The organism is Saccharomonospora sp. (assembly GCF_027317685.1).
Classification (GTDB): Bacteria; Actinomycetota; Actinomycetes; order Mycobacteriales; family Pseudonocardiaceae; genus Saccharomonospora.
The window spans coordinates 1-57,671 of the sequence record NZ_DAHVQP010000147.1; the positions used below are offsets into that span (position 1 = coordinate 1).

The window sequence follows — 57,671 nt, forward strand, 5'->3', positions numbered from 1 at the left end:
CTGCGGACACGACTGTGGCGGTCACCCTGACCAGGGTGACCGCCACAGTCGATCCGGGTCTCAGTGGTCTTTCTTCTCCTGTTCCAGCCGTTCGACTTCCTCCGCCGGGACGGCGATGGGGCGCAGCTTCGCCCACAACACGAACAAGGCCGTGAAGACGAGCAGGCCGATACCGGACCACAGGTTGATGTTGATGTCGGCCGACTTGGCGATGTCCTCGCCGCTGGTGAAACCGACTCCCATCACTGTGAGCACGATGCCGTAGACACCGGTCAGTAAGGCGATCACCAGCCGAACATCGAAGGCTTGGGCTTTGGTGCCGGAGGAGTTCGTCATGGTTACCGCCTCCTAAAAGATGATGTTGAACAGGATGGTGACGGCCAGCACGATGCCTGCGAGCAGGCCCGGACGGCGGTACCAACCCGCGTCCTCCCCGGTGGTGGAGTGCCTCAGGTTCTCCTTCGGCGTCAAAGAGTAAACCAGGCCCACCAGTTGTGCCTCCGGCTTCGGCTGGGTGGCGTAGGTGACCGCCACACTCACCACGATGTCGACCACGAAGGCGGCTCCCGCGCCGACGAACGAAGCACCCTGCCCCGGCAGGTCCCACACGCCCGTCTCGGCGAGCAGGAACACTCCGACCGCCGCGGCGGTACCGGAAACCAGACCCGTCCAACCGGCGGTGGGCGTCATCCGCTTCCAGAACATACCGAGGATGAACGTGGCGAACAGCGGCGCGTTGAAGAACGAGAACAGCTGCTGCAGGTAGTCCATCAGGTTGGCGTACGACGCGGCGATGAACGCCGTGCCGATGGCCAGCACCGTGGCGATCACGGTGACGACGCGGCCCGTCCTGAGGTAGTAGCCGTCCGGCTTGTCCTTGATGACATAGGACTGCCAGATGTCGTAGGTGAACACCGTGTTGAACGAACTCAGGTTCGCCGCCATACCAGCCATGAACGACGCGAGCAGACCGGCGATGGCGATACCGAGCATGCCGTTGGGCAGCAGGTCGCGCATGAGCAGCAGGAGCGCGTCGTTGAACGTGGCACCGCTGGGCGCGTCCTCGCCCCTCATCAGCGCGGCCTTGTTCTCGCCGGCCAGCTCGGTGACGCTGACACCCGCGACCATGCCGGGAATGATCACGATGAAGGGGACCAGCATCTTCGGGATCGCGCCGATGATCGGCGTGCGGCGGGCGGCCGACATGCTCTTCGAAGCCATCGCCCGCTGAACCTCGACGAAGTTGGTCGTCCAGTACCCGAACGACAGCACGAAGCCCAGACCGAACACGATGCCGAGTACGGACAGGAAGTTGCTGCCGAACCCGGTGAGCTGGTTACCGGGCCAAGAGCTCAGCTGTTCGGCCCCGCCCGGTCCGGCGGACACCTTGTCGACCAGTCCCTGCCAACCACCGACCTTGACCAGACCGACGATCGTCAGCGGCAGCAGGGCCGCCACGATGACGAAGAACTGCAGCACCTCGTTGTAGATGGCGGCGGACAGGCCCCCGAGGGCGGTGTAGGCGAGCACGATCACGGCGGCCAGGATCACCGAAACCCAGATCGGCCAGCCGAGCAGCAGGTTGATCACCAGGGCGAGCAGGTAGAGGTTCGCGCCCGCGATGAGGATCTGTGCCAGCGCGAAGCTGATGCCGTTGACCAGATGCGCGGGTTTACCGAATCGGCGCAGCATGAATTCGGGAACGCTGCGCACCTTCGAACCGTAGTAGAACGGCATCATCACGATGCCCAAAAACAGCATGGCCGGTACCGCGCCGATCCAGAAGTAGTGCGCGGTCGGCATGCCGTATTGGGCACCGTTGGCCGACATACCCATGACCTCGATCGCGCCGAGGTTGGCGGCCACGAAGGCCAGACCTGTCACCCACGCCGGTAGTGACCGTCCGGACAGGAAGAAGTCGAGACTCGTCGATACCTGCTTGCGAGCCAGGTAGCCGATACTGAGGACGAGTACGAAGTAGAAAGCGAGCAACAGGTAGTCGATCGCGTTGGCATCAAGCCGCAGGTCCGCTTCGGCGAGGACATGCACGGCCCACCTCCGGTGTCAACAACAGTCACACATTTGATTGAGGACCACTACGCGAATCACCGTCGACTTCACGTACTGGGAATCTTGTTCGTTGCCACGGCAGCCGAATAAGAACGGATACCGTGGAATCAGCGGTTGTTTTCTTCCGATGCCTACACCTCCCGGAGTCTGTGCGCGACGTCCTCGGGGAGCACGTCGGTGATGAAGGCGTTCATGCCCGACTCGGAACCAGCCAAGTATTTCAGTTTGTCGGCCGAGCGGCGCACCGAGAAAAGCTGGAGGTGCAGGTAGCTCAGATCCTCGTCGTCGGTGACGGGCGCCTGGTGCCAGGCCGAGATGTAGGGCAGTGGTGAGTCGTAAAGCCGGTCGAATCGGCGGAGTACGTCCAGGTACAGCCGGGCGAAATCGTCCCGTTCGGCGTCGTTCAGCTCGGGGATCGTCCGGACGCGCCGCAGCGGGTAGAGGTGCACCTCCACAGGCCAGCGGGCGGCCGCGGGGACGAACGCCACCCAGTGCTCGGTCTCAGCGATCACCCGCAGCCCCGCCTGTCGTTCGGCGGCGACGACGTCGCTGTGCAGGTCTCGTCCGGTGCGCTCGCGGTGTCGGCGTGCGACGTTCAGCATTCGCCGGGTTCGGGGCGTCACGAACGGGTAGGCGTAGATCTGCCCGTGTGGGTGTGACAGCGTGACACCGATCTCGCGGCCCCGGCTTTCGAAACAGAAGACCTGTTCCACGCCGTCGAGCGCGGACAGCTCCGTGGTGCGGTCGGCCCAGGCGTCCACCACCAGGCGGGCTTGCTCGGGGCTGAGGTCGGCGAAACGGGCATTGTGGTCGCTGGTGAAGCACACCACCTCGCAGCGGCCGAAACCGGGGCGCACGTCCACCAGCGGGTGAAGTACGTCCACGTCGTCGAGATGCGCTCCCGTGGACAGGCTGGGGAAGCGGTTCTCGAAGATCGCCACGGTGTATTCGGAGGCCGGGATCTCGGTCTGGTGGCCGTCTCGGGAAGGGCACAGCGGGCAGTCGCTGCGAGCCGGCATGAACGTCCGGTTCTGCCGATGGGACGCCATCATCACCCACTCGTCCAGCAGTGGGTCCCAGCGCAGCTGAGAGGACGTGCTGACCGGAGGCAGTCGGCGGGGATCCGGGGGAGCGGGCACGTCCTCGCCGTCGGCGGCGAAGTACAGCAGTTCGCGGCCGTCAGCCAACTTCGTACGCGTCCTCTGCACCGGGCTCAGGTCCCTTCGAACTCACTCGATCTGCCGAACTGATTTATTCAATCATAAAGCAACAGAAACCAACAGCAGCGTCCGCGGTCGGTCTTTGGCCGGGCAACTCGGCCGGTCGGGCTGCTCGCGTGGGCTCTGCTCACGGGCGGTGTTCACGGACAGTGTTCGCTGTGTTGGCGACGGGGAAGGTAGTTCGTCCGGTCCATCTGTTGAAACCTGGTCGGTAGTGAGTACAAGTGTTGACACTCGGTGGTCGATATGTGTGAAATGCTTCACGCCGGAGTGAGATTCGTGTGAACACCGGCGTGTCCGGCGTCGGCGATGAAGCCGGCGCGGTCTTTTCGCGAGGAAGGTGTTCGACTGTGCTGTCACTCGCACCACCGACTCGACCACGCGGCCGTGGACTCCGCTCACGGAGTCTGCTCGCCGCCCTGTGCGCACTCCTGGTCGCGGCGGCTCTCACGCCGACGGCGGCCGCCGAACCGACGCAGGACTGGACCAGGGGAGAGCCACGGTTGGTGACACCGTGGACTCACGACGTATCCCCCGACAACGCGCTGCCGGAGTATCCCCGGCCCCAACTGACCCGTGCGCAATGGCACAACCTCAACGGCGTCTGGGAGTTCGCGGGCGCGAGCGAGGGCGATCGACCGCCGTTCGGCGAGACCCTCCCGGAACGCATCCTCGTGCCCTATCCCACCGAGTCGGCCCTGTCCGGCATCCAACGGCACGAGGACCACATGTGGTACCGCCGCACCTTCCACGTGCCCGACCAGTGGCGGATCGGTGAGCACAACCGTTTGAAACTGCACTTCGGAGCGGTCGACCACGCCGCGACGGTGTATGTGAACGGCCACGAGGTGGCCTCGCACGAGGGCGGTTACGGTGCGTTCTCCGCGGACGTCACCGACGCGTTGACGAGTTCCGGGGAACAGGAAATCGTCGTCGGCGTCACCGACCGCACCGACGCCACGTGGCAGCCGGTCGGCAAGCAACGTCGGGTTCCCGACCGCGGCATCTTCTACGAGAGCGCGTCCGGCATCTGGCAGACCGTGTGGATGGAGCCGGTACCCGCGGGCCACGTCGACACCCTCGACATGGTGCCCGACCTCGACTCGTCCACGTTGCGGCTCACCGTGAACACCGAAGGTGACACCGACGGCATGACGGTGGAGGCGGTGGTCCGGGACGGCCGCCGTGTCGTCAGCCGCACGCAAGGAGCGCCGGACGAGCCGCTGGAGTTGTCCGTGCCGGACGCCAAACTGTGGTCGCCCGACTCGCCGTTCCTCTACGAACTCGACGTGGTGCTGCGGGACCGACACCGCCCGGTCGACGAGGTGTCCTCGTACTTCGGGATGCGGGAAATCGGCACAGCCCTGGGCGAGGACGGCAGACTGCGCATCACGCTCAACGGCGAGGTCCTGTTCCTGTTGTCCACATTGGATCAGGGGTATTGGCCCGACGGCATCTACACCGCTCCCACCGACGAGGCGCTGCGCTGGGATCTGGAACAGCACAAGCGACTCGGCTTCAACACCGTGCGCAAGCACATCAAGACCGAGCCCGACCGGTGGTACTACCACGCCGACCGATTGGGCCTTTTGGTGTGGCAGGACATGCCGTCCATGCGCACGGGAGAACGGCCACCGGCCCATGCCGCGGAGCGGTTCGAAACCGAGCTCCACGAACTCGTGGAACAGAAGAAGAACTGGACCTCGATCATCGGCTGGGTGCCGTTCAACGAAGGCTGGGGCGAGTGGTCGCGCGAGGACACCGGCCGCATCGCCGAGGAGGTCGCCGCGCAGGACCCGACTCGACTGGTCAACGCCCACAGTGGGGTCAACTGCTGTGACTCACTCGGCGACTCGGGTGCCGGACACGTCATCGACTGGCACGCCTACGTCGGCCCGGCCACACCGATGCCCGACGAGACACGCGTGTCGATCGACGGCGAACACGGCGGATTCGGCCTGGAGGTCGACGGGCACATGTGGTTCGGCGAAGGCCACGCCTACCAGATGCTGCCCGACTCCGACAGTCTGACCGCCGCGTACGTGGACAACCAGCGGGCCGTGCTGCAGGCCGCGCGGTCGTGCGCCATCAGCGGCGCGGTCTACACCCAACTCACCGACGTCGAACACGAGGTCAACGGCTTTTTCACCTACGACCGGCAGGTGGAGAAGATGGACTTCGACGCCGTGCGCGAGGTCAACGAGGAGATCATCGCCGGAGCCGACGGTTCCGGCGACGGCGGCACCGAACCCGGCCCCGGCACGCCGGGCCTCGACGGTGTGCACGCCTACCCGTTCGACGACGGTTCCGGATCGGTGGCCACCGACGCCGTCGGTGACGCTGACGCCACGCTCACCGGTGCCGAATGGACGGACGGTGTGCGTGGTGGCGCTGTGTCCTTCGACGGTGCGGGGGAGGTCGACACCGGGGCGGCGCTGGTGGACACCGCGGGAGACTACTCGGTGTCGGCATGGGTGAGACTCGACGAGGCCGGTGACGGATTCCAGACCGTGGTCAGTCAGGACACCGGCACCGACAGCGCCTTCTTCCTCCAGTACTCCGGCCAGGACCAACGGTGGGCCTTCAGCTACGCCGGGCTGCGGGCGTTGTCGTCGGAGAAACCCGAACCCGGACGCTGGTACCACCTCACCGGGGTGCGTGACGCGCGGGCGGGCACGCTCTCGCTCTACGTGGACGGCGAGCCGGCGGAACACGAAAGCGCGTGCACACCCCAGGAGGGCAGCGGCAACACGGTGATCGGGCGTGCCCAGTACGGCGGGGAGCAGGTGGACCACCTGCGTGGTGACGTGGACGAGGTCCGCGTCTTCGACAGGGCGCTGACGAAGGAGGAGGTCGCCGAGTTGGCGCGGAGCTGACACCGGCCCGGCTCAGCGGACGCGGCGCGCTCCCTGGGCCGGGACGGCGGTGAATGCCCGCGGCTCGCTGTAGCCCGCCTTGTCGAACGCCGTACGGACCGCGTCGACCACCGAGTCGGCGCGGTCGCTCGGCACGAGCGCGATCACACAACCGCCGAAACCGCCACCGGTCATCCGGGCGCCCAGCGCGCCCGCGTCGAGTGCGGCGTCCACGGCCGTGTCGAGTTCCCCCACGGTGACCTCGTAGTCGTCCCGCAGCGAGACATGGGAGGCGGTGAGCAGCGGTCCGATGCCGTCGAGGTCCCCGTCCCGCAGCTTGCGCACGACCTCCGTCACCCGGGTGTTCTCGGTGACGACGTGCCGCACGCGGCGGCGCTGCACGTCGTCGTCCAGCCGTGACAGTACGGCGGGAAGGTCCTCGGCGGAGACGTCTCGCAAAGCGGTGACACCCAGGGCCGCGGCCGCGTCCTCGCACGTCCGGCGACGCTCGGCGTACTCGCCGTCGACCAACCGGTGCGGGGCACGGGTGTCGATCACGAGCAGCGTGCGGCCCTGTTCGGTCGGATCGAACGGCACCTGCTCGGTGACCATCGACCGAGTGTCCAGGAACAGCAGGTGGCCCGCCGTGCACGTCATGGACGCCATCTGGTCCATCACCCCGCACGGCATCCCCACGAAGTCGTTCTCCGCCCGCTGAGCCAACCGCGCGAGTTCGCTGGCCTCGATCCGCAGGTCGAACAGGTCGTTCAGCGCGTAGGCCACCGCGCATTCCAAAGCCGCCGAGGACGACAGCCCCGCACCGGCCGGGACGTTGCCGTCCACGGCGATGTCGACACCACCGACGGCGTATCCGGCCGCCCGCAGACTCCACACCACACCGGCGAGGTAGGCGGACCAGCCGGTGACCTCACCCGGGGCGGCATCGAGGTCGACGGTCACCGGGGAATCCGGTTCCTGCAGCGACAGCATGCGTATCCGGGAGCTCTCCGTCCGGGCAACCGCCGCGTGCACGCCTTGGGGAAGTGCCATGGGCAGCACGAAACCGTCGTTGTAATCCGTGTGCTCGCCGATGACGTTCACCCGGCCCGGGGCGGACCACACGCCGTCGGGCTGCCGGCCGAAGGCGGTGACGAAAGCCGTGGACACCTCGGTGATGTCGAGCAGGGTGGCTGTGCTTCCTGTGTTTCCTGCGTTCCCGGTGTTTCCGGAGTTCTCGGTGTTCCTGGTCATGCGCTGGGCTCGCTTTCCTGAGGAGGGTTCATCTCGCTCGCCGCCGCGGTGTTCACGTCGCTCGAACCACCCGCGACCTCTGCCACGATGAGTTCGCCGACACGGTCCCGCAGAGCCTGACGGTGTTCGGGAGCGAGGCCGGAATCGGTGATGAGCACATCGGCCGCCTCGATGTCGGCGATGGTGCTGATGCCCAGTACGCCGTACTTGGTGTGGTCGGCGAGTACCACGAACCGGCGGGACGCCTCCACGAACGCGCGGTCCGTCTCGGCCTCCATGAGATTGGGGGTGGTGAAGCCGCTACGCACGTCCATGCCGTGCACGCCCATGAACATGATGTCGAGGTTCACCGACCGGATGGCGGTGACCGCGAACGGACCGACCAGCGCCTCCGACGGTGTGCGGATGCCTCCGGTGAGGACTACGGTCTGGTCGGCACGGGGTCGGCTGGAGAACAGATCCGCGACCTGTACGGAATTGGTGACGACGGTGATGTCCGGCAGGTCGCACAGCAGCTGGGCGAACGTCCACGTCGTGGTGCCGGCGGACAGCCCCACCGCCATGCCCGGTTCCACGAACCGCAACGCCTCGGAGGCGATGACGAACTTCTCGGCGTTCTCCCGGTTCGACTTTGCCGCGAACCCGGGTTCCTCGGTACTGCGCCCGCCCGGCAGGACTGCGCCGCCGTGCACCTTCTGCAACTGTCCCTGCTGCGCCAGCACTTCGAGGTCGCGGCGCACGGTCATGTCGGATACGCCGAGTCGCTCGACGAGTGCGCTCACCCGCACGGCACCGGACCGGCGGAGCTCCTCCAGAATCCGCGACCGGCGTTGGCTCGCCAACATCGGTCTGCCCTCCTCGCGCTCTCCCGCTGCCGATCCTGCCCGGCACCTACTGGCACAGGATCGCACATTTTCACAAGCGTATCGGAATACCCTTCCGGCGGTCGACAGGGCAGAACTCGCTGGTAACAACGGTTTATGGGGTTCGGTGGGGTAGAGCCCGGCGTCACATCGATGTTGGAAACGATGCAGCATCGCAACATAACCGAACAAGCCCGCCGTCGACGTAGACTTCCCTTCGCCACGATCGTCACGGCGGAGGAAGGCACGTCATGGCTCTGACCGATATCGAACTGCGCACACTCTCAGGTGAGCCCGCGACTCTCGCGGGACTGGGGGCGAAGGCCCTCCTGGTGGTCAACGTCGCGTCGAAGTGCGGGTTGACGCCCCAGTACGAGGGGTTGGAGCGTCTGCACCGGCGCTACGCCGACCGCGGATTCGCCGTAGTCGGTTTTCCGTGCAACCAGTTCGCCGGTCAGGAACCCGGAACGGCCGAGGAGATCGCCCAGTTCTGCTCCACCACGTACGGCGTGAGCTTCCCGATGTTCGCCAAGATCGATGTCAACGGGCCCAACCGCCATCCCGTGTACGCCGAGCTGACGCGGCATCCCGACGCCGACGGTGAAGCGGGCGACGTCCAGTGGAACTTCGAGAAGTTCCTCGTCACCGGCCAGGGCAGCGTGCTCGCCCGGTTCCGGCCTCGTACGGAACCGGAGGCGAACGAGATCGCCACGGCGGTGGAAGCGGCGCTGGCGCGGGACTAGCGGACCGGCCGGGCCGGTCGGACTGGGTCGGCGGGTGCAGCGGTCGGATTCTTCCCGAAGGATCCGCCGATCCCGCGGCGGTGGCGGGGAACGACCGAGATCGTCGTCGCCTCCGCCACGGCCGCGGTCAGCAGATGGTGCGCAGGTCGACCGCGGCCGCCATCGCGGCGAACCCGGCGTCGTTCGGGTGCAGATGGTCGCCCGGGTCGTAGGCGGGAAGGATGCGGCTCGGATGGGCGGGGTCACGCAGCACGGCGTCGAAGTCCACCACGGCGTCGAACTCACCCGAGTCCCTGATCCACTCGTTGACTGCCTGGCGGTCGGCCTCGCCTGCCTCGGTGTAGTACGCGGCGCCCTCGAACGGCGTCAGTGTCGCGCCCACCACCGTGATCCCGGCGGCGTGGGCGCGGGCGATGAACTGGCGGTAGACGGCGATGAGCTGTTCCGGCTCCAGCGCGCCCTCGCTGTTGCCGATGTCGTTGATGCCTTCGAGCAGTACCACCGTCTGTACTCCCGGCCTGCTCAGCACGTCCCGGTCGAACCGGGCCAGGGCGGAGTCGCCGGAGGCTCCGGCGTCGGTGAGCAGCCGGTTGCCGCTGATGCCGCTGTTGAGCACCCCGCACCGGTGAGGACCAGGGCGCGTCAGGAGCCGGTCGGCGACCTGGTCCGGGTAGCGCAGGTTGGCGTCGACCGTCGAGATCACGCCGTCAGTGATGGAATCGCCGAAGAACACCACGGAACCACGGGCGCGGGTCGTCACGTCCACCCCGGTGAGGAAGTAGCGTGAGGTGTCGAGCTTGTCGAACGCCTCTCCTGCGTCGGCGGTGACATCACCGGAGGCGGCGAACGATGTGGCGTACCCCGCCCGGTGGGTGGTGGCCGGGCCGGTGGGACCGGGCAGGTACATGCTCACCACGAGATCCGAGTCGTCCGGCACGGACACGTCGACCGGGTCGGACATCCAGTCGGCGCCCGCGGGGATCGTCACCGCGGCCCGCCCTCCGAACGTCACCTCGGTGAGTGCCTTGGGGTCGACCGTGGGGGTGCCCGCCGCGTCGTCCGACCTGGGGGCGACGGTGACCGCCGCCACCGTGAGCGGATCGGTTCCGTAAGCGTTGCTGATCCGGACTCGTACGGCGTCACCACCGACCGACAGGTGAGCCACTTGCCGCAGGGTGGTGTCGGTGAAGCCCTCGGCGGAGGGGCCGCTCGCGGCGGCCGTGGTCATGGCGGCGTGCCAGCTGCCGATCCACTCGGAGTGGCCCGGCGGGGTGGCGTGAGCGGCCGGGGGAGTGAGCAGTGCCAGGGAAGTGGCAGCACTGAGCAAGCCAATCGCGATACGTGACCGTGTTCGTCTCATCACCGACGTCCTTCCTCCCCGACTTCGCGGGCTGACTCGTCGATCACTCATGACAACACCGAGTGGTGCCGGTCACAAGGAGTCAGCGGTCAATGGCGCGACGGTAAGACGAATGGCGGCGTAATCGGGATGAACGGTCTGGACCACTACTCCGAAGGGGCCCGCGTAGGGGAACGATTGCGGCACTCCCGGCACGGAGAGGGCGAACGGCGCCGATGTGCGAACGGCCATACACACGTTTGGGTGAGTGTTTCGCCGGGGTATCTCCTGAGCGGCCCGGCGACCGTCGGGGCCGAGAAACACCGAAACACCGTGAGTGATCTGTAGTTGGTCGGAGAGCCGATGGAATGGGAACTGGGACCGGGAGATCCGGAGACGCGGGGGCTGCAACACTACGTTCGCAGTGCCGTGGAAACCCTGGGGCTGACCGGGGACTCGTCGTACATCCAATCCGAGCCGTTGAGCCTATACCTCGCGGTGGACGGGCACCTGCCCGACTTCCCCGACCGTGACGTCGCCCTCCTGTGGGACGAACGGCACGGCTGGGCGGGCGCGGTCGAGGCGGGATGCGGTGAGGACCTGATCGTGGTGAGCTACCTCGGCGGCGACCCGCTACCGCCTCCCAGCGCCCTGGCCTCCTACACCTCGGCCCTTCTGCGGGGGCAGGCGTACGGACAGTCGACGCCACCCGAGTTCCCCGTGCCCGAGGTTCGCCGTGGACTGCGCTGGATGGCGCGCAGCGCGGGTCTCGCGGGCCTTGCGGAAGACCGGAACCGCTGGACCGCCGCGCCGGTCGGCAAGGTCGGCTGAACGACCGGGCGGCTGTCGGGGCGGCCGCCTGATTCCGTGGACCGGGCATGGGGCGAACGGCTGAGTCCTTCGCGATGAGAAGTCCGTGAAACTGCTGAAATCGTGGCCGTGACATTGGAGTCGGGGGTGACTCTCGTTAACGTCCGTGCCGACAGGCTTACGGAAGGTGCGAGCGTATGGCCCAGGGCTTCTCGATCGTGACCGCAGCGATGTGGCTGAGCCGAGGAGGGGCGAACGTCGACCACCGCGGTTCGGGCTCCCTCGTCTCGCCCCCGTCGAATTGATGTCGGGAAGAACACGCGCGACGGCGGGGCATGTGGCCAGACTGGACAACGGGCTGCGTGTGGTGGTCGACCCCGAGTCCACTGTGCCCTCTGTGTGCGTCGCGGTGGTGTACGGGGCCGGCACCCGGTCGGAACGAAGGGACCAGGTGGGGCTCGCGCATCTGGTGGAGCACCTCATGTTCCAGGGCTCCACCGGCGTCGGGCCGGGGGAACACGCGCGGCTCGTGGAGCGGACCGGGGGTGTGTTCAACGCGGTGACCCGCTCCGACGACACGGTGTACCACCAGGTGGTGCCGCCGGGCGCGTTGCGACAGGTGCTGTTCTGCGAGGCCGACCGCATGCGTGGGCTGCGGGTGACCGAGCAGCACTTGCGACGTGAGATCGAGGTGATCGCCGGTGAATTCCAGTCCACGGTGAACAACGTTCCCTACGGGGCCTTCCCTCGAAGCGCCCTGAAGGCCTTGCTGTTCGACCGGTTCGCCAACACCCACCACGGTTACGAGGACATGGCGCGACTGGCCGAGACCACCGTCGGCGACGTCGAGCGGTTCCTCCATGACCACTACGTACCGGGGAACGCGGTGGTGGCGGTGGCCGGGCAGGTTGATCCGGAGGAAGCACTCACCCTGACCGATGCCTACTTCGGCGATATCCCGGCCGCGACGTCAGCACCCCGAATCGACGCGGCCGAGCCCGAACCGGCCCGAAGCCGGCATGGTGAGCAGCATGATCCGCTCGCCCCGTTCCCCGCGGTGGCGGCGGCTTGGCGCGTACCCGACCCGATCCACGACCTGGAGGCCTTCCTTCCGTACGTGGTGTTGGCCGAACTCCTGGTCGGAGGCCGAGCGCCGCTGTCGCAGCGGCTGGTGCACGACGACGGTGTCGCGGTGGCCGTGGACGCGGCGGCGAACCTGGTCGGCGACCCATTCGGGGTACGTGATCCCACAGGGTTCTGCGTGGCCGCTTATCTTCGTCCCGGTACCGACGCGGCACGGGTACTCGCTGCCGTCGACCGGGAATTCCACTCGGTCGCCGATGTCGGACCGGGGCCGGACGAACTCGTCCGCGCTCGGGGTCGACTCACCGCACGGTTGGCCGGGCGTCTCGACGAAGTGTCCGCGCGAGCCGTGTGGGCGGCCCGGTTCGCTCTCCAACGGAACGAGCCCACCTTCGGCGGTAAACTTCTGCGCCGTCTTTCCTCGGTGGACGAGGACGACGTTCGCGCGGCCGCGGCGTCACTTCGCTCGCGACCACGCGCCACGGTCGAACTCACCACGGAGGCGACGGCATGGACGGCATGACCGCGGCCGGGGCGATCCCACCCGTCGAGCCGCTGAACTCGGTCAGCGTTCCCAGTCATGACCGGGCCCGGCTGGCGAACGGGCTGTGTGTCCTCGCCGCGGCGAGGCCGGGCCCGCTGGTCGAGCTGAGGTTGTGCGTGCCGCTCACCGGCGCACCGGCCGTCGCCGCCGTGTTGGCCGAGACCCTTCTTTCGGGCAGAGAGCGCTTTCCGCACAGGTTGGACGCCATCGGCGGCCACCTGTACGCGGCTGCGGGCGCCGACAGCCTCGTCATAGGCGGACATGCGCTCGCCACACACACCCGTGAACTGCTCGACCTCCTCGCGGAGGTGCTCCGGACACCCCACTGTCCGGAACCGGTCGCGAACGCCGCCCGCAACCGGATCGCCGACGCGCTCCGGGTGGCCGGCAGTGAACCCGCCCTGGCCGTGCAGGAGGCACTCACCACCGTTCGGTACGCGGGCCACCCCTACGGAGAGTCCGCGCCCTCTCCCGAGCGAGTGCGGCAGGTGAGCACGGACGAGGTGCTCGACCTCCACGCGTCCCGGTTGCGGCCGGACTCGGCGACCCTCATCGTGGTCGCCCCGGAACCGGTCACCGACACATTCGAGGCGGCCTCCGACGCGCTCGCCTCTTGGCTCGGAGGGCCGGAGCCCGTACCCTCCGCTCCACCGGTGCCCCCACCACGCCCGGGGTCGTTGACCCTGGTGCACCGTCGATCGGCGGTGCAGTCGTCGATCCGTCTCGGGCTGGACGTCGTCGGCCTGGGGCACCCCGACTTTCCCGCCGTGGAGCTGGCCCATCTCTCCTTGGGAAGCATGTATTCCTGCCGGCTCGTGGAGACCCTGCGGGAACGCCACGGCTGTGCCTACACGCCACGCTCGGTCCTGGTGCATCAGCGCCAGGCCAGCCAACTGGTGGTGTCGGCTGACGTCTCCCCGCAAAGCACCGCCACCGCACTCGACCTGATCCGTCAGGAACTGCGTCGCCTGGCGACCGATCCCGTTCGAGGAGCGGAACTGGAACGCGTCCGAGGATGTGCGCTCGGCAGGCACACACTCACCATGGGCTCCTCCGCACAATTGGCCGACCTGATGCTGCTGCTCGCCGACCAGGGAGTCGAACTCGACTGGGTCGAGCGACACCTACGGCACCTGAACACCGTGACGGAATCCGATGTGGAATCCGTGGCACGGCGTTACCTCGACCCGGAGCTGGCCACGGAGATCGTGTTGGGGGACACAGCGACCCTCCACGCGCAACTGCCCGAGTCCCAAACGATGGTGCATCGATCGACGGACCGGTAATCGAGTGGGATCAGTCGACTGACGGAGGACGAGGCCGCGCCGCCGTTCCTAGCATCGACGGCGTCGTGACGAGCGACGTGGAGGAACGGTGAGCGATCCGGACAAGGTGACCGTGTCGGTGGCCGTGCCGGTCGAATGGACATGGCACCTGCTGTCCGCCCCGCAGTGCTGGCCGTGGTTGGTCGGCAGTGCCGTCTCCGTGGAGTTCACGGGACGTGCCAACGGCCGGACTCGGTACCGACTCGGACACGCGGGGACCGACTGCGACATCGAGACGATCGCGGATCCCACGTCCTTCACCATGGAAGTACGTTGCGGGGAACGCACCGTGCTCACCTGCGCCGTCGCTTCCGCGGGTGAGCTGTCCACCGCCACCTGGGCACTGTGGCCCGAGGCCCCCGCCCCGGTCGCGGAGTTCTGGCGCAAAGCCGACGCGTGTGCTCCCACGATCGAGAAGACGAGCCACATCGTCGAGATCGCCCGCACATACGAGGACCCGCTCGACAAGGCGCGGGCACTGGCACCGATCTCCCGTGGCCGGGCCCAGGACTCCCTCCGCGCTCGCACACTCGACCCCGCGGTGGTCGCGGCTCTGCGTGAGTGTGGAATCTTCCGCATCGGACTGCCCCGCTCGCTCGGTGGAGCGGACCTGTCCGGCCGGACCGTCGTGGCCGTCATCGAGGAACTGAGCCGAGCCAATGCGGCCACCGGGTGGTGCGCATTCATCGGCAACCAGAACGCCTACGCCGCATGGTTGCCACCGAAGACGTTGGCACGAATGTCCGGGGAGAACGGGTCGTTCGTGCTCGCGGGCTCGACGGCGGTGACGGGCACCGCCGAACCGAGCGGTGACGGGCACTACCGCCTCAACGGGCGCTGGCGTTTCAACAGTGGCTGCCTGCACGCCGACTGGATCATGGCGGGCGTGACCGTGCCGGCCGACGACGGTACGCGGGTACCCCGATTGGCGTTCGTGCCGTGGAGGAAGGCCGAGGTACTCGACACGTGGCACGTAGCGGGGCTGGCCGGAACCGGCAGCCACGACATCGTCCTCAACGATGTGGACGTGCCCGCCGACTTCATCGCGCCGCTGTTCACCGAACCGTCCCAGTCGCCCGACCCGTTGCATCGGCTCAGCCCTTACAACATCCAGGGCGTGCTCATGATCGGGTTGCCGCTCGGCCTGGCACGCCGGGCACTGGACGAGCTCACCGCGCTGATGTCGTCGCCCACCGTGCCGTGGGCGGAGGAGACCGCCATCGAGTTCGCGCGACTGGAAACCGCTCTCGCCGCCGCCCGCGCGCTCGCGCTCGACACCGTGGACGAGTACTGGGAGGAACTCTCCCTCGAACCACAGCTGGCACCGCGGTCCGCGGCACGACTGGCACTGGTGTTGCGGCAGGCCGTGGACACGGCCAAACACGTGATCGAACAGGTGTCGAGGTCGGTGGAACACGTCGGTTCCTTCGAAACGTCCCGCACGCTACGCGGGTTGCTCCGTGACTGTTACGGCGCGGGCCAACACCTGGCCGTCAGCGACGACGTCTACCGGCGCAATGCGCTGCGGCTTGTCGGACATCCCGATGCGACATGAACGGGCAAGGAGCCACAGTGACGGGAACGATCTCCGTGGACGAGCGATGTGGCCCATCGGCGGCGCAGGCGGTGGACGCCGCACGCCGGGCTGTGGCCGCCACGCAGGACGGTATGTCGGTGACGACCGCGCTCCGGGAAGCGGGGCTGCTCGATCTGTCCGCGCCGTGGCGCGCGGCGACTTCACCGGAGACACTGCTGCACGTCTGTGAACACATCGGCCATGAGGACGGCCCGATGGGCAGGCTGTTCGTGGCCGCACAGGCCGCCGCCGTACTCCACTGGGCGATTCCCTCGCTGCGGGATGGCGTGGACGAGGGCGCGCACGTCGCAGGTGCCGACACGGTCAGCGGTGTGCTCGAACCCGGCGAGGACGGCCTGCTGCTCACGGGACGTTGGCACGAGGTCCCGGGAGCGGACTGCGCCGACTGGGTAGCGTTGCCGTGCCGCTGCGGACCACGCGAGCTGGTGGCGCTGCTCCCGGCCGCGTCCGTGCGCAGGGAGGCTTCCGTCGACTCCGGACGGTTCGACGACACCGCCGCACCGGACGTGGTGTGCGACGAGGTCACCGTGGCTTACGAGCAGGTCGTCGATGTGACCGGACCCCAGTTGTCTCGGCACTCCCGGTCGCTACCGATGCCGCTGCACACCCGGCAGGCCGCCACCGGTGTGCTTCTCGGAATCACTCGCCGGGCCGTGCGTGAGTTCGTCGCGACGGCCCGACATCGGTCCCGGGCGGGATCGGTCGAGCGCATGATCGAGCAACCGATGTTGCAACGTGAACTCAACCGATCCGTGCAAGGCTTCCTGGCCGCGCGGGAACTGCTGATCGCCGAGACGGCGAGGACGGCAGCGGTTCCCGCGGCCAATATGACGCCGTCCCGTGGAATCCGGGTACGGCTGGCCGCGGCGCAGTTCCACGCACAGCAAGCGGCTCTTGCGACGGTGCGGTTCGTCTTCACCAAGGCCGGAGGCAGTTCACTCTACAGTGGACACCCATTGGAGCGGGCTTGGAGAGAAGTCGAATCACTGTCCTCGCACTCGGTTTTCGGTGCCGCGGCCGAAGGGGAGGTCGCTCGTACGCAATTCGGTGGATATCCACGATTTCCCGTGCTGTGACGGTGAATGCGTCCCGGCACATTCGTGGACAAGTTGTCGGAGGAGATCGTTGATCTGATGGATGAGGCGCCCGTGAGCACGGCATAACGTGGAGCCCGCAAGCTCATCGAGCATGAGGAGAAACCAATGAGCACTGTGGAAAAGTTCGCTAACTCCACTGCGGACGAGACGCTCAGCCCGCTGCAGGTGGGCGCCGCTGTCGGCCCGGTCCTGGCCACCCCGGCCTACGCCGGCTACGCCGCCGGTGCCGGTGTCGTGTTCACGCTGGGTCTGATCACGGACCTGGTCGAGAACCACCACGCCTCCGAGGTGTCGCCCACCGGCCCGGTTCCGGAGTCGGGCTCCGTGGACGAGCTGCTCGGGATGCGGGTCGACAGCATCAAGTGAGTGATCGGGTGTGGTGTCGCCCGTGCGACACCACACCTCATTTCCTCGAAAGACGAGTACAAGGAAGGCGACCGTGGCCCTCATCGAGTCCCTGGAGAAGCGATTCGCCTCCGCGATCGACCGTAAGGAACAAGACCGCGCTTTCCGCCGGGTCGAGCAGTTGACCGGACTGGGCGCGGCCGTGTCGTCGCTGGAGTACCTCGCCTCGTCTCGTGACTTCGACCGGGGTGAGCTGCTGAGCTGGGACGTCGCACGTACCCGGTACCGGTGGATGACGGGCCGACCCGCGAAGGCCCTGGGCGTGGTGTTCGACAAGCCGGGTATCCAGGCGCTGTTCGGATTACGGGTGATGGCGGCGGCGACGTTGCTCCATCCGCGTTCCTCCTCGTCGAGCAAGACCGCGGCGGCGACCTACCTCGCGGCGACCAATTTCGCCGTGCACGCCCGCAGTCCTTACGGCTCCGACGGATCGGAAGCCGTGCTCACTCTCTCGTTGACCAGCATCGCGTTGGGTCGTTGGTTCGGTTCCGACGCCCGCGCCCGCCAAGCCTGCCTCTGGTTCATCGCCGCGCAGTCGTGCCTGTCGTACGGCATCGCCGGAGTCGCCAAACTCGTCTCCCCGGTGTGGAGGGACGGAAGCGCCGTGCGCGACATCTTCCGTACCCACATGTTCGGCCACAAGCGCGCGTTCGAGTTCCTGCGTACTCGCCCCAAACTCTCTCGTGCGGTCGGCATGGGCACCATCGTGGGCGAGATGCTCTTCCCCTTGGTGCTTGTCGCTCCCGCTCCGGTGGCCCGTGCGCTGCTGGCTACCGGAGCGGGATTCCACGCGGGCAATGCCGTCCTCATGGGACTCAACCGCTTCGTATGGGCCTTCCTCGGTACTTACCCGGCGGTGATGTACTGCTCCCGCGCCCTAGGACGTAGGAAGAAAGAGGCTTGAGGGTGCGGTTGGAAGGTGAGGCCGGCCTCGTTGGCCACATCACCAGGAAGCACGCGGGCAAGATCGCCGGCGCCGTGCTGCTCGGTCTGGTGGCCGCTGTGGCCGGCCTCGCCCAACCCGTCTTCATCGGGCAACTGATCGCCACGGTGGAGAACAGCGCGCCCCTGGCCTGGCCGATCGTGATCGTGCTGCTGCTGTTCGCAGCGGAGGCCACGCTGAGCGCGTTGCAGGCCTACGCCATGGGGCGCACCGGCGAGAGCATCGTCTACCAGACCAGGACCGTGCTGGTCGATCGCGTACTCGGAGCCGACTACCGCGCGTTCGGTAAGCACCGGATCGGTGACATCTCGTCCCGCATCATCGCCGACACGGCGATGCTGCGTATCGCCTTGTCCCAGAGCCTGTCTTCCATCGTCGTCGACACCGCCATGGTGCTCGGCGGGGCCGTGCTGATGTTCCTCATCGACCCGTTGCTGCTGGGGATCACGCTCGGCTGTCTGGCGGTCGCCAGCGTTCTGTCCCTGGTCCTGGCCCGCAGGCTCAAGGTCGTCGCCACCCAGCAACGCACGATCATGGGTGATTTCGGCGCCGACCTGCATCGAGCGATCAGCGCGCTCGCCACCGTGAAGTCCTCCGGAGCGGAGGACTTCGAGAAGGATCGGATCGGCAAACTCGCTTTCGCGGCTCGCCGGTCCGGCATCAGGGTCAGTGCGCTCGGGGCGCTGCTGGCGCCCGCGATGGGCATCGGTATGCAGGTGTCGCTCGCCGTCGTCATCGTGACCGGGATGAGCCGGGTGGCCACGGGCTCACTCAGCGCCGCCTCGCTGACCGCGTTCATCATGTACCTGTTCTACCTGGTGTCGCCCCTGATCACGCTGTTCATGGCCATCGGACAGCTTCAGCAGGGCAGGGCGGCGATCGGTCGGATCAGCGAACTGGCCGACATCGAGCAGGAGGCCGAGGTGCGGTCCCCCGTCTATTCGGTGGACACCGTGAACCTGTCCGAACAAAGCCACGACGAAGTGAGATTCGAAAGGGCCAGTTTCAGCCACGGTGACACACCGGCGTTGCGGAACGTCTCGTTCACGGCTCCGGGCCGGGGGCTGACCGCGATCGTCGGTCCCTCGGGCTCCGGTAAGACCACGTTGTTGCAACTGCTGATGCGGTTCTACCCGTTGGAGGATGGGCGCATCCTCATCGGCGGGCAGGACATCAACACGATCCCGGTGCGAGAATTGCGCAAACTGGTCGGCTACGTGCAGCAGGAGAGTACGGCACTGCGTGGCACCATCGCCGACAACCTCCTGTACGGGCAGAGCGGAGCAAGCGACAGTGAGCTCGAACGCGCGCTGGCCCTCAGTGGGTTGGAACCGGTCGTGCGGAGGCTGCCCAAGGGCCTGAACACCGAGCTCGGTGAAAGCGGTGCGGGGCTGTCCGGCGGTGAGCGCCAGCGGTTGGCGGTCGCGCGGACCTTGCTGCGTCGACCGTCCGTCCTCCTCCTCGACGAAGCGACATCCAATTTGGATTCGGAGTCCGAGCTGATGCTGCGGAACACCGTCACCCAGATCGCCCGTGAGTGCACGGTGATCAGCGTCGCCCACCGGCTTTCCACCATCGTGGACGCCGACCGGATCGTGGTGATGGACGCGGGCGAAGTGCGGGCGATGGGCACACACGAACAGCTGCTGCAGGACAGCCCGCTGTACCAGCGGTTGACCTCGATCCAGTTCGGTGGCCCGTCCGGCCGTGCGGAAACGGTATCGGGCCAAAACTGTGCGGTCGGCTCGCTGCGCGGCTCACTTCCCCTGGTGTAAGGAGGTTTGTGGACCTATGCCACCCGCGTTGAAGGACGACTCGTCCGATACGCTCGTCCGCCTCGGTGACGGCCGACGGTTGCACGTGTCGTTGCGAGGCACCCCGACGGACACGCCCACCGTGGTGTTCGAAAGCAGTCTAGCCTCACCTCTACAGGTGTGGGAGTGGGTGCGCCGCGGCTTGCCACCCGAGGTGCCCACACTGGCCTACGAACGCGCGGGGTGCGGCTGGAGCGATCCCGGTCCGCGACCGCGGACGGTGCCCCGGCTGGCGGATGACCTCGACGAGCTGTTGGACGCCGTGGGGGTCACCGGGCCGGTCGTGCTCGTCGGACACTCCTTCGGCGGCCTCATCGTCCGCCACTACGTGGGACGACATCCGCATCGGGTGGCGGGTGCGGTGTTCGTGGACGCGCTCCACCCGTGGGAACTGCGGCGTTCCGCCACTCAACGGCGTGGAATGGCCTGGTTGGAGCAGTCACTGAAACTGTCCGCTCTGCGGGCGAGTCTCGGCCTTGCCCGCAAGCGGATCGAGGAGCAGTTCGTCGACCTTCCCGACGAAGCCGCACGGACAGCCAGGGCCCAGTTGTACCGGGCGGCCTTCTGGCGCACGGCCGTCTCGGAACTCGTCTGGTGGAAGAACTCCGATCCCACGCAGGTGGAGGTGGGAACGTTTCCCGACGAGTTCCCGCTCGGGGTCGTGATCTCGGGGGAGTCCCTACGCAACGACGTGGCTCATCAGAGGTTGCAGCAGGACTTCCTGTCGTGGTCCCGGAATTCCTTCGCGGTGCCGGTGCGCGAAGCCGGGCATTTCGAACTGATCCTCAACGCACGCTGGGCCCAGCTCGTGTCCCAGGCCGTGACGGCGGTGCTCCAGCCGAGAAACGAAGTCCCGGTGTCCGGTGCCGGAGAAGGAGCCAACTATGGCGAGTAGGAAGGCCAGAGGCGCACTGTATGCGTTGTTCGCCACGTGGTTCGGGCTGACCGTGGCGGGCCAGAAACTCTATCGCGACCAGAGCAAGCCGAGCTTCTGGGACAAGCTCTACCTCATCGTCACCGACTGGAGGTTCTTCGCGCCCAACCCGGGGATCCACGACCACCATCTTTTGATGCGCGACAAGTTGTCGGACGGGACGCTCACGGAGTGGCGCGAGGTCAGCCACGTGGAGGAGCGCACTTTGTTGCACGCGGTGTGGCACCCGCACCGCAGGGCCGAGAAGACGGTGTTCGACACGTCGGCGGAACTGCTGCGATTCATCGGACAGCGCGGACCGAACAACGGTAACGCCGACCCCACCGTGCAGCTGTCGGTGCCGTACCTGACGTTGCTGGCGCACGTCGCCACCCGACCACACCATCCCGACGCGGTGCAGACCCAGTTCCTGATCGCGGTGTCGGGCGGGTACGACGAAGAGGACGAGCCCACGATGGTGTTTCTGTCGGAGTTCCATGCCGTGGCCCCGAATCACGAGCGTTCGCACCAGGAGGCGGGCGCCGACACGGCGGTGGAGCGGCGGACACGGTGACGACGGCACGTGGTGAGGTCGCCGATGTGGTGGTCGTCGGCGCCGGACTGGCGGGTGCGACGATCGCCGCTTTGTCGGCGGGCCGTGGTTACCGGGTGCGGGTGCTGGACAACGGTGGACGGGCCGGGAACAGCGGTGCGGAGGCGCTGCCCGCGGGCGTGCACTCGGTACTGGAGGAATTGGGGCTACGCGAGCAGATCGTCGCGGCCGGCGCTCGCCGCTCGGAGTACGCGGTGCTGGACTGGGGCAATGGCTCGGCACCGTGGCGCAGCCCTGTGACCGGACCCGGGTCGTACGACCATGGTTACCACGTCGACTACGCCGCACTGGTGGAACTGATCCGGCGTCGCGCCGGTGAATTGGGTGCCACACTGGAACCGTCCGTCACCGTTACGGGACCAGTCGTGTCGAACGACGTCGTGACCGGTGTGTACGTCCGTGACCGGGGCTCCGACGACGGTACACATCGGATTCCGGCCCGATTCGTGGTCGATGCCAGTGGCGAGGATCGCGTGATCGCAGGCGGATTCGGTGACCGGGTGTCCGATCCGGCGTCGACCCGGCACGTGCACCGCACTCGACTGTCACCGGAGCAGGCGACCGGCGAACCCGAGGTGTTCCACACCGAAGCACAGGCAGACGGGGCGTTGTGGCGGTGGGTTCTTCCCTGTGCGGACTATGTCGAGGTCGGGCAATTGCGTCGGCCCGAACAGGACCGTGACTCCACCTGTACTGTGTGGACTCCTTGGAGTTCTCAGCGCATCGCGGGACCCGGTTGGTTGGCGGTGGGCGATGCGGCCGGTGTGTCCGATCCACTGTTCTTGTCGCCCGCCACGGTCGCCCTGCTCGCGGCTCAGGCCGCCGCAGAGATGTTGCACTCGGTGCTCTCCGGGCTCGCCGACGGTGTCGAGATGTCCGCTCGTTACGTCGACGCCTACACCGAGACCCTCCGGTGTACGCGGGAATTCGCCGCGTTTTGTCTCGACCCTTCGCGGCAGCGGCAGACGGAGGCGGAGTTGGTGCGGGACCTCACCGGGATGTTGAACTCGCGTGAATTCGGACCGGCGCTCGGCCGGACTCGTCGGGCGCTGGAGGGAAATGGTCCTCTGTTCGACTGCGAGTGCCCGGAAGGTCCACTCGTATCGGCGCTGGAAATGCCGCTCCCGCGGGGCTAACAATCGTTTACTTGATGGATGTGTAAAGCGTTTCCGCCAGTACGCTGGTGTTTGTCGGCATAGCGCCGGCCAATAGTGGAGGTGTGATAATGAACAACATTGAAAAGGCTGCTCAGTCGGCCGTTCCGGAGCAGGGTGGCGTGCTGCGTCCGTTGGAGCGGGCCAACGGCACGGCTCCCGTTCTCGGCACGCCGGCGCTGGTCACGGCGGCCGGTGTGCTCTTCGTGGCCGGGAACATGGTTCTCGACCTGGTGGGCCACGAGAGCGCGGCCAAGCACGACGGCGGCGTTCCGTCGGGCAAGTCCGGTGCCGAACTGCTGTCCATGCGGACGAAGGGCATGCAGAACTAAGTCCACGGCGGCGTGGTTCGCATGACCAGGGGGTCCACCAGTTCTCCTCGGTGGGCCCCCGCAGTTTTGTGTTCCGCCCCGAACGCGAGCCTGTCGCTTGTGCCGTCTTTTTCCGCCGCAGCGGAGTGGGAAATCACCCGACCCCATGTCGGGGGATCGGCGATGTGTGGCGTAAACCGCCACCATGATGCCCTTGGAAATTACCTCGGAGTGTGTTGACGTACGGCGTCGACCGATTGTGAAGGTGTGACGATGAACAATATTGAGAAAATCGCCCAGATCGCTATTCCAGAGCAGGGTGGTGCTCTGGCTCCGTTGCAGCGGGTGAACGACGGCATGCTCGGTTTTCAGGAGGCGTCGTTCGTGGTGAGCGCTTGCCCCTCCTTCCTCATCGCGGCCACCGGTGCGGCGAGCTCGACAGGTCTTGAGGACAGTCGGCTCGTCGAGAGTGTGCCCTCGGGTGGGTCCAGCGCCGAGCTGTTGTCCATTCGCGCGAGCGGGATGCGGGCCTGAAGGACACAGCGAGGCGTCGTGAAGACGTCCGAAGGCCGCTGAGGGCACAGCGGTGAGTTCGTGGGGCGGTGGGGTCTGTCCATTCGCTTCCGGCTGATCCCACCGGTTCGAGGCGCTAGAGTGTGTCGCCCGTATTCGGGTCGTCCTGATGCTCGGCGGAATGGAGAGATGTATGGGTTCGAACAACACACGAGCGCGGAAGTACACCGTCGAGTACCTGACGGGTATCGGAGCTCTGGTCGGTTTCGTCGCCGGAATGCTCTTCGATCAGGTGCTCGTGGGAATGGTCATCGGGATGGCGTTGGGCAGTCTGATCGGGTACGTGCTCAAGCGGCGGTCCGGGCAGAACTGACCTCATCAGCCGACGGTGGGCCGCGTGCGCGGCCCACCGGGCGAGTGGGAGCCCATCAGTCCGAGTCGGTGGGCCAGTGCCGCCGCCTCGGTGCGGTTGGCGGCGTTCAATTTGCGCAGGATACTGAGTACGTGGGAACCGACGGTCGCGCGTGTGATGAACAATCGTTCGGCGATCTGTGAGTTCGACTGGCCTTCCGCCAAGCAGCGCAGTACATCGTGTTCCCGGGCGGTGAGACGGGTCAACCGCTGCGTGGGGGCGAGGGTGAGGATGTCGACGATCTGCGCGCGGTGCCGGTCGAGCAGCTGGGACGAGCAGTAGAACTGTCCACGCAGGGCACAGTGGATCGACGAGACGATCTCCCATGGAGGGTCGTTCACCAGGACGATGCCACACACCCCGTTGGCCAGTGAGGCGGCCACTTCCTCGGGGTCGTCCTGGCAGACGGCGACGATCGGATACGGCGGTCCGGGCACACCTCGCTGACCGAGGGTTCTCCTCAACGACCCGATGTGGTCGAGTTGAGAGAACTGAACCAGCCACACATCCACATCGGTGGAGTGGGAGTCGAGGGGGTTTCCCCGAGCCGGGGTCAGCGCCGGACCCATCCGCAGCTCGGGCCCACCGAAGTCTGAAAGGGACAGAACGGTGAGGAGGCGGGACCGGACGGTCCCGTCGTCGATCAAACCTAACGAGATCACGGATTTTCCTGCTTTCCGGCAGGGGGGACGGACACGGTCGGAAGCAGACGTACACCACTGCTGGTCGCGGTTGTGTGTAGCACAATCGGCACGGCCGATGCCATGACGAACCTCTCCCCGCTGGTCGTGATCAGCAACATGATGGAGCCGCGCGTTGAGGTAATGCCGTCGGTTGGGGGAGGCGCACCGCACGATGCCGGACGTACGTTGTTCCGGCGGTGGTCCACTGCTCATCGAGGCGCTCGTTCGGTCGGCCACCGCTGGCATGTCGGAGGAAAGATGCGGTTGCGGATCAGCACACCACGCCGGAAAGACAGCCCGAAGGACGACATCGACGCGGCGTTTCAGCGGGTCGAACGGTTGACAGCGACCGGGGCGACAATCAGCGCGCTGGAGTTGTTGGCGGCCCGGAAGGCGTTGGAAGACCGGAGCCTGTTGGGTTGGCCCGTGTCCAGGACGCGGATGCTGTCACTCAACCGGACACCGGGCCGGTACCTGGACAAGGTGCTCCGCTACCCGCAGGTGCTCGGCGTGGTCGGTGCGCGCGCGGTCAGCGGTCTCACCCTGCTGTCGCCCCGGGTCAGCCGTCGCGGCAGAGCGGTGGCGCTCGCCGGGATGACCGGTACGGGCGCGGCCATCAACCTGCGCAGCAACTACGGACTCGACGGCTCCGACCACTTCGCGTTCATCAACTTCGCCGTCGCGTTGTTGGAGAAGCTCTACCCCAACGACCGCAGGGCGCGTGAGGCCGCGCTGGCGTTCATCGCGGCCCAGAGCTGCCTGGCGTACTTCACGTCCGGTGCGGTGAAGATGACCTCGCCGGTGTGGCGCAGCGGGGATGCGATCACCGGCGTCTTCCGTACCCGGACCTACGGGGACCGGTTCTTCTACGAACTGGTCAAGGACCGCAAGCTTCTGGCGCAGGCGGTGGCGTGGGGGACCATGGTGGCCGAGGTGCTGTTCCCCTTGGTTCTGGTCGCGCCACGGCCGATCGCGAAGATGATCCTGCTCGCCGGCATGGGCTTCCACCTCGGCAACGCCCGGTTCATGGGGTTGAACCGGTTCTTCTGGTCTTTCGTGGCGTCCTATCCCGCGGTAGCGCATTTCTCCCGGCACCTGGGCCGGGCGGACGCCAAGGCACGGCGTGCGGCGATCACGGAGGGGACGGAATGAGAAAAGCGATCGTGCTCGGTGCGTCGGTGCTGGCCGCGGCGAGTGCCGCGGCGGTGGTGGCGGCGCGTCAGCTGAATTCCGTCGCCGACTGGCCCGAAGCGCCGGGACGGTTCACCACGGTCGGTTCCGAGTCGATCCACCACCTGTCCAACTCCGAGGGCAACGGCCCGACGATCGTGTTCGAAAGCGCCCTGTCGTGTCCGTGCACGGAGTGGGCGTGGGTGATCCGCGAACTCGACGGTCGGCTGCCGTACCTCGCCTACGACCGGCCCGGTAACGGGTGGAGCACACAGCACGCACCACCGCGTACGGCCGCCGAGCACGCGGCGACTTTGCGGGAGTTGCTCTCCAACGCCGGCTTGCCGGGGCCCTATGTTCTCGTGGGGCACTCGGTGGGCGGACTGCTGGCCAGGACGTTCGCTCTGCACCACGCCGATGACGTCGCGGGGATCGTACTCGTGGACTCCTCCCACCCCGATCAGTTGGAGCGTTCGGCGCTGCAGCGTGAGGGGATGTCCTTGGTGGAGCAGGGCATCTGGGCTACGTATTGGCGTGCTCGATTCGGTCTGTCCCGGCCGGATGACGGCTTCGGCGCGATCGGTGAGCTTCCGGAACATCTGGTCGAGCCCAGCCGGAAGGTCATGCACAGGCCGGAGCCGTGGGCGGCCGCGCGTCGGGAGTTCGCGGACTGGTACACGTTCTGGGCCAACGAGGCGCGGGAGGCAGTGCCCCGTGCTGACGTCCCGGTAGCGGTGGTCACGGCGGGTGCGCAGTCGTCCATGGACCTCGCTCACGCCCGGATGCAGGCCGAACTGGCGCAACTCACCGACGTCGGTTCCCACGACGTGGTGTACGCCGCGGAGCACGACGCGTTGGTCATGCGTCGAGAGCTGGCTTCCCGGGTGGTCAAAGCCGTGGAGTGGGCTGTCGAGAACCGGGTCGCCGCGCAGCAGCCCGTCACAGGACGAAAAAGCTAGGAGACGGCCATGAGAATTCGTTGGTCCCGTCCGACCCTCGGATGGGCGACCGCGCGCCGCTGGGCGCTGTACGGCACGCTCTGTCTGTGGTTCGGCCTGACCATCTGCCAACAGGCGAATCGTCCGCATCCGCTGGGGAAACGTCTCGATCCCACGGCGATGGCCATCCCCAACTGGCGGTTCTTCGCCCCCACACCGGCCAGGCACGACTTCAACGTGCTCTACCGTGAGCGGCTCGCCGACGGAACGTTGACACCGTGGCGGGAACACCAGATCACCCAGGACCGGACACTGCTGCAAATGCTGTGGCACCCGGGTCGTCGTATGGAGAAGGCGCTCTTCGACGTCGCCTCCGAGCTGCTCCAGTCGTATGAGAAGGTGACCGAGCCCGAGCGCATCCAGCTCACCGTCGCGTACCTGTCGTTGTTGAATTTCGTGACCCATCAGGTCGAGCATCCCGCCGATGCCAAGGAAGTGCAGTTCCTCATCGCACAGTCAGCCGGACATGAAGAATCCTTGGAACCAAGGATGCTGTTCCTGTCGGAGTTCCATTCGCTTTCTGGGACACACGACACCGAAGTGACCCGGGAGCCGGTATGCGCTACCACGTGAAGCCAGAAGCCTACGGTGAGGCTTTGCACGAAGTCTACGACCACATGTATCCGGGCGAGGACACTCTGGGTGCCATCGAGTTCCTGGCGTCGTTGGCCGGGCCGGAAGGCCGAGTGGTCGAGTTCGGGGCGGGCACCGGACGACTGGCCATCCCGCTCGCCGAACGGGGCCTGGAGGTGTATGCGATCGAGGCATCACCATCCATGTTGGACAATCTCCACGAGCGCGATGCCGGCAACAAGGTGAAGACCGTGTGCGCCGACTTCGCCGAGCACGTGGTCGGTGATGGCTTCGACCTCTGCTACATCGCCTGCAACACGTTGTTCATGGTGGTCGACTCCGAACGCCAGATCGAGGTGTTGCGTAGGGCGGCCGAGCACCTGAAGCCCGGGGGCAGGTTGGTGGTGGAGGTGTACGACCCGACCCCGATCCACCGGTTCGACAAGCCGAACGTGCAGATCCGGCACCTGACTCCGGACCGGGTGATGATCGACCATATGGACGTGGACCAGCTGGAACAGCTGTTGGTCCAGGTGCACACCGTCATCGGTAACGGTTCGGTCAGCACCTATACCGAACTGAGCCGGTACGCGTTCCCCCGCGAGCTGGACCTCATGGCGAGGTTGGCGGGGTTGGACAAGGAAGCCCGCTACGGGGACTGGCGGGGCGGGCCCTTCGGCCACGGCTCGCGGCAGCACGTGACCGTGTACCGGTCACAAGCGCAAGCGTAAGGAGGCCAGGTGCGCATCGCATTGGTGGCGATCGGTTCACGTGGCGATGTACAGCCGTTCCTCGCTCTGGGCTCGGCGTTGCGTTCCCGAGGGCACGACGTGTGTTTGGCGACTCACGCCGATTTCCGTGACCTGACCCACGAGGCGGGGCTCGAATACGCGGTCGTTCCTGGCAGTCCGGCGCATTATTTCGGTTCCCCGGAAGTGATCGCGTCACTGAGGTCGAGCCGCTCGCCGTGGCAACTCGTGCGCAGGATGCCCAAGCAGGACGCGGCGGTCGCCGCCGAGGCGACGGCGGTGATGGCGGGGTACGTGCACCGGGCGAGCGAGGGAGCCGACGCTCTGGTCACCTCGCCGTTCGTGCGCAACGCCTTCCTCGGTCGCCCACCGGACATCCCGTGGACGTTCGTGTCGTGGTACCCGAACACCCCCACGTCGGCGTTTCCCGCGATGGGTATGCCCAGGCTTCCGCTCGGAGGGCTGTACAACCGGATCAGCCACCACGTGTCCCAGCGCATCGAGTGGCGTACGAGCCGGCCTGTGGTGAACGCCTATCGCGCGAAACTGGGCAAGCGGGCGCTGGGCGGTCGAGTGCCGTTCGCCGAACTGGAACGTGGCAGGCCGGCCTTCTGCCTGCAGAGTCCTGCGGTGTTACCGAAACCGAGTGACTGGCCGGACACCGTCCACATGGACGGCTACTGGTTCTGGGACCGGGAGTGGGAACCGACTCCAGAGGCGATCGCGGCGGTCGAGGAGGGGCCTGCGCCGATCGTGCTGTCGTTCGGTTCCCTGTGGCCCGCCTACCCTGAGCACAGCCTGGCCACTGTCGTCGCCGCGGCACGGGCCCAGGGACGCAAGGTCGTGGTGATCGACGGGCCCGACGGGGACCGACTGCCGCCGGACGTGGTCCGCCTGCACGACGTCGACTACACGTGGCTGTTCCCCCGCGCGGCGGCCGTGGTCCACCACGGCGGATTCGGCACCGGCGCGGCGGTGTTGCGAGCGGGTGTTCCACAGGTCGTCGCCCCGATCTTCGTGGACCACCCGTTCTGGGCCGAAAGGATGGAGGCACTCGGTGTCGCCCCGCAGGGCATCCCCGGATCGCGACTGGAACCGGGCCTCGTGCGCCGTGCGCTGAAGCAGGCCGTCCACGACTCGGACATGCGTCGGCGGGCCGAGGAGCTCGGACGCATGATACGCGCGGAATCGGCCGTGGAACGCGCGTGCGTCGCGCTGGAACGATGGGTCGGGGTGTCGGAGTCCACATCATGGCGGTGCTGACCAAAGCCGAGCTTGGTCTGCGGTTGCAGAGCGTCCGTGGTGCGATCTGGCAGGAAGCGTTGGCCGGTGACGCCTACGCACACCTACTGCGCGACTATGTCGACCCGTCGTCGACGATCGAACCTTTGGCATTCACCACGCCGGTGACGCGCAGCGCCGTGGGTGCGTGGATCGTCACGGACCCCGCTCTAGCCACCACGGTGCTCACAGACGACGCGTTCGGCCATCTGCGCACCGACGGCCACAAAGCGCACCTACAGATCCTGCCGTTACCCGAGGCGGGATTGACACCCGGTCCCACTGAGAGGGAGCGCATCGTGGCCGCGCTCGCCACCACGCCCGGATTCCACGAGTCGTGGACGAACGCGCTCACCGAACACGCCTTCCGGCTCGCCCGAGAGCTCGAACACCACGAGTCCTTCGACCTGGTCGGTGACTATGCAGGACCACTGGCAGTCCGCGCGCTCACCGAGGTCGCCCGCCACGCCGGGCAGGACGCGGACACGTTGGCGGGACACGTCCGAGGCCTCGCCTGTGTCTCGGACGCGCTGGCCACGCCACAGACACTGGACGACGTGCTCGCGGTGACGGCCGCGGTACGGGCGGCGCACCTCGCTGTCGGACGCGGCACGGACGACCGAGCCACCCACCCGCCGCTGCCTTTGACGGTGCTCTACCTCGCCACGGCACCGACCGCGGTGGTCGCCGCTCTGCGCGAACACTGCACGGGCGGAGAAACGCGGTGGTGGAGCCACCGCAATCCTCCACTGCGGCTGCTTCCACGCGTGGCGCAACACGACCTCGAACTGGGCGGGCACCGAATCCCCGAGAACGACCAGGTCGTGGTGCTCGTCGAACCACAGGACCGGCACCTCGCCCCGGACGACACGAACATGGTGGACACCGTGGTGGCGGCCGACCCCTGGAGCGCGGCCCTCCGGAACCTTCTCGACCTCACCGTGACCATCGCCGCGGACGTACTGCTGACCCGGTTTCCCGGCCTCCGCTCCGAGGCCGAACCACTGCGCAGGCCACGGAGCCCGGTGACTCGGCGTTTCGCCCAATGGCAGGTGAGTACTCGATGAGCCCTTTCGAACCGATGCGGGTATTGTTCACGACGATCGCCCACCCCACGCACTACTACTCGATGGTGCCGTTGGCCTGGGCGTTGCGTTGTGCCGGTCACGAGGTCCGGGTGGCTTCCCAGCCTTCGCTCGCCGATGCCGTCACCCGCAGCGGACTCACCTTCGTGCCCGTGGGCGAGGACCATCAGTGGGCGGAGAAGTTCGCGGCCAACACAGCCACGGCCGGAACGGCTCCGAGGATCGACTTCACCGATCTGCTCGCCGACCCGGACCCGCACGACCTGCTCGGTTTCTACACGATCCTGGTTCCCGGACTCTTCGCCCCACTGAACAACAAGTCCATGGTGGATGGTCTCGTGACGTTCGCCGAGGAGTGGGAACCTGACCTCGTGTGTTGGGAGCCGCTCACCTGGGCCGGGGCGATAGCGGCCACGGTCACGGGAGCCGCTCACGCCCGACTGCTGTGGAGCGCGGACGTCCTGGGAGCGACCCGGCAGGCTTTCCTCGACGCGCAGTCGAACACACCCGGACCTCTTCGAGACGATCCGCTGGAGGAGTGGCTCACCTGGACACTGCGCAAGTACGGTCGGGACTTCGACGAAACCGTGGTGGAGGGACACTGGGTCGTCGACCAGGAATCTCCCAGCCTGGGCCTGTCCACCGCGCAACCACGGCTGCCGATGAGTTACGTGCCGTACAACGGACCCGCGCTGGTTCCGGACTGGGTGCGCGAGAAACCCGACCGTCCTCGGGTGTGTGTGACGCTCGGGGTCTCGGCGCGTTCCGGCCTGGGGCACACCAGTGTGCCTCTCGGTGAGCTCGTGAGAGCGCTGGCATCGCCGGACATCGAGCTCGTCGTCACCGCCGGCGCCGCGCAGAGAGGAGAGCTGGGTCGACTTCCCTCGTCCGTACGGCTAGTAGAGAACGTGCCGATGCACGCTCTTCTGCCGACGTGCGCGGCGGTCATCCACCACGGTGGTGCGGGAACCTGGTGCACGGCACTGAGATCGGGAACACCGCAACTGGTCCTGCCGGACATCTGGGACGCACCGTGGAAGGCCGCACGGCTCGCCGAGCACGGTGCGGGATTGGTCGAGCCCGCGAGCACGTTGACGGTGGAGTCGGTGCGCGACAAACTCCAGCGGCTGCTGGACGACCCGTCGTACCGCCGGGAGTCCGAGCGACTGCGTGCCGAGTTGTTGGCCCAACCCTCACCCGCCGAGGTCGCGGACGAGTTGATACGTCGCACCCGAGAACACGCGGCGCGTCGAGCATGACAGGTGTCATGTCCAGCCGGTGAAATGTACATGGCTATTGCTGACCGTTGAGTCTTTCTCCCACACCGAATTCTTTCTACTGTGGAGATATGCATGGTCCCGTGGTGGAAGTGAACGATCTACATTGCTCTTACGGCTCATTCGAAGCGGTGAAAGGGATAGACTTCCACGTCGAGCGTGGGGAGCTGTTCGCGTTGTTGGGCACCAACGGCGCAGGTAAGACCACAACGCTGGAGACGCTCGAAGGTCATCGCAGGCCGGCCGGCGGATCGGTACGCGTGTTGGGGCTCGACCCGGTGGGCGACCGCAAAGAACTGCGCAGTCGGATCGGCATCATGTTGCAGGACAGCGGATTCGCCGGGGATCTCACGGTGGCCGAGACGGTGGAGTTGTGCCGTGCGATGAGCAGCCGTGATTCCGATCCGCGGGCCAGCTTGGAAAGACTGAGTCTGGATCACCGCAGCGACGTCCGGGTCAAGCAGCTCTCCGGTGGGGAACGGCGAAGGCTCGACCTGGTGCTGGCGACACTGAACTCACCGTCGTTGCTGTTCCTGGACGAACCGACGACGGGTCTGGACCCCGAGTCCCGCACCACCGTGTGGGCATTCGTACGCGAACTGCTCGCCGACGGTGTCAGCATCGTCCTCACCACGCACTACCTCGACGAGGCGGAGAACCTCGCCCACCGGCTGGCGATCATGCATGACGGTCGGATCGCCGTGGAGGGTGCCCTGGCGGATGTGCTCAGCGCTCAACGCGCCCACATCGGTTTCGACCTGCCGCCGGGTCCGTTCGAGCTGGACCTGCCCGGCTTGGCGGGGGACCTGGACCCCGAACGCTTACGTGAGGGACGGGTCCACATCCGCACTCCCGACCTGGAACACGACCTGCGTGCGGTGATGCAGTGGCAGAGCGCGCACCAGTTCCCCTTGCGGAGGTTCCGCGCCCACCACGCCTCGCTCGACCAGGTCTTCCACGACGTACTCGACCGCAACCGGGTGGAGACGGTGCCCATGACCGGTGTCCAGCCCGTCCAGGGGGAGCTCCGATGAGTCTCACACGCAAGCAGATCAACGCGCTGTTCCTCGCCGAGACCAAGTTGTTGGCCCGTAACTCCACGGTGGCGGCGACCGCCTTGATCGTCCCCGTGGTGATGGCGGTCTTCATGACCCTGTTCTCCCAGGACAACCTCGGCCCGCTCGGCTGGGCGCTGCCCGTGGCGCTACAGATCCTGCTCATCATCGGTATGACGGTGTACATCAGTACGGCGCTCGCGTTGACCGCTCGGAGGGAGGATCTCTACCTGAAGCGGCTGCGTAGCGGCGAGGCCGGAGACAGCACGATCATCATCGGAATCAGCTCACCGTTGGTGGTGCTCGGTCTGCTGCAGTGCGTACTCGCCGTGGGCATCGTGTGGGCGCTCGGCCCCGCCTCGCCCCGCAACGTGCTCGTCTTGCTGCTGACCGTCGTGCTCGGCGTCGTGATGGCCGCTACGCTGGGTTTCGCCACCACCGGATTGGTGTCGAGCCCCCAACAGGCCGACATGGCGGGTATGCCTTTCTTCCTCTTCCTGCTGGCGACCGGCATCTGGGGCGCGACGAATGGCGCGGCCGGGCCTTCCGCGGAACAGCTGTGGACGCCGGGCGGAGCGATCGTCGACCTGATGCGTATCGCCTACGATCCGACGGGTTCGTTCGCCGGGCAGCTCGCCGATTCGGTACCGGGCCTGCTCGTCCTGTCGGCCTGGGCTGTCGTGGGGGCGATGGCGGCCCGGCGATTCTTCCGCTGGGACAGGCGTGTCGGCTGATCGGCGCCGGGTGTCAGCTCGACGCGAACGCCTGCCTGTTGCCGACCAAACCCAGCGAGTGGGCTATCGCTGCGGCCTCGGTCCGGTTCGACGCGTCCAGTTTCCGCAGGATACGCAGGACGTGCGAGCCGACCGTGGCCCGGGTGATGTGCAAGTGCGCGGCGATCATGGGGTTGGACATGCCATGTGCGAGGCAGGTCAGCACCTCGCGTTCGCGTTCGGTCAAGGAGTTGAGGGTGGTCTCTTCGGGGCCGGAGAACAGGCCGATCACATCGCCGCGGTAATCGCTGAGCGACTGGGGCGAGATGAACAGGTGCAAAGTGGACGCCGAATGGATCGCCGCCGCCAGGTGCCATGGAGAGTCGGTCATCCGTACTACCGCGGAGACTCCGCGTCTGAGGACATCGCTGATCTCCGTCCGCTCTCCCGAGCACACCGCGACGATCGGCCGCACCGTATGGCCGGACTCGCCCGTTCGTTTGTCGAGCAGGCGGGGCCATCGGGTGCAGCGAAGAATGTCGGAAGATCTGGCGATCCATACGTCTGGGCTGCGTAATGAGCCCGAACCGCGGAGTGCTTCCTCGAGCGTGGGCATGGTCGCTGTCAGTTCAATGTGGAGTCTCTGGAGGTCGAGGGCGTGGAGCCAGGACAGTCTGCCGTCATCTGAATTGAGCTTGCTCGCGTCCTCGACCAGCCCCACAGTGACCATATGATCCCCAAAACTACTTGACGTAATGAGTGTATGTGCATATCGCCCAATCGGGTAAAACGCTTTTAGATTATCCCTTGATCGACTTCAGTCAAGTCGGGTCGACGTCGGCGACTGCTCTCGCTTGCGGGGGCGAAAGGTGGCGTCAGACCGCGATGAGCTCGCCTTTTGTTTCGGATAAGCCGAAATCTCTTGGGTGTGGTCGGTGTGTGGGTAGTCTGATTCCCTCCGAAAGTAGGGGTCGGCGCCCACTTTGTTTGCGAGTGTGATTTTCCGACTAATCGGACTTTGGGGACATTGCGCGGCCCCCTCGACGTGGAGGCGGCCTGTTTGCTGAAGTTACCCGCGGTGGTCATCTGCGAAGTAGTGGATGATCCGAAAGGGTAATCAGTGAAATGGTGGATGCCGCACGATCATGGCTTCCATGATCGTTTTGAGAGGACTCGCACCAGGGCAGGAGGTAGCGTGGGCGGCACTGAGTACGCTCCTGAACTCGCATCGATGTACGACGCCCTGTATGAGACCCGCGGCAGGGACTACGCGACCGAGGTCGCGATGGTGCTGGCCGAGGCCGCCGAAGCGGCCGGGCGAGAACCGGGATCCGTCCTCGACGTCGCCTGCGGCACCGGCGAACACCTGCGGCACTTCGCCGAGCGGGTGTCTGAGGCCGAGGGGCTGGAGCTGTCCTCGGCCATGTTGGACATCGCCGCTTCCCGCCTGCCCGGCGTGCCCCTGCACAAGGCGGATATGCGGAAGTTCGCCCTCGGAAGGCGATTCGACCTCGTCACGTGCCTGTTCAGCTCGATCGGCTACGCGGCCGACGAGGCCGAGCTGCGTGCCACGATCGAGCACTTCGCACGCCATCTCACCGAGGGCGGGGTCGTGATCGTCGAGCCGTGGTATTTCCCGGAGACTTTCCTGCCCGGTTACGTGGCGGGCGATGTCGTGCGGGACGGGCGGCGCACCATCGCCCGGATGTCACATTCGGTGGAGGACGCGGGGCGGACGCGAATGCGCGTGCATTTCCTGCTCGGCGACCCCGATGGTGGCATCAGGCATATCGAAACCGAGCATGTCATCACCCTGTTCACTCGCGAACAGTACGAAACGGCATTCGAATCGGCGGGGCTTCGAGTGAACTATCGTCCGGGTGGCCCATCCGGACGTGGGCTGTTCGTCGGAATCGGATGAGTCGAAAAGTTTACTTCGTTCCATTCCCGAGCCGCCGGGCAGCGGCGAGGAAGCTCGGGTAGTCGCGGTAGTAGTCGCTCTCGTCATAGTGAGCGGAGGCCAGCACCAGGCCGACGGCACCTGCGGAGAAGTTCACCAGATTCCGCCACACCATCGGCCCGATGTAGAGGCCGGTCGCCGGGTGGTCGAGCCGCACCCGCGCCGTGTGGAATCCGTCGTCGAGTTCGATCTCGAACTGCCCGTGCACGGCGATGATCAGCTGTTCGAGCATGCGGTGTCCGTGCGCGCCGCGCACAGTGGAGATCGGCAGGTCGTAGAGGTAGTACACCCGCTTGATGTCGAACAACACGTCCTTGCCTGATTCCACCACCGCCAGGCTGCCCCGCGGATCCGCGTGTTCGGGGAGCCTGATGGTGCGCCAGGGAAGTGACGCCGTGGTGAAAGTGGGCTTGTCGACCGCATCCGTACACTGTGCTGCCATCGCAGTCCCCTCACCGGCCAGCAGGGTCGATCCGACTCTAGGCATTTCCGGCAGGTGGTCGCGTCCGGCGATCGCATCCAATGCGGGCCCCGATGTCCATCAGATGCCGGACGATACGCACCTGGGGCCGAGCTCGGCGAGTGCGTCGTAGCGCTCGGCCAGTGGGGCGAACAGCCGTTACCACAAAGGCGTGGCCCGGCCGAGTCCGCCGGCGATCGCACGAGAACGCTGCTCTCAGTGCCGCCGGGTTCCGGTCCGGTCTCCCACACGGTCACCGACATGCCCGCACAGGCCGGCGTCACCGCGGCGGCCAGGCTGTCGGGGGGCCGAACCCACCACGGCGGCTTTGCTCATGTCTTGTGCACCTTCAACCGGAAAACGTGACGGTGGGCCACGCTGTCGACGTGGCCGGAACCGGCGCGACCACGGAAACCGCCTCGCGACGTCGCGTCGACCGTGTGCGAGCGCAGGAACACGAACCGACGTGATCCACGTGGTCGACCGGCGAGAGGCACTGCGGCGGAAACACACAATCCCGAATACGACGGGGGCGGGCACTGCATAGGGAAGTGCCCGCCCCCGTTCACCGACCATGCCACGGCGTTCTTCGACACCGTGCGCTGCTGCCGGAAGTGGTCAGGAATCGTCCTCGGGTAGTTCCGGGTGTTTGCGTAGCCGCAGGATCGCCAACACCAGGCCGCCCCACAGGATTCCGATGGAGACGATGAGCATCACGATGGCACTCGCCGACATCAGCCTTGCACCTCCTTCTCAGCGGCGGTGGTCTGTCGACTCTGCTTCCAGGGCACCAGCGACAGCAGGATGCCCAGCACCAGCGCGCCGAGAGCCACACCCCAGCCCGCGCCGAGCAGGAACGAGTTCGAGAAGCCGCCGTAGTTCTCCGAAAGCTCCGTTTGCAGGCTGTCCCACAGCATCCAGCCAAGTACGGCCGGGGTGACGGCGCCGAGGGCTACCCTCCACAGCGCACCGAGCCGGATGGCGGAGGTGGCGTTGGCGTGCTCCTGCAGCGGCTTGAGCTGACGGGTCACCCAGGAGATGACGATGACCGAGACGAAAGCGGCGACGACGATGCCGTACTGGTTGATGAAGCGGTCGACGACATCGAGCAGGTGGACACCGTTCGTGGTCGGGAACAGCACGATGGACACGAGCGCTGTGAACCCGCCGACGATTAGCACGGACGGGACACGACGCAGTCCCGTGCGGTCGGAGAAGGACCCGACGACCACCTGCACGATGCTGATGAGCGAGGTCAGTCCCGCGATGGCCAGCGAGGCGAAGAAGAGCACGCCGAACAGCTCGCCCATGGGCATGTTGGAGATGATCTCCGGGAAGGCCACGAACGCCAGGCCGATACCGCCGGTGGCGAATTCGTCCACGGGGACCCCGGCGCTGGCGGCCATGAAGCCGATCGTCGCGAACACGCCGATACCGGCGAGCAGCTCGAACGAACTGTTGGCCAGACCCGCGACCATGGCGGAGCCGCTGAGGTCGGAGCGCCGCCGCAGGTACGACGAGTACGTGATCATGATGCCGAAGCCGACGGACAGGGAGAAGAAGATCTGCCCGTACGCTTGCACCCACACCGTGCTGTCGGCGATGGCCGACCAGTCGGGGGAGAAGAAGGCGTTGAGCCCGTCCAACGAGCCCGGCAGGGTGATCGCCCTGATCACAAGGGCCACGAACAGCACGACCAGCAGTGGGATGAAGATCCTGTTGGCGCGTTCGATGCCGCGGCGCACACCGGCGGCCAGCACTCCGAGAGTGATGAGCCAGACCACGACGAGTGGCACCAGGATGGTGCCCACGTACGAGAGTCCGCCGGTCGGGGCGTCGGGGGCCTGGAGGAAGTCGCCGAACAGGAACCCTTCAGGGTCGTCACCCCAGGCGGTGTTGACCGAGTACCCGGTGTACATGAACGCCCACGCGACGATGACCGCGTAGTAGACCGCGATCACGAAGGAGATGAGGACCTGCCACCAGCCGATGAACTGGGTGCGGCGGGATATCTGTAGGAACGCGGTGGGCGGCGACGCCCGGTACTTGTGTCCGATCGAGTACTCGAGGATGAGAAGCGGGATACCGGCCGTCAGCAGTGCGACGAGGTATGGGATGAGAAAGGCCCCACCGCCGTTCTCATAGGCGACATAGGGGAAGCGCCAGATGTTGCCCAGGCCGATGGCGGAGCCGATGGCGGCCAGGAGGAACCCGGCGCGGGTTCCCCACTGCTCACGGTGCTCTGCTTGCATGGCGTCGTGTCCGAATCGTGGTCGTGTCGATGATTCAAGGAGTCGTGCCGGTCTGTGCCCGGCGCGCCGGAATCCGGTGGGCCGAGCGGGCGGGCCGCGCGACAGGGTGGCAGCCTACTCGGCCGCCGTTCGCGATACCTTAGAACGGAACTGATCGATATGGAACCGTGTAAGTGCGGCGTTCTGGGCGCTCCCACCAGGCCCGAGGACGGATAGGAATCCCGTCGCCGACCGGGAGTCGGTTCCGCCAGTGGCAACATTACTGTCCGGAGTGGACTGGGTCGAATCCGGTTACCGTCGGTTGGTGTCGAGGCTGGAATCGCTGTTTCGCGGGAGCGGCGGGAGCCGAGGAAGTCACGGAAGATACGGAAGCCACCGAGGCGGTAGCCCAGACCATCGACGAACCTTGGCCCGGCCCGAACGGCGGCCGATCCACGACGCCGCGGCATCGCGGCGTGGACTGGACTTGTGCGAGGGCTTTCGTTCACCCGGCGGCGACCTCCTTCCGCTTGTCGCGGTCGCGGTGCCGCAGACGTCGCTCCACCAGGACCCCGGTGATCACGGCCAGCCCGGCGAGTGACACACCCAGGTGCGGATAGACGGCGGCGAGGCCACCCACGATGAGTGCCGCGCGCGGCAACAGGTGACCGTCGGGTGCATACCCCATCAGCCCGGCCGCCACCGCCGCGATGCCCACGACCGCGGTCAGCAGGGTGGTCGTGAACCCGAAGGCCGTGACATCCTGCAACAGCAACTGGGGTTCGAGCACGAACACGTACGGCACCAGGAACGCCGGAACAGCCAGTTTGAACGCCGTCACTCCCGTTCTCATGGGGTTGGCGCCCGCAAGACCCGCGCCGGCGTAGGCCGCCAGACATACCGGCGGGGTGATGTCGGCGATGATGCCGAAGTAGAACACGAAGAAGTGCGCGGCCACGACCGGCACTCCGAGCTGCACCAGGATCGGCGCGGCGATCGTCGCCGTGACGACATAGTTTGCCGTGGTCGGCAATCCCATGCCGAGCAGCAGGCATGCCACCATCGTGAGTATCAGCACCAGGGCGAAGTTGCCCATCGACAGATCCACGATGCCGCCGGCGAGCTTCCCGCCCAGTCCGGTTCGGGTGACCGTGCCCGCGATGATGCCCGCGCTCGCGCACGCCGCGATGACCGGCAGTGCGGCGCGTGCCCCGTCCTCGAACAAGCGCACGAACGCCTTCGGGGACAGGCGGGTGTCCGCGCTCACCAGGCTCACCAACAGTGCGGTGAGGATGCCGAACAGTGCCGCGTTGCCCGCCGAACGGCCCGCCAACAGTAATCCGACGATGACTACGAGCGGGGCGAGAAGGTAGGCACGGGTGAGCAACCCGCGCAGGCGGGGCAACTGGTCCTTCGGCGTGCCGACGATACCCGTACGACGGGCCTCGAAATGCACACCGCAGAACACGCCCAGGTAATACAGCACCGCGGGAACCACCGCGTACAGGATCAACTCGTTGTACGGCGTGCCCGTGTACTCGCCCATGATGAACACCGCCGCGCCCATCACGGGCGGTACCAGTTGGCCTCCGGTGGAGGCCGTGGCCTCCGTCGCTCCCGCGACGTGGGGACGGAAGCCGGCACGCTTCATCATCGGGATCGTGAACGAGCCGGAGGCGACCGTGTTGGCCACCGAACTGCCCGACACCATGCCCTGTAGACCGCTGGCCACCACGGCCGCCTTCGCAGTACCACCCGTGTAGCGGCCGGTGAGTCCGAACGCGAGATCGTTGAAGAACTGTCCGATGTTTGTCCGGACGAGGATGACCCCGAAGAACAGGAACAGGAAGATGAACGTCGACGACACCTGGATGGGTGTGCCGAAGATCGACGTCGAGCTGTAGACCGACTCCGACACCAGCGACTCGAACGAGAAACCCGGGTGCGCGAAGACCGGCATGGAAGGCCCGTAATAGCCGTAGGCCAGTGCGGCCGAGGCGATCACCACGATCGGTAACCCGACACAGCGGCGCGTGGCCTCCAGGATCAGCACGATCGTGGCCGTGGCCACCACGACGTCGGTGTCGGTGAACCCGAACACCACGGCCTGCGTGGTCAGGCGGTCGTAGTCCACCACGATGTAGCCACAGGAACCGAGCGCCGACGCGCACAGCACCGCGTCGTACCACGGCACACCGGGCCTGCCCGCCCAGGCCTTCCTCGCGGGATAGAGCAGGTACACCAGGCTCAGTGCCATACCGACGTGCACTGCGCCCTGGATGATCGAGGTGAACGCGCCGAACAACGCCGTGTAGAGCTGGAACAGCGTCAACGCGGTGCCGAGTACCGCGACGACCCATCTCCACGGTCCGAGCCGGGTGCGGTACCGGCTCTCCCGGTCGTGGGCACGGGCCTGTTCCCGTTCCCGCTCACCGACCTCGTCGCCCGCATCCGGCTGCGGTGCCGGTGCGGATGTCGCCGTGTCGTCGGCCATCGTCGAACGACCCCTTCTTCGACGTGGGACGGCTCAGTCGAGCAGGCCTTGCTCCTGGAAGTACTTCTGCGCCCCCGGGTGCAACGGCACATCGCCCTGGCCGAGGGTGGCCTCTTCCAGGTCGATGAGCTCCTTCTGCGCCAACGTCAAGGAATCGGCCTGTTCGTAGAGCGCCTTGGTGAGCTCGTAGCCCAGCTCCTCGTCGACCTGTGTGGTCGAGGCGTACATCGCGGCGAACACCGACACCGTCGGCACCGGTTCGTCGATGAAGTCGTAGGTGCCCGCGGGAATCTCGTACTGCTCGAACTGACTGTTTCCGACGACGGTGTCCAGCTGCTCGGTGTCGATCGGGATCAGCTTGACCTCGCCGGTGGAGGCTTGCAGCTCCTGCAGACTCGAAGCCGGAACGCCGAGGATCTCGATGGAGGCGTCGGCGTTGCCGTCCTGCAGTTTGGTCTTGGCGTCGCCGAAGCCTTCCTCCAAGGGTGTGTAGGAACCCTCCTCCAGGCCGTAGGCGGAGAGGATCTGTTCGGCGACCTCGCGGGTACCTCCACCGGGAGGGCCGATCGCCACGGTCTTACCGCGGAGGTCGCCGACCGACTCGATGCCGGTGGATTCCAGAGTGATGATCTGTGCGGCCTCGGGGTACAACTTGCCGAGGAAACCGACGTTCTCCACCGCCATGCCCTCGAAGTCGCCGCGCCCGTTCACGGCGTCGTTGGCCGTGTTGTGCTGGGCGATGGCCAGCTGAAGCTCCCCACGGGCGATCTTGGCGAGGTTCTCGACCGAGGCCCCTGTCTCCACGGCGGTGACGGCGAGTCCGTCGACGTCGGCGGTGTCGACGAAGATGCCCGAGTACTCCTGGCCGAGCGGATAGTACACACCGCCTGTGCTGCCCGTGCCCAATTGGAGGTTGGTGGTGAAGCCTTCGCTTCCGGCCGAGCCGTCCGGACCGCCCGAGCAGCCGGAGACCACCGTGAGTAGCGCCGCGGCCACCAAGGTGGTTCCTCGGTGGCGCCCGGCCCGTGTTGCTGTGGTGCGCACGTCCACTCCTCCCTGACGGCGGAAAGATCTGGTCTATACCAAAATCGCCGTTTGGGCGAGCCCTTCCGGGTGATGTGTTGTGGCCCGCCGTGCTGTCACCACTCGGGTGGCGTAGTAGCCGGAGCAATCGGGGGAAAGTAAATCGTCCGGGCGGCGTAGAGCTGTGGTGCGGTCCATCGTGGACCATGCTGGAGGCGGTTCCGTACGACCGCGGGGCCACCGATTCCGATCACCGGGAGGTGGGGATGTCCACAGGCGTCACACGCTCCGCCCGTCACCGTGCCCTGGCGTGCCTGGCCGCGGTGGGGATGACGGCGAGTCTGGCGACGTTCACCCAGTCCACGGCTGCGGCGGCTGTGGCGCAGCCACGGCCGGTCGAGAAGACCCCCATCGCCGTCGGCAGTGGTGGAGCGGTGAGTTCCGTGGACCCCGAGGCCACCGCCATCGGACTGGAAGTGCTCCGTCGAGGCGGGAACGCCACGGACGCCGCCGTGGCGACCGCTGCGGCGTTGGGTGTCACCGAACCCTACAGCGCGGGTGTCGGAGGCGGTGGGTTCTTCGTCCACTACGACGCGAGAACCGGCGAGGTGGGGACCATCGACGGGCGGGAGACCGCGCCCGAGGCCATGCCGCGCGATGCTTTCATCGACCCGGCGACCGGGGAACCGTACCCGCTCTTTCCGGAAATGGTCACCAGCGGCGCGGCTGTCGGGGTTCCCGGAACGCCCGCCACCTGGGACGCCGCTCTCCGGGAATGGGGAACGTACTCGCTGTCGGAGGCGCTGCGTCCGGCGACGCACCTGGCCCGGCGTGGGTTCGTGGTGGACGAGGAGTTCCGCAAGCAGACACTCGACAACGCCGAGCGTTTCTCGGCGATCACGTCGACAGCCGACCTGTTCCTCCCCGATGGGGACGCCCCTGAGGTGGGGTCGGTGTTCCGCAACCACGATCTTGCCCGCACCTACGCCGAGCTCGGACGCCGAGGCGTTGACTGGTTCTACACCGGTCCGGTGGCCGACGAGATCGTCGAGACCGTGCAGGCCCCGCCGTTGTCCGGCCGGACCGACCTCCCCGTTCCCGAAGGACACATGACCGCCGAGGACATGGCGGCATACGAGGTGTTGTGGCCGGAGCCGACCCGGCACGACTATCGCGGCTACGAAGTCGTCGGGATGGGCCCGCCGTCCAGCGGTGGGACGACCGTCGGGGAGACACTGAACATCCTGGAGCGGTTCGACCTGGCCTCGATGGGCCAGGAGAAGGCACTGCACCACTACTTCGAGGCATCCGCTCTGGCCTACGCCGACCGTGCCCGCTACCTGGGTGACGAGAGCTTCGTCGACGTTCCCACCGAGGAGCTGCTGTCCGACGGTTTCGCCGCCGAGCGCGTGTGTGAACTCGACCCCACGGCGGCGGCTCCCAAACCCGTGGCCGCCGGAAGCGCCGACGGCGACTACGACCCGTCCTGTGCCGATACCGGGGGCACCGTCGTGGACCGCCCCGACACGGAGGGTCCGTCCACCACGCATCTGTCCGTTGTGGACCGATGGGGCAACGTGGTGTCGTACACGTTGACCATCGAGCAGACCGGTGGCAGCGGTATCACGGTGCCCGGCCGAGGCTTCCTGCTCAACAACGAACTCACCGACTTCAGCCACGTCTACGATCCCGCGGACCCGAACCGTATCGAAGGCGGCAAACGCCCCCGTTCGTCGATGACGCCGACCATCGTGTTCGACGACGGAAAGCCGTGGCTCGTGCTCGGTTCACCGGGTGGCTCCACGATCATCACCACGGTGTCCCAGACGTTGCTGAACCGCATCGACTTCGGCATGGACCTGCCGACAGCGCTCGCGGCGCCGCGCGCCACGCCACGCAACACCGCCACCGTGTCGGCCGAACCCGCTTTCCGTGAGGCGTACGGTTCCGCGCTTTCGGGCTACGGACACGAGTTCTCGTCGTCCTCGGAGATCGGCGCGATGGCGGCCATCGAGGTGTCGCCGGACGGGACGTTGCAGGCCGTGGCCGAGCCGGAGCGCCGTGGGGGAGGACACGCCGGGGTGGTGCGCCCAGCTCGCTGACGTCCACGCCACTGGCCGGGCACCGCTGTGGCGATGTTCAACGGTCGTTCTCAACCGGTCATCCTGCGCAGCAGTGCCTGTTTGGCCGCGGCGAACTCGTCGTCGTCGAGAATGCCGTCCCGGTGCAGGTCGCCGAGCTCTCTCAGCCGTCGCAAGATCCCGTCCACATCGTCGAGCGAGTTCGCATCGGCTTGTGCTCGGCCTTGTTCGAGGTGTGCCGACTCGGCGGGGGTGTTGGGATGTGGCAGCCGGGCCGTGACGGCCGCGGCGACGAGCACGGTCAACAACTCGTTCTCGGTTCCCCAGCCCAACCGCAGGCAATGCGGATCGGCCTCGGGCGGCAGCGCCGTCTCCAACCCGCGCACGCGGAACCGCAGCAGACCGTCGGTCAGCCCGCTCATCGGCCGCCAGTCCACCCCGTCGAGCGTGGTGAGATTGAGTTCCCTTCGACCGAGCTTGCTTTTGGCCTCGGGCGCCTGCCAACCCCAATCGATGACGACGCGGGAGCCGTCACACGACACCGAGCCCTCCGATATCGACACATGCACCGGAACCGGCGGACCCGGCAGCACGTAATGGTCGAAAGTCTCCGGGTCGTCGGCGGGGCGTGGACTGAACCGCACGGCGTCCACCAGGTACTCGGCCGCCTGTTGCTGTTCCGGCTCGACCGTCAGCTGATAGGGGTCGGCGTTGTCGTTGAGATGTCCGCCGGCGACCTGTGACAAAGGGTCGGCGCCTGCTTTGAGTCGCACCCGCAGACGACCGGTCTTACGGCCGGGTTCGTAGGAGATGCCGGCTATGGCGGTGAGAGGGACCGCCACCTCGCCGAGAGCTTTCCTCACCTTGTGGACACGCCGGTGCGAACCGGGCGTGATACGCAGCGTCTGCCCATCGAACGTCCAGGTACCGAAGGGTGAGGTCAGCTCAGCCATGTCGGCAGAATAGGGCAGTACCGAATCGGTTCTCGTCGGCGGGCGACCGTGACAGCGCGAGCGGGGACGTCACTCCCGCAACTTGCGGTACAGGGCGTCGAGTTCGTCGTCGCCGAAGCCGTTACGCCCGAGCACTTCCTCCACGCCGCCGTAGCGCCGATCCACCTGTTCCAGGAAAGCCTCCATGATCTCGGCGCGCGGCCGATGATGGTCCTCGGGCACGCTGTCGATGTTCCTGGAATAGGTGGGCGTGCTGCGGAGACGTTCCAGGATGAGGTGCAACCGCTCGCCGGTGGCCGCGTAGTCGCGGATGATGTCCTCCCGGCGCGCTCCGGCCACGGTGAGAGCGAAGGCCACGACGACGCCCGTGCGGTCCTTACCCGCCGCGCAGTGCACCAGCGCAGCCCCGGAGGCACGCGTGATGGCCCGCAGGGCGGCGACGATGCTGTCGGGGCGGTTTTCCACGTAACCGAGGTAGTGCGGGTACGACGGATCGCCGGGATGGCGTTCCTCCTCCCGCTTGCGTCGCACGAGCAGGGCCTCGGCCCCGGCGTCGATACCGCGCTCGGGCAGCAGTGAGTGGTTGACGTGAATGATGTGACTCACCCGGCCCAGTGGTGTGGGCCCTTCGGCGGCCACTTCCAAGGGTGAACGGAGGTCCACCACCGTGTCGAGTCGCACGTCCTCCACCAGGCGCGTCACGTCGGCGGGGGAGAGATCCTGCAGGTTGTCCGACCGCAACAAGCGGCCGGGAGCGATCTTCGCTCCGTCGTCGGTGGGGATCCCGCCGACATCGCGGGTGTTCACGGCACCTTCAAGCTCCAGCCACATCACGCCGCCATTGTCCCAGCGTTCGACGCCGAAAGCCAGGAGCGAATCGGGTCCATTGGCGTCGCATGTGGACTGAAATGCCGGGGTCAATCCCGCAGCGCGGCGACGACCGCGTCGGCGACGGCGCGGGCGCCACCCGTCACGGTCCCGTCGGTCTCGATCCGCACGGCGCCGCGGGCCAGCACCGACGACACGGCCCGCCGCAGGCGCGTGGCCTCGTCGACGTGGCCCAGGTGATCGAGCAGCATCACGGAGGCCAGCAACTGTCCCACCGGGTTGGCCCTGTCCCGTCCGGCCAGGTCGGGGGCGCTGCCGTGCACGGGTTCGAAGTACGCGGCACCGTCGCCGATGTTGCCCGCGGGGCACAAGCCGATGCCGCCCACCGTGGCTCCGCCGAGATCGCTGAGCACGTCACCGAGGAAGTTCTCCATCACGAGGACGTCGAACCGTTCGGGAGACAGCACGAGGTCCTGTGCGGCGGCGTCGGCGTAGCGGTACTCCAGTTCCACTTGCGGGAACTCCGCCGCCACCTCCGTCACCACCTCGCGGAAGAACGCGTGACTACGCAGCACGTTGCTCTTGTCGACACAGGTGACCCGACGCACTCCATCGGCGGCCGCGCCCCGCCGAGCCGCGGCGATCGCGAACGCCTTACGCGCGACCCGCAAAGTGCCCTCACGGGTGGCCAGGAGCGTGTCCGTCACCGCCCAGCGGTTGCCCACACCTTTGTCCCGCGACGCGTACAGGCCCTCGGTGTTCTCCCGGACGATGACGTAGTCGACCTCTTTCGCCCGCACCCGGGACGGCACGCCCAGCCAGGAGCGCACGGGCCGTACGTTGGCGTAGGTGTCCAGCCCCGTGCGCAGGATGCCGCCGAGCACTCCGGCCTCGGTCCCGTCCGGAGTGCGCACGTCGGGTAGGCCGACCGGGCCCTTCAGCGTGGCGTCCACCTCGTCCCGCAACCGCCGTACGTCCGCCTCGGCGCACGCGACGCCGGTGCGGCGATAGGTGTCGGCGCCCGCGTCGATCTCCACGTAGTCCCAGCCCCGTGATCCCGGCGCCAGGTCGGCCAACGCGTCGAGCACCCGCACGGCGGCGTCGACGATCTCGGGGCCGATGCCGTCGCCGCGAATCAGCCCGATCCTCGTGCCGGTCATGACCGGCGACTATAGCGGCGGACGCCCGGCTGTGGCCGTGGTGTTCGAGGAGCGGCGAAGGCGAAAAAGAAGATCGCCCGGCCTTGAGTGACGGCCGGGCGATCGAGGCGGGCACATCCGGCTCGGGACAACGAGCGGGACGGCCAGTGGTGTGATCCCGACAATTCGGGAACTCACCGTCGATCAGGCGATGAGTTGGTGCACCGCCGAGCAGCGGATGATCCGATTCTCGGAGAAGTCCTGCACGCAGACCTGATACTCGAGCGTGCTGCCTTCGTAGTAGTTCTTGTTGCACACGCCCCAGTTCCCGGATCCCAGTCGGTTCTCACACCGTCCGTAGCGGTAAAGCTCGCCGTCGCGGTAGTTGTCCCAGTAGACGACGGCCGAGGCACCGTCGGCCACCATGTCCTGGACCCACACTTGTCGCCGTAGGCTTCGAAACACGCCTGGGCGCCGGTAACCGTCATGCAGTCCAGTCCACCCGGATAAGTCCCCTTCTTGGCGCGGTCGGTCTCGAGCGCAGCGGCGGCCGACGCCCCCTCCTCACCGGCCACCGGTGCCTCCTGGGCTGCGGACGCTGTCGCCGGCAGAAGCGCCAGGAACAGCGCCGCGACACCCACCGCGAGTGTGCGGATCTTGCGCATCGTGCTTCCCCCTGCGTCCCGATCCGTGCCCGCACTGAGTAGCACGGGCATCACCGTCTGGACACCATGTTGGTGTGGACCACGGGGGATGTCGTTAGCACAGCCTCTTCGCTCTTTTGACGTTCTCTCCATGCCGTTTGCGTCTGGGGCAGCGCCTTGCGTCGAAGGTCCCGGGGAGCGATGCCGTAGGCGGCGCGGAAAGCGCGGGTGAACGCCGCGTGGTGCGAGAACCCCCAGCGCGCCGCGATGTGATGGACGGGTACGGCGCACATCGCCGGGTCGGAGAGATCCCTGTAGGCCCGTTGCAACCGCTGTTCGCGGATCCATCCCGCCACCGTGGTTCCGTCGTCGCCGAACAATCGGTGGACGTAACTGATCGAGACGTTGTGCACAGCCGCGATCAGCCGTGGCCCGAGCTCCTGGTCGGACAGGTTCTGATCGATGAACGACCGCATCCGCAAAAGGAGATCCCGGCGGAGTACCGCTGTGGGAACGTACTGTTCCTTCTCCTTCAACGCGTGCACGAACAGGCCCGCGAGAGCCTCCCGAAGTACCGAGGCCAGTCGTGGTGTGTCCGTGCCCTGGTAGAGGCCGTGGTCGGTGATGAGGTGATCGAGCACGGTCCCGAAGAACGGCCGTGTCGATGAACGGCCCCCGCCTTCCAGATGTCCAGATGTGCGTTTGCCGAACCGGGATAACGGCAACTCGGACGGCAGACGGCACGAGAGCAACCGATCACAAGGCAGGTGGTACCTGTGCCGGGACGCAAGGAACTTCCGAGTACGTTGCAGCGCTCCCCGAAGAAGGCGCAGCGCACGTGGATCGAGGCGCACGACTCCGCCGTCAAGACCTACGGCGAGGGCAGGCGGGCCCACCAGACTGCTTTCGCGGCGCTCAAGCACACCTTCGAAAAAGTCGGCGACCGCTGGGAGCCGAAGGACCGGAAGGGGCCGTCCGACAAGCAGGCCTCACGTGGCGCGGGACAACGTGCCACCAAAACGGCCGGCGGAGTGGACGCGAACGCCAGCAAACAGCACCTTTACGAGCGTGCCAGGCAACTCGACATCCCCGGCCGCTCCTCCATGAACAAGCAGGATCTCGTCGACGCGTTGCAGAAGGCCAGTGGCCGCAGGACGGCCAAGGCCCGCGGGAGCGGATCCTCGTGAGTCGCCGAGCACGGCGAATCTAGCGATGCGCTGTGAAATCGACTGGATTCATTGAGTGATGGAGGCAGGCGGTGCCGGACCCCGCTTCGGGCTCCTTCGACCCCCGTCATGACCTGACGGGGGTCATGTCGGTGTCGTCACGACCTGGCGGGGTCACGTCGGTGTCGATCCGCCGCCGATTCGATGCGGGGCCGATCAGGCCGATCAGCTCGCCCAGTCGAGCAACGGCTCGCGGCGCTGCGGTTCCCGCAGCAGGGTGAGGGCGCGCTGTTCGAGTGTGCGCACCCGCTTGCGGCTCAATCCCAGGCGCTTCGAGATCTCCGGAATGGTGTGCTGGCGGCCGTCTCGCAGGCCGTAACGCAGCGACACCACGGCCGCCTCCGTGGGCGGGAGGCTGTCGAGTGTGGCCCGCACCTGGTCGATCATGGCTTGCCGCTCGATACCCTCGCCGACCGCGGGGACGGTCCCGTCCGCCACGAGGTCACGCAGGTACAGTTCGCCGTCCTCGTCGAGGGACATGTCCAGGCTGACGGTCGATCGACCGGCCTGGCGCAGCGCCTCCACCCGCTCCACCGGCATCTCGGCCGCGGTGGCCAGTTCCTCCACTGTGAGCTCGTGGTTGCTGCGCGCCTGCAGGGTGCGCTCCAGGCGGTCCAACTTGGCCACCTGCTCGCTGACGTGCATCGGCAGCCGGATGGCGTTGCTCTGGAACGCGTTACCGCGTTGGATCGCTTGCCGGATCCACCACATAGCATAGGTAGAGAACTTGAAGCCCTTGGCGTAGTCGAACTTCTCCACGGCCCGGATCAGGCCGAGGTTGCCTTCCTGGATGGCGTCCAGCAAGGGCAGGTTCGTGTGGCGGTTCTTCCGCGCAGCGGTGACGACCAGGCGGAGGTTGGCCCGGATCATGTGGTCCTTGGCGCGTTGCCCGTCGCGAGCGACGGTCTCCAGGTCCCGACGGTCGTGGACGAGTGTGATCTCGCCCTCGTCGGCCCGGCGGAGCAACTCGGCCGCGTAAACTCCTGCTTCGATACGCTTGGCGAGATCCACCTCCTCGTTGGCGGTCAACAGAGGGGTCGCGCCGACTTCGTCGAGGTAGTAGCGCACGATGTCGGGCTCCTCGTTCGCGAGACGGTTGCGCTGAGGGCCCGAGGGGCGTGCGGCGGTTAGCGTGGCGTCAGCCAATTCTGCTCCCTCCTTCCGGTAGGGCAACGCCGCGCGGGCCGGTAGCATTCCATGTGCGCAGGCCAGAGGGCCTAGGTGTGACTGCTGACACCGGATGCCCGGCGTGTCCGCAGCCTGTGTAGCCGTGTCCGCATTTTGCGTAGTCGTGTCCGCGCCCTGCGTAGGCCTCCGTATCCTCGGTGCGGGCGAGCCGCACGCGCGGTCGCGGCGCTGACGGCACGCAGCGTGCTCGCATCGCTGTCCTCGGTGATGCCACGTCCGGATCTCGAGCCGGACGCTCCGCGGCGCGGCTAGGTTGTGAATGTGTCGGTAGCGTGGCTCGACGCGGGGGTTGTACGGGCTTTGTACGGGTTGTACGGGAGCGTGGACGGATGCGTGGAGCAGCAGGCCTGTTGGCGGTGAGTCTCGGGCTGCTCGGTGCGGCGGCGCTGGCCGCAGCGACAGGCGTCTACGAAGCCCTGGGCGGTAGGCCCGACCCGCGCATCCTGCGTTCCTCGCCGCAGTACCGTGACGGTTCGTTCCACAACGCGCGCCCGGCACGCTGGTTGCCGCGCGGGAGTGTTCGGAACGTGGTGCGCGATGTGGCCGTGACGAGAGGGCCGAAGAAACCGCTCGGTCCGGTGCCGCTCGTGGGACCGACTCCCGCGCCCGCCGAAGGCCTGCACGTCACGTGGTTCGGTCACGCGAGCTCACTCGTGGAGCTCGACGGCGTCCGTGTGCTGTTCGATCCGATGTGGAGCGAACGGGCCTCGCCGTCGTGGTTGGTGGGGCCTCGACGCCTGCATCCCGTGCCGCATCGTCTCACCGACCTGCCCCGCCTCGACGCGATCGTGATCTCGCACGATCATTACGACCACCTCGACACGGCGACGGTCCGGACGTTGGCCCGCGAACAGTCGGCCCCGTTCGTGGTGCCGTTGGGTGTGGGTGCTCATCTGCGGGCCTGGGGCGTCTCGGAAGACCGGATCGTGGAGCTCGACTGGCATGAGCACACGCGGGTGGACTCGCTACGTATCACCGCCACTCCCGCGCAACACTTCTCCGGCCGTGCCTTCGCCCGCAACACCACTCTGTGGGCGTCGTGGGTGCTTTCCGGGAAGCGGCACCGCGTGTTCTACAGCGGTGACACCGGGTACTGCGACGCGTTCGCCGACATCGGCCGCGACCACGGCCCGTTCGATCTCACCCTCATCCAGGTCGGCGCCTACGCCACGAGTTGGCCGGACATCCACATGACTCCGGAGGACGGTGTGGCTACGCATCTCGACGTACGGGGGCGGTTGCTCGTACCCGTGCACTGGGCCACCTTCACCCTCGCGCCTCACGGGTGGGCGGATCCGGTGGAGCGTGTGCTGCGGGCCGCGAGCGAGGCAGGGGTGCGGGTGGCGGTGCCACGCCCGGGTGAACGCATCGACGTGAGCGCGCCGCCCGAGGTGGTTCCCTGGTGGCGTTCTCTTTCAAGGGGTGGGTTCGAAGCGTCCCGAGTGAACGGGCAGGATGACCCCGTTCGGCTGTAACCGCGGAAAGGGTCATCCATGTCGCGTCGCGCCGTGGCCGCGCTGCTCGGTACCGTCACGCTCGTCGCCGCCTGCGGCACCTCGGCGGAGCCCGACTCCGTCGCCGAGCAGACCCCGCCGTCCACCGCGGCCGATGCCCTGCCCTCGACGTTCACCGTCGTCGCCACCGGTGACATCCTCATCCACCCTCCGTTGACCGAGCAGGCGGCCGAGGACGCGGCGTCGGCTGGACGAGGCGGCGAGGACGAGTTCGACTACGCGCCCCTGTTCGAGGGGGTGCGGCCGCTCGTGTCGGAGGCCGACCTGGCTCTGTGCCACCTGGAGGTACCGCTCGCCGAGGACGGTGGTCCCTATTCGGGCTATCCGCAGTTCATCGCGCCGCCCGAACTCGCGCAGGGACTCTCCGACACCGGGTACGACAGTTGCTCCACGGCCTCCAACCACACCCTCGACCACGGGGCCGACGGCGTGGTCAGCACACTCGACGCCCTCGACGAGGCGGACCTCGCCCACACCGGCTCGGCCCGCGATGAGCAGGAGGCCGACACACCGCTGGTGCTCGATGTGGACGGGGTTTCGGTCGGACATGTGTCCTACACCTACGGATTCAACGGCTTCGAGCTTCCCGCCGACAAGCCTTGGTTGTCGAACCAGCTCGACGTCGATGCCGTCGTCGCCGAGGCCGAGGCGGCCAGGGCCGCGGGAGCCGACGTGGTCGTCGCCAGTCTCCACTGGGGCCAGGAGTACGTTCACGAACCGACACCCGAGCAACAGCAGATCGCCGAACAGTTGCTGGCCGAGAAGTCGATCGACCTCATCATCGGCCATCACGCGCATGTCGTGCAGCCGATCGAGAGGATCGACGACAAGTGGGTCGCCTACGGTCTCGGTAATTCGGTCGCACGTCACGCCGAACCCCGGGGAGTGAGCGAGGAGGGGCTTGCGGCTCGTTTCACGTTCGTTCGCGACGGTGACGAGTGGACGGTGGACCGCGCTGAGTACGTGCCCACCCTGGTGGAGTTGGGGCCGCCGATCCGGCTCGTGGACCTCACCGCCGCCGAGCCGACCGAGCGCAGGATCGAGGCGTTGGAACGTACTGACGAGATCGTGCTCAGCCGGGGCGCCGCCGAGGACGGTCTGACTCGTCCCGGCCAATAGTCGGGCCAACACATTCGGAGACTGGGAAGTGTGGCGGCGATAACGATCCCGGTGCTTCCGGCGATTTTCGGTGTCGTTTCCCTGCCGTCGTACGGTCGGGCGAATTACGATCCGGATCCGCTGCAAGCGGGGGATATCTTTGACCTCGTCAGGCTGAGCGTCTGTGGGGACCAGCGATTTCGGAGGGTATGTGACACAGGGGGAGAGCGGGTCGTTGCGATTGCGCCCGCCGAGGAATCGGATCGACCGCAGAGCTCGATATTGGTGGTGGACGCAGTGGGCGCTGGTGGTGGTGCCGGCCCTTCTCGCGCTCGGTGTGCTGGCGTTGGTGCTCACGTCGGCGAGTCCGTGGCTGTTGTTCGCCCTCGCCGCCGTCGCCGTCGTCGGTGTCCCGTCCGCGGTGCTGTTGCCGCTTTGGTGGTACCGCGTGCATCGGTGGGAGATCACCGATGACGCCGTCTACACCCGCACCGGGCTGCTGTGGCAGGAGTGGCGTGTGGCGCCCATGTCCCGGATCCAAACCGTGGACACCCAGCGGGGGCCTCTGGAACGGATGTTCGGGCTCGCCACCGTCACCGTGACCACGGCGTCGGCCAAGGGCGCTGTCACGATCCCCGGGCTCGATCACGCGCTTGCCTCCGACATCGTCGAGCGGTTGACACGTACCACTCAGGACACACCGGGTGACGCCACATGACCGCGCCCGAACAGGAGCCGGAGTGGAGGCGGCTCGATCGGCGCACGGTCGTCGTCACCGCGTTGCGAGCCGCGGAAGTCGCGGTCCTCGCGGGTGTGCCCGTCGGTATCGGGCTCGGTGGTTCCTTCTCGCCGGGGGTGGCCGTCGCGGTCGTGGTTCCCGCCGCGGTCGTGCTCGTGGTCGCGGCCGCACTCGTGGACCGAGTCCGTTGGCGTAAGACCCGGTACCACGTGTCGGTCGACCGTTTCGAACTCCGCAAGGGCGTCGTCGTGAGCACGCGCCGATCACTCAACCGCGATCGCATCCGCACCGTGGACATCACCGCGCCCGTACTGCTGCGCCTGTTCGGGCTCGCCCACGTGAAAGTCGGCACGGGTGAACGTACGGACAGCAACGAGAGTTCGCTGTCGCTGAACCCGATCAGCCGCGCCGACGCCGAGTGGCTGCGCCGGGAACTGTTGGAGCACGCGGCTTCCGAGGAGGCCGAGCCCGGCCATGACGGCACTTTGTCCGTGTGGCGCCCCACCTGGGTGAAGTACGCGCCGATGTCGTTCGTCACGCCCACCCTCGGAGTGGCGGCGTTCGGTGTCGTGTTGCAGGTGGCGGAATGGTTCGGCCTGCAGAACAGTGTGATCACGTGGGCTCTCGACCTTCTGCGAGGTCTCCCTCTGGTCGCCGCTCTCCTCGTTCTCGTGGCGCTCGGGATGGTCATCGGCGCTGTCGGGGCGATGGCGTTGTTCGTGGAGATGTGGTGGCAGTACCGGCTGGAACGTGAGCCCGGTGGAACGCTCCGCGTTCGGCGTGGCTTGCTCACCACCCGTTCGATCTCCGTGGAGGAGCGGCGGTTGCGGGGCGTGGAGCTGGTGGAACCGCTCGGTGCCCGCTTGCTCGGAGCGGCCCGCGTCGATGCGGTGGCCACCGGCTTGGCGCAGGGGCAGCAGGAGAAGCAGGCCGATCACAACACCCTCCAGCCCGCCGCTCCGCGCGAACACTCCGATCGGATCGCCGCCGCGGTGCTGCGGGAACCCGTTTCACCCACCGAGGCGGTCCGGCTGCGGGCGCACCCGCGGGCCGCGCTCGGCAGGCGGGTGCGGTGGGCGTTGGCCGCCGTCGCGGTCGTGTTGCTTCCACTCGTGGTCCTCGGGCTGACCGTGACGTCGGTGTTGCTGCACATCGCCTGGGTGAGCGCCGTGGTGCTCGTGCCGATCACGGTGGCGTTGGCCTTCGAAGCGTACCGGAATCTCGGACACGGCATCACGGGCGGTTATCTGGTCATACGCCGCGGATCCGTTCGGCGCGGCACCGTGGCACTCCAACGTTCCGGTGTCATCGGGTGGACGGTGCGCCAGTCGTTCTTCCAGCGTCGGCGTGGCCTGCTGACCGTCACCGCCACCACGGCGGCGGGTTCTCAGGCGTACTCGGCATACGACCTGGGTGAGGACGAGGGACTCGTGTTCACGGAGGAGGCCGTGCCCGGGTTGCTGACACCGTTTCTGGAGCGAGTCGACTAGGCGCCTCGTCGTGCCGCGCGGTACCGCTCGTCGGTCCGAGGCCGCGAGATGACACGGGCCGACGCGGTGGCGGCAGGCCTCGTGACGTTGCCCGCCGAGACACGGCGAGAGACACGGTGAAACGACCGGTCGAGGCGGGTGTGGTCGCCGGTGCCCGCGCGGGTCGTGCTTGGCTCGGCTCGCATAGCCACGACACGGAGATCGACGTCGAACGGGTGGTGAACGCCCTCTCTTGATCAACGACTACGGTCACGACCTGTGGCTGCACAGGAGCACAGACCCGACAGACCCGGAGTGACCAGTACGGCGCCGTTTCCCGCTGTCGGCGGGGAACCCGGCCCCCAGTCCCAGGTCCCCGGCCCCGCGCATGGACAGGCACCGGCGATACCGATGGCACCGTCCTCGACATCGACGACACCGCCTTCGACATCGACTTCGACCCAGTCCCGGCCGGGTGGGGGGCGAGGTCCCTCGTCACTCGTGTTCGGTGCCGCTTTGGTGGGTGTGGCCGTGGTAGCGGGGCTTGTCTGGGGACTCGTCCGGTCCGGTGGTGGCAGCGGTGTGACCGGCACTCCCGAGGTCGTGCCGGAGGCGACGGACCCGCTGACGGCCGGGCAGTTCTCCTACGAGGTGGTCGCAGGGCCGACGACGGCCACCGACTGCTCCGCCAACTCCTACGGCGACATGGTGGACTGGTTCGCCGACAGGCCCTGCGAGCGGGTCGTCCGCGGTCTTTACGTGACCGAGGAGGGAGAAGCCAGGGCCTTGGTGTCCGTGGTGCTGGTGACCATGCCCGACGCCTCGTTGGCGCAGCAGCTGAAGGCGGTCACCGACACCGACGGCACCGGCAACATCAACGATCTCGTGCGCGACGGCACGGCTTCGCTTCCGCGCGCGCCGGTGGTGGCCAGGGGCCAGTACCACTCCGAGGTCGAGGGCCAGGAGGTGACCATCGTCGAGACGGAGTTCTTCGATGAGCACACCGACTCCGAACTGCTCCACGACATCAGCGTCGACGCCGCCCAACTGGCCGATCACCTGCGCAACGGGTGACGAGGAGGGCGGCCGTGCTCAGCTCGCGGTGTCCTTCCTGCCCGGCAGGGGCGGCACGGTGGGTTGGAGCCCGGCTTCGAGCCGCCAGTGCACGCCCCTCGTCGCGGCGCCGGTGAGGCACTTGGCGGCGAGCGTCCGTACGGTCTTGTCGTCGGTGCGTTCGAGTACCCCGTGCCAGGCGGTGGCGGCGTCGGATTCGGCGGTGGCCACCGCGCGCGCGGCCGACGTCTCGTCGGTGACCTCCTCGGGCGGGACATAGGCGGGTTCGGCCGGGCGCGGGGTGTGCCCGGCCTCGGACAACACCCGCTGGCAGGCGTCCCTGCGGTCGATGTGGGCTCGTTCTCCCCGGGAGACGCCGTTCGCGAATCCCGAGCCGAGGAACGCCTGCGCCAGGTTGTACACCCAGATGGCGGCGTGCTCGGCCGTCAAGGCCGACTGCAGTGCGCCGACGGTGTCGTCGTCCAGGGATTGGATCGTCGCGCCGCCGAGGAGGTCGGGTTCCGGTTCGAGGCCGCCCTCACCGAGTTGCCGTGCCGCGGCGCAGCCTGCGCTGACGGCTCCCACCAGACCGGCACGGTGGCGGGGCACGTCCTCGACCAGTCGCAGTGCCTCCTCCTGGGCCTCGGTGATCCGGGCCCAGAGTTCGGCGATGTCGCTCACCGTGGAGCTCGGCGCGGTGTCGGCCTGCTCGGGAACGGGGCGGTTGAGTCGTTCGACCTCGGCACGCAGGGCCTCGGCGTGCGCGGAGCGGATCGCGGCGAGTTCGTGAGCGAGTTCGGCGGACTCCGGGGACGCGGTGGCCAGGGCTTTCGCGGCTTCCGCGTCGGCGGAGGCGCGCAGCCACAGCGGTCGCAGCGGGTCCGGCGCATCGTCGTAACCGGTGCACGCGGCGAGTCCGGAAGCCGTCGGGATCGCCAGCGCGGTGAGCGCGGCCATCCGCAACAGCGCCCGCCGATTCAGTGCGGATCGGGCAGATCGAGACGTCACACATGCATCCTGCCAGCAGGTGCCGACGTCGGGCGGGCGGTGGTCGGGGCACGATAAGCTGGACCACCACTTCAGAACAAAGACAAACAGGGAGCATCACGGTGCCCAACGAACTCGCCAGCAGGCTGGAGCCACTCGTGGCCGAGGCCGTCGGGGCCGCGGGGTTCGATCTCGACGCGCTGGACGTACAGCAGGCGGGCAGACGCAAGCTGGTGAAGGTCGTGGTCGACGGTGACGACGGTGTCGAACTCGACGAGGTCGCCGAGATCAGCAGGGCGGTGTCCGCGGTGCTTGACCAGCACGACCACCTCATCGCGGGCGCCTATACGCTGGAGGTGACCTCACCCGGTCTCGACAGGCCGTTGACGAAGCCCCGTCACTGGCGCAGGTCTCGGAACCGATTGGTCCGGGTCACGCCGCACGAGGGGGCCGCGTATGTCGGCCGTGTCGGTGCGGCGGGAGAGGACTCGGTACGCATACTGGTTGACGGGGAAGTGCGAGATCTACGCTACGCCGACGTGCGCAAGGCCGTGGTGGAGGTTGAGTTCAAACAGCCCCCCGCCGAGGAGCTCAAGCTGCTGGAAACCGACGCTTACGGCAAGATCGGGGAAGGCACCGGAACGAGGGAGGAGTCGAGGTGAACGTCGACATCGCGGCGTTGCGCGCGATCGAAGCGGACAAGGACATCCCCTTCGAGACGGTGCTGGAGGCCATCGAGAGCGCCCTGCTCACGGCGTACAAGCACACCGAGGGGCGGCAGCCGAACGCCAGGATCGACATCGACCGGAAAACCGGGTACGTACGCGTGCTTGCGTACACGCTCGATGAGAACGGTGAGGTCCTCGAGGAGTGGGACGACACTCCGGAGGGATTCGGCCGGATCGCGGCCGCCACCGCCCGGCAGGTCATCCTGCAGCGGCTGCGGGACGCGGAGCACGAGAAGACCTACGGCGAGTTCTCGGCGCAGGAAGGCGAGATCGTGGCCGGCATCGTGCAGCGCGATGCCAAGGCCAACGCCCGGGGCATGGTGATCGTCCAGGTCGGTGACACCGAGGGCGTGTTGCCCGCCGCGGAGCAGGTGCCCGGCGAGGTCTACGAGCACGG

55 protein-coding genes (1 of these 55 running past the window's edge) are annotated in these 57,671 nt (G+C 67.1%); 35 read left to right on the forward strand and 20 right to left on the reverse strand.

From position 1 onward, the window contains the following. Positions 1-60: 60 nt before the first annotated feature. From M7H19_RS17925 to galT, 3 genes are all read right to left on the reverse strand, one after another. A complete protein-coding gene (locus M7H19_RS17925) occupies positions 61-336 on the reverse strand; it encodes a hypothetical protein (protein WP_298183106.1) in 276 nt (91 codons plus the stop codon). A 12-nt stretch (positions 337-348) separates the two neighbouring features. Next, positions 349-2,049 carry a sodium:solute symporter family protein gene (locus M7H19_RS17930; RefSeq protein ID WP_298183109.1) on the reverse strand — a complete coding sequence of 567 codons (1,701 nt, stop codon included), beginning with the start codon at positions 2,047-2,049 and terminating at the stop codon, positions 349-351. Positions 2,050-2,201: 152 nt separating this feature from the next. After that, positions 2,202-3,278 (reverse strand): galactose-1-phosphate uridylyltransferase, encoded by a 1,077-nt coding sequence (gene galT, locus M7H19_RS17935; RefSeq protein ID WP_298183112.1) that lies wholly within the window; start codon positions 3,276-3,278, stop codon positions 2,202-2,204. A gap of 362 nt (positions 3,279-3,640) precedes the next feature. Here galT and M7H19_RS17940 point away from each other — a divergent pair, with 362 nt between their 5' ends. Then, positions 3,641-6,166, forward strand: coding sequence for a LamG-like jellyroll fold domain-containing protein (locus M7H19_RS17940; protein WP_298183115.1), 2,526 nt, complete (start codon positions 3,641-3,643; stop codon positions 6,164-6,166). A 12-nt stretch (positions 6,167-6,178) separates the two neighbouring features. Here M7H19_RS17940 and galK read toward each other — a convergent pair whose 3' ends face one another. Beyond that, positions 6,179-7,396: a galactokinase gene (gene galK, locus M7H19_RS17945; RefSeq protein ID WP_298183119.1), complete on the reverse strand. Its 1,218-nt coding sequence runs from the start codon at positions 7,394-7,396 to the stop codon at positions 6,179-6,181. Further along, positions 7,393-8,241 (reverse strand): DeoR/GlpR family DNA-binding transcription regulator, encoded by an 849-nt coding sequence (locus M7H19_RS17950; RefSeq protein WP_298183122.1) that lies wholly within the window; start codon positions 8,239-8,241, stop codon positions 7,393-7,395. Before M7H19_RS17950 ends, galK begins: the two co-directional genes overlap by 4 nt. 269 nt (positions 8,242-8,510) lie before the next feature. On the opposite strand from M7H19_RS17950, the gene M7H19_RS17955 reads away from it, so the two are divergent. Beyond that, positions 8,511-9,002, forward strand: coding sequence for a glutathione peroxidase (locus M7H19_RS17955; protein WP_298183125.1), 492 nt, complete (start codon positions 8,511-8,513; stop codon positions 9,000-9,002). A 127-nt stretch (positions 9,003-9,129) separates the two neighbouring features. Here M7H19_RS17955 and M7H19_RS17960 read toward each other — a convergent pair whose 3' ends face one another. Then, positions 9,130-10,362, reverse strand: a complete 1,233-nt coding sequence (locus tag M7H19_RS17960; RefSeq protein ID WP_298183128.1) for an SGNH/GDSL hydrolase family protein — start codon at positions 10,360-10,362, stop codon at positions 9,130-9,132. A gap of 342 nt (positions 10,363-10,704) precedes the next feature. On the opposite strand from M7H19_RS17960, the gene M7H19_RS17965 reads away from it, so the two are divergent. The 14 genes from M7H19_RS17965 (at position 10,705) to M7H19_RS18030 (ending at position 23,836) form a co-directional block, all read left to right on the forward strand. Beyond that, a complete protein-coding gene (locus M7H19_RS17965; protein ID WP_298183130.1) occupies positions 10,705-11,172 on the forward strand; it encodes a DUF6292 family protein in 468 nt (155 codons plus the stop codon). Between the two features lie 316 nt (positions 11,173-11,488). After that, positions 11,489-12,757 (forward strand): pitrilysin family protein, encoded by a 1,269-nt coding sequence (locus M7H19_RS17970; RefSeq protein ID WP_298183133.1) that lies wholly within the window; start codon positions 11,489-11,491, stop codon positions 12,755-12,757. Continuing rightward, on the forward strand, positions 12,745-14,064 hold the full coding sequence (locus M7H19_RS17975; protein ID WP_298183136.1) for an insulinase family protein: 1,320 nt from the start codon (positions 12,745-12,747) through the stop codon (positions 14,062-14,064). Before M7H19_RS17970 ends, M7H19_RS17975 begins: the two co-directional genes overlap by 13 nt. An 88-nt stretch (positions 14,065-14,152) precedes the next feature. Beyond that, positions 14,153-15,658 (forward strand): acyl-CoA dehydrogenase family protein, encoded by a 1,506-nt coding sequence (locus tag M7H19_RS17980; protein WP_298183138.1) that lies wholly within the window; start codon positions 14,153-14,155, stop codon positions 15,656-15,658. Between the two features lie 17 nt (positions 15,659-15,675). Beyond that, entirely contained in the window at positions 15,676-16,776 is a 1,101-nt protein-coding gene (locus tag M7H19_RS17985; RefSeq protein WP_298183140.1) for an acyl-CoA dehydrogenase family protein, read from the forward strand. Positions 16,777-16,902: 126 nt separating this feature from the next. Further along, complete coding sequence (locus M7H19_RS17990; RefSeq protein WP_298183143.1) at positions 16,903-17,163, forward strand: hypothetical protein; 261 nt, start codon at positions 16,903-16,905, stop codon at positions 17,161-17,163. Positions 17,164-17,236: 73 nt separating this feature from the next. Further along, positions 17,237-18,106: a hypothetical protein gene (locus M7H19_RS17995; RefSeq protein ID WP_298183146.1), complete on the forward strand. Its 870-nt coding sequence runs from the start codon at positions 17,237-17,239 to the stop codon at positions 18,104-18,106. Positions 18,107-18,108: 2 nt separating this feature from the next. Next, entirely contained in the window at positions 18,109-19,920 is a 1,812-nt protein-coding gene (locus M7H19_RS18000) for an ABC transporter ATP-binding protein (RefSeq protein ID WP_298183265.1), read from the forward strand. A 16-nt stretch (positions 19,921-19,936) separates the two neighbouring features. Continuing rightward, on the forward strand, positions 19,937-20,854 hold the full coding sequence (locus tag M7H19_RS18005; protein ID WP_298183149.1) for an alpha/beta hydrolase: 918 nt from the start codon (positions 19,937-19,939) through the stop codon (positions 20,852-20,854). After that, positions 20,844-21,446, forward strand: coding sequence for a hypothetical protein (locus M7H19_RS18010; RefSeq protein WP_298183152.1), 603 nt, complete (start codon positions 20,844-20,846; stop codon positions 21,444-21,446). Before M7H19_RS18005 ends, M7H19_RS18010 begins: the two co-directional genes overlap by 11 nt. Next, entirely contained in the window at positions 21,443-22,621 is a 1,179-nt protein-coding gene (locus M7H19_RS18015; protein ID WP_298183155.1) for a tryptophan 7-halogenase, read from the forward strand. The genes M7H19_RS18010 and M7H19_RS18015 overlap by 4 nt, the downstream gene beginning before the upstream one ends. An 89-nt stretch (positions 22,622-22,710) precedes the next feature. Then, positions 22,711-22,971 carry a hypothetical protein gene (locus M7H19_RS18020; RefSeq protein WP_298183158.1) on the forward strand — a complete coding sequence of 87 codons (261 nt, stop codon included), beginning with the start codon at positions 22,711-22,713 and terminating at the stop codon, positions 22,969-22,971. Between the two features lie 252 nt (positions 22,972-23,223). Beyond that, positions 23,224-23,484, forward strand: a complete 261-nt coding sequence (locus M7H19_RS18025; protein WP_298183161.1) for a hypothetical protein — start codon at positions 23,224-23,226, stop codon at positions 23,482-23,484. A gap of 172 nt (positions 23,485-23,656) precedes the next feature. Next, positions 23,657-23,836 carry a hypothetical protein gene (locus M7H19_RS18030; protein ID WP_298183163.1) on the forward strand — a complete coding sequence of 60 codons (180 nt, stop codon included), beginning with the start codon at positions 23,657-23,659 and terminating at the stop codon, positions 23,834-23,836. 5 nt (positions 23,837-23,841) lie between these two features. Here M7H19_RS18030 and M7H19_RS18035 read toward each other — a convergent pair whose 3' ends face one another. After that, positions 23,842-24,537 carry a response regulator transcription factor gene (locus M7H19_RS18035; protein WP_298183166.1) on the reverse strand — a complete coding sequence of 232 codons (696 nt, stop codon included), beginning with the start codon at positions 24,535-24,537 and terminating at the stop codon, positions 23,842-23,844. 279 nt (positions 24,538-24,816) lie between these two features. On the opposite strand from M7H19_RS18035, the gene M7H19_RS18040 reads away from it, so the two are divergent. The 9 genes from M7H19_RS18040 to M7H19_RS18080 all read left to right on the forward strand — a co-directional run bounded on the left by M7H19_RS18040 (position 24,817) and on the right by M7H19_RS18080 (position 33,480). Next, positions 24,817-25,710, forward strand: coding sequence for a hypothetical protein (locus tag M7H19_RS18040; protein ID WP_298183169.1), 894 nt, complete (start codon positions 24,817-24,819; stop codon positions 25,708-25,710). Then, on the forward strand, positions 25,707-26,687 hold the full coding sequence (locus M7H19_RS18045) for an alpha/beta hydrolase (protein WP_298183172.1): 981 nt from the start codon (positions 25,707-25,709) through the stop codon (positions 26,685-26,687). Before M7H19_RS18040 ends, M7H19_RS18045 begins: the two co-directional genes overlap by 4 nt. Before the next feature lie 9 nt (positions 26,688-26,696). Beyond that, a complete protein-coding gene (locus tag M7H19_RS18050) occupies positions 26,697-27,299 on the forward strand; it encodes a hypothetical protein (RefSeq protein WP_298183176.1) in 603 nt (200 codons plus the stop codon). Continuing rightward, positions 27,284-28,030 carry a class I SAM-dependent methyltransferase gene (locus M7H19_RS18055; protein ID WP_298183179.1) on the forward strand — a complete coding sequence of 249 codons (747 nt, stop codon included), beginning with the start codon at positions 27,284-27,286 and terminating at the stop codon, positions 28,028-28,030. Before M7H19_RS18050 ends, M7H19_RS18055 begins: the two co-directional genes overlap by 16 nt. 9 nt (positions 28,031-28,039) lie before the next feature. Further along, on the forward strand, positions 28,040-29,311 hold the full coding sequence (locus M7H19_RS18060) for a glycosyltransferase (RefSeq protein WP_298183182.1): 1,272 nt from the start codon (positions 28,040-28,042) through the stop codon (positions 29,309-29,311). Beyond that, positions 29,299-30,396, forward strand: coding sequence for a hypothetical protein (locus M7H19_RS18065; RefSeq protein WP_298183185.1), 1,098 nt, complete (start codon positions 29,299-29,301; stop codon positions 30,394-30,396). Before M7H19_RS18060 ends, M7H19_RS18065 begins: the two co-directional genes overlap by 13 nt. Next, a complete protein-coding gene (locus M7H19_RS18070; RefSeq protein ID WP_298183188.1) occupies positions 30,393-31,673 on the forward strand; it encodes an activator-dependent family glycosyltransferase in 1,281 nt (426 codons plus the stop codon). The genes M7H19_RS18065 and M7H19_RS18070 overlap by 4 nt, the downstream gene beginning before the upstream one ends. A gap of 89 nt (positions 31,674-31,762) precedes the next feature. Next, positions 31,763-32,725, forward strand: coding sequence for an ABC transporter ATP-binding protein (locus tag M7H19_RS18075; protein ID WP_298183191.1), 963 nt, complete (start codon positions 31,763-31,765; stop codon positions 32,723-32,725). Beyond that, positions 32,722-33,480: an ABC transporter permease gene (locus tag M7H19_RS18080; RefSeq protein ID WP_298183193.1), complete on the forward strand. Its 759-nt coding sequence runs from the start codon at positions 32,722-32,724 to the stop codon at positions 33,478-33,480. The genes M7H19_RS18075 and M7H19_RS18080 overlap by 4 nt, the downstream gene beginning before the upstream one ends. A 13-nt stretch (positions 33,481-33,493) precedes the next feature. Here M7H19_RS18080 and M7H19_RS18085 read toward each other — a convergent pair whose 3' ends face one another. Then, positions 33,494-33,850, reverse strand: coding sequence for a response regulator transcription factor (locus M7H19_RS18085; protein WP_298183196.1), 357 nt, complete (start codon positions 33,848-33,850; stop codon positions 33,494-33,496). 804 nt (positions 33,851-34,654) lie between these two features. Between M7H19_RS18085 and M7H19_RS18090 the strand changes: the two genes are divergently transcribed. Beyond that, a complete protein-coding gene (locus M7H19_RS18090; protein ID WP_298183199.1) occupies positions 34,655-35,380 on the forward strand; it encodes a class I SAM-dependent methyltransferase in 726 nt (241 codons plus the stop codon). Positions 35,381-35,390: 10 nt separating this feature from the next. Here M7H19_RS18090 and M7H19_RS18095 read toward each other — a convergent pair whose 3' ends face one another. The 5 genes from M7H19_RS18095 to M7H19_RS18115 all read right to left on the reverse strand — a co-directional run bounded on the left by M7H19_RS18095 (position 35,391) and on the right by M7H19_RS18115 (position 41,648). Further along, a complete protein-coding gene (locus M7H19_RS18095; protein ID WP_298183201.1) occupies positions 35,391-35,861 on the reverse strand; it encodes an FdtA/QdtA family cupin domain-containing protein in 471 nt (156 codons plus the stop codon). Between the two features lie 636 nt (positions 35,862-36,497). Beyond that, positions 36,498-36,614, reverse strand: coding sequence for a methionine/alanine import family NSS transporter small subunit (locus M7H19_RS18100; protein WP_298183203.1), 117 nt, complete (start codon positions 36,612-36,614; stop codon positions 36,498-36,500). Beyond that, complete coding sequence (locus tag M7H19_RS18105; protein WP_298183206.1) at positions 36,614-38,131, reverse strand: sodium-dependent transporter; 1,518 nt, start codon at positions 38,129-38,131, stop codon at positions 36,614-36,616. The genes M7H19_RS18100 and M7H19_RS18105 overlap by 1 nt, the downstream gene beginning before the upstream one ends. Positions 38,132-38,615: 484 nt before the next feature. Further along, on the reverse strand, positions 38,616-40,604 hold the full coding sequence (locus M7H19_RS18110) for a TRAP transporter permease (protein WP_298183210.1): 1,989 nt from the start codon (positions 40,602-40,604) through the stop codon (positions 38,616-38,618). 33 nt (positions 40,605-40,637) lie between these two features. Next, a complete protein-coding gene (locus tag M7H19_RS18115) occupies positions 40,638-41,648 on the reverse strand; it encodes a TAXI family TRAP transporter solute-binding subunit (RefSeq protein ID WP_298183213.1) in 1,011 nt (336 codons plus the stop codon). A 245-nt stretch (positions 41,649-41,893) separates the two neighbouring features. On the opposite strand from M7H19_RS18115, the gene ggt reads away from it, so the two are divergent. Then, on the forward strand, positions 41,894-43,729 hold the full coding sequence (gene ggt / locus M7H19_RS18120) for a gamma-glutamyltransferase (RefSeq protein WP_298183216.1): 1,836 nt from the start codon (positions 41,894-41,896) through the stop codon (positions 43,727-43,729). A gap of 50 nt (positions 43,730-43,779) precedes the next feature. Here ggt and M7H19_RS18125 read toward each other — a convergent pair whose 3' ends face one another. The 5 genes from M7H19_RS18125 to M7H19_RS18145 form a co-directional block, all read right to left on the reverse strand. Then, positions 43,780-44,661, reverse strand: coding sequence for a DUF4429 domain-containing protein (locus M7H19_RS18125; protein WP_298183220.1), 882 nt, complete (start codon positions 44,659-44,661; stop codon positions 43,780-43,782). Between the two features lie 69 nt (positions 44,662-44,730). Further along, complete coding sequence (locus tag M7H19_RS18130; RefSeq protein ID WP_298183223.1) at positions 44,731-45,495, reverse strand: tyrosine-protein phosphatase; 765 nt, start codon at positions 45,493-45,495, stop codon at positions 44,731-44,733. Between the two features lie 83 nt (positions 45,496-45,578). Next, positions 45,579-46,649 carry an isocitrate/isopropylmalate family dehydrogenase gene (locus M7H19_RS18135; RefSeq protein ID WP_298183226.1) on the reverse strand — a complete coding sequence of 357 codons (1,071 nt, stop codon included), beginning with the start codon at positions 46,647-46,649 and terminating at the stop codon, positions 45,579-45,581. A 183-nt stretch (positions 46,650-46,832) separates the two neighbouring features. Then, positions 46,833-47,054 (reverse strand): hypothetical protein, encoded by a 222-nt coding sequence (locus tag M7H19_RS18140; protein ID WP_298183229.1) that lies wholly within the window; start codon positions 47,052-47,054, stop codon positions 46,833-46,835. Positions 47,055-47,343: 289 nt separating this feature from the next. After that, positions 47,344-47,913: a helix-turn-helix domain-containing protein gene (locus tag M7H19_RS18145; protein ID WP_298183232.1), complete on the reverse strand. Its 570-nt coding sequence runs from the start codon at positions 47,911-47,913 to the stop codon at positions 47,344-47,346. A 135-nt stretch (positions 47,914-48,048) separates the two neighbouring features. Here M7H19_RS18145 and M7H19_RS18150 point away from each other — a divergent pair, with 135 nt between their 5' ends. Continuing rightward, positions 48,049-48,459, forward strand: coding sequence for a ChaB family protein (locus tag M7H19_RS18150; protein WP_298183234.1), 411 nt, complete (start codon positions 48,049-48,051; stop codon positions 48,457-48,459). A 204-nt stretch (positions 48,460-48,663) separates the two neighbouring features. Here M7H19_RS18150 and M7H19_RS18155 read toward each other — a convergent pair whose 3' ends face one another. After that, the gene (locus M7H19_RS18155; protein ID WP_298183237.1) at positions 48,664-49,644 is read right to left on the reverse strand and encodes a sigma-70 family RNA polymerase sigma factor; all 981 of its coding nucleotides are present in this window, start codon (positions 49,642-49,644) and stop codon (positions 48,664-48,666) included. A 371-nt stretch (positions 49,645-50,015) separates the two neighbouring features. Between M7H19_RS18155 and M7H19_RS18160 the strand changes: the two genes are divergently transcribed. The 5 genes from M7H19_RS18160 (at position 50,016) to M7H19_RS18180 (ending at position 55,580) form a co-directional block, all read left to right on the forward strand. Then, complete coding sequence (locus M7H19_RS18160) at positions 50,016-51,161, forward strand: MBL fold metallo-hydrolase (RefSeq protein WP_298183240.1); 1,146 nt, start codon at positions 50,016-50,018, stop codon at positions 51,159-51,161. An 18-nt stretch (positions 51,162-51,179) separates the two neighbouring features. Then, a complete protein-coding gene (locus M7H19_RS18165) occupies positions 51,180-52,319 on the forward strand; it encodes a CapA family protein (RefSeq protein ID WP_298183243.1) in 1,140 nt (379 codons plus the stop codon). 190 nt (positions 52,320-52,509) lie between these two features. Next, positions 52,510-53,016, forward strand: coding sequence for a PH domain-containing protein (locus M7H19_RS18170; RefSeq protein ID WP_298183245.1), 507 nt, complete (start codon positions 52,510-52,512; stop codon positions 53,014-53,016). Continuing rightward, positions 53,013-54,527 carry a PH domain-containing protein gene (locus M7H19_RS18175; RefSeq protein WP_298183248.1) on the forward strand — a complete coding sequence of 505 codons (1,515 nt, stop codon included), beginning with the start codon at positions 53,013-53,015 and terminating at the stop codon, positions 54,525-54,527. Before M7H19_RS18170 ends, M7H19_RS18175 begins: the two co-directional genes overlap by 4 nt. Before the next feature lie 480 nt (positions 54,528-55,007). Beyond that, positions 55,008-55,580 carry a hypothetical protein gene (locus M7H19_RS18180; protein WP_298183250.1) on the forward strand — a complete coding sequence of 191 codons (573 nt, stop codon included), beginning with the start codon at positions 55,008-55,010 and terminating at the stop codon, positions 55,578-55,580. An 18-nt stretch (positions 55,581-55,598) separates the two neighbouring features. Here the strand turns inward: M7H19_RS18180 and M7H19_RS18185 are convergent, their stop codons facing one another. Then, entirely contained in the window at positions 55,599-56,567 is a 969-nt protein-coding gene (locus M7H19_RS18185; protein WP_298183253.1) for a ferritin-like domain-containing protein, read from the reverse strand. Between the two features lie 101 nt (positions 56,568-56,668). Between M7H19_RS18185 and rimP the strand changes: the two genes are divergently transcribed. Both rimP and nusA read left to right on the forward strand, forming a co-directional pair. Further along, a complete protein-coding gene (rimP, locus tag M7H19_RS18190; protein WP_298183256.1) occupies positions 56,669-57,208 on the forward strand; it encodes a ribosome maturation factor RimP in 540 nt (179 codons plus the stop codon). Next, a protein-coding gene (gene nusA / locus M7H19_RS18195) for a transcription termination factor NusA (RefSeq protein WP_298183259.1) crosses the window boundary here: on the forward strand, positions 57,205-57,671 show its beginning. Its footprint extends 577 nt past the window's final position; only the first 467 of its 1,044 coding nucleotides appear in the window; the start codon lies at positions 57,205-57,207; its stop codon lies beyond the right edge, outside the window. The genes rimP and nusA overlap by 4 nt, the downstream gene beginning before the upstream one ends.

Bases quoted from the DNA above. Each gene is read 5' to 3' on its own strand.
- M7H19_RS17950 (WP_298183122.1), bottom strand. From the start codon at position 8,241: ATGTTGGCGAGCCAACGCCGGTCGCGGATTCTGGAGGAGCTCCGCCGG.
- M7H19_RS18020 (WP_298183158.1), top strand. From the start codon at position 22,711: ATGAACAACATTGAAAAGGCTGCTCAGTCGGCCGTTCCGGAGCAGGGT.
- M7H19_RS18125 (WP_298183220.1), bottom strand. From the start codon at position 44,661: ATGGCTGAGCTGACCTCACCCTTCGGTACCTGGACGTTCGATGGGCAG.
- M7H19_RS18095 (WP_298183201.1), bottom strand. From the start codon at position 35,861: ATGGCAGCACAGTGTACGGATGCGGTCGACAAGCCCACTTTCACCACG.
- M7H19_RS18160 (WP_298183240.1), top strand. From the start codon at position 50,016: ATGCGTGGAGCAGCAGGCCTGTTGGCGGTGAGTCTCGGGCTGCTCGGT.
- M7H19_RS18005 (WP_298183149.1), top strand. From the start codon at position 19,937: ATGCCACCCGCGTTGAAGGACGACTCGTCCGATACGCTCGTCCGCCTC.
- M7H19_RS17965 (WP_298183130.1), top strand. From the start codon at position 10,705: ATGGAATGGGAACTGGGACCGGGAGATCCGGAGACGCGGGGGCTGCAA.
- M7H19_RS18075 (WP_298183191.1), top strand. From the start codon at position 31,763: ATGCATGGTCCCGTGGTGGAAGTGAACGATCTACATTGCTCTTACGGC.
- M7H19_RS18080 (WP_298183193.1), top strand. From the start codon at position 32,722: ATGAGTCTCACACGCAAGCAGATCAACGCGCTGTTCCTCGCCGAGACC.
- M7H19_RS18140 (WP_298183229.1), bottom strand. From the start codon at position 47,054: ATGGTGGCCGACGGTGCCTCGGCCGTCGTCTACTGGGACAACTACCGC.
- M7H19_RS17975 (WP_298183136.1), top strand. From the start codon at position 12,745: ATGGACGGCATGACCGCGGCCGGGGCGATCCCACCCGTCGAGCCGCTG.
- M7H19_RS17990 (WP_298183143.1), top strand. From the start codon at position 16,903: ATGAGCACTGTGGAAAAGTTCGCTAACTCCACTGCGGACGAGACGCTC.
- M7H19_RS18165 (WP_298183243.1), top strand. From the start codon at position 51,180: ATGTCGCGTCGCGCCGTGGCCGCGCTGCTCGGTACCGTCACGCTCGTC.
- M7H19_RS18175 (WP_298183248.1), top strand. From the start codon at position 53,013: ATGACCGCGCCCGAACAGGAGCCGGAGTGGAGGCGGCTCGATCGGCGC.
- galK (WP_298183119.1), bottom strand. From the start codon at position 7,396: ATGACCAGGAACACCGAGAACTCCGGAAACACCGGGAACGCAGGAAAC.
- ggt (WP_298183216.1), top strand. From the start codon at position 41,894: ATGTCCACAGGCGTCACACGCTCCGCCCGTCACCGTGCCCTGGCGTGC.
- M7H19_RS17960 (WP_298183128.1), bottom strand. From the start codon at position 10,362: ATGAGACGAACACGGTCACGTATCGCGATTGGCTTGCTCAGTGCTGCC.
- M7H19_RS17925 (WP_298183106.1), bottom strand. From the start codon at position 336: ATGACGAACTCCTCCGGCACCAAAGCCCAAGCCTTCGATGTTCGGCTG.
- M7H19_RS18030 (WP_298183163.1), top strand. From the start codon at position 23,657: ATGGGTTCGAACAACACACGAGCGCGGAAGTACACCGTCGAGTACCTG.
- M7H19_RS18010 (WP_298183152.1), top strand. From the start codon at position 20,844: ATGGCGAGTAGGAAGGCCAGAGGCGCACTGTATGCGTTGTTCGCCACG.
- M7H19_RS18105 (WP_298183206.1), bottom strand. From the start codon at position 38,131: ATGCAAGCAGAGCACCGTGAGCAGTGGGGAACCCGCGCCGGGTTCCTC.
- M7H19_RS18045 (WP_298183172.1), top strand. From the start codon at position 25,707: ATGAGAAAAGCGATCGTGCTCGGTGCGTCGGTGCTGGCCGCGGCGAGT.
- M7H19_RS18040 (WP_298183169.1), top strand. From the start codon at position 24,817: ATGCGGTTGCGGATCAGCACACCACGCCGGAAAGACAGCCCGAAGGAC.
- M7H19_RS18100 (WP_298183203.1), bottom strand. From the start codon at position 36,614: ATGTCGGCGAGTGCCATCGTGATGCTCATCGTCTCCATCGGAATCCTG.
- M7H19_RS18065 (WP_298183185.1), top strand. From the start codon at position 29,299: ATGGCGGTGCTGACCAAAGCCGAGCTTGGTCTGCGGTTGCAGAGCGTC.
- M7H19_RS18055 (WP_298183179.1), top strand. From the start codon at position 27,284: ATGCGCTACCACGTGAAGCCAGAAGCCTACGGTGAGGCTTTGCACGAA.
- M7H19_RS18085 (WP_298183196.1), bottom strand. From the start codon at position 33,850: ATGACCGACTCTCCATGGCACCTGGCGGCGGCGATCCATTCGGCGTCC.
- M7H19_RS18110 (WP_298183210.1), bottom strand. From the start codon at position 40,604: ATGGCCGACGACACGGCGACATCCGCACCGGCACCGCAGCCGGATGCG.
- M7H19_RS18135 (WP_298183226.1), bottom strand. From the start codon at position 46,649: ATGACCGGCACGAGGATCGGGCTGATTCGCGGCGACGGCATCGGCCCC.
- M7H19_RS17955 (WP_298183125.1), top strand. From the start codon at position 8,511: ATGGCTCTGACCGATATCGAACTGCGCACACTCTCAGGTGAGCCCGCG.
- M7H19_RS18025 (WP_298183161.1), top strand. From the start codon at position 23,224: ATGAACAATATTGAGAAAATCGCCCAGATCGCTATTCCAGAGCAGGGT.
- M7H19_RS18070 (WP_298183188.1), top strand. From the start codon at position 30,393: ATGAGCCCTTTCGAACCGATGCGGGTATTGTTCACGACGATCGCCCAC.
- M7H19_RS18050 (WP_298183176.1), top strand. From the start codon at position 26,697: ATGAGAATTCGTTGGTCCCGTCCGACCCTCGGATGGGCGACCGCGCGC.